Below are 57,671 nucleotides of genomic sequence, written 5' to 3' on the forward strand. Positions count from 1 at the left end.
CGCCCCCCCCCCCCCCCCCCCCCCCCCCCCCCCCCCCCCCCCCCCCCCCCCCCCCCCCCCCCCCCCCCCCCCCCCCCCCCCCCCCCCCCCCCCCCCCCCCCCCCCCCCCCCCCCACTGCCGTATTTGGCGGGATGAATCCATGCCCTGCTCTGCGAGCGGCGTGAAGACGTGTCTGTAGATGGACGTTCTACGAGGTTCCCTCACTTAAGAATTTTTTTAAGTACATGTCCTTGACCGAAACAAAACAGCTGTGACACCTTGATTTGACGGGCAAACGGGCTTATTTGCGAAGCGAAATCGTCGTTTTCGACAAACTTTACAGACAAGCTGTCGGCTCGTATGCTGAGACTCATAAAAGAAATCTGCGAATTCAAAGGGTTCGCGCGGGGAATTCGGAGTGGTTTCCTCGCGGCGGACGAAACAGAAGGGGGTTCACATGACGTGAAAAAACGAGTCAGGCAAGTAGGAGGCGTGACGGCCGCATCGGTGGTCCTGTCGGCTGGGCTCATTGCAGGATGTGGGACGAATACGGTTCAGTCATCCCAACCCGCACCCACCTCGACACCGTCTAAGGCATCCGTTCAGTCGGTGCAGAAGGGCGGTACCTTGGTTGTCGCTTTGGCGCCCTCGACGAACATCAACTGGTACCTGCCTCTTACGAACTCGTCCAACGCAAGCATTTACAACGCGGGACTTCAAATTCTACTCTATCCGGGCGTCATCTATATTGGCAGCGACTACGCGATTGATTGGAATGATAGCTTCGCGAGCAGTATTGACTACAACGCTTCGGGGACGGTCTACACCATTCACCTGAAGAAGAACTGGGTGTGGTCCGATGGCAAACCTGTAACCGCCCAGGATGTGGTGTGGGACTACAACCTCATCAAGGCAACCGACGAGTCCAATGTGCCGCCTTGGCCGAACTACAACAAGGGTTCGGGCGGCGTACCCAACAACGTCAAGAGCGTGGTCGCGCTCGACAAGTACACGGTGCAGATCACGCTCAAGAAGCCCGTGAACCAGCAGTGGTTCATCTATAATGGCATCGGTCAGCTCACGGCTTTGCCCGAGCACGCATGGAACAAGTATCCCAACAATATGGCGCAGGAGATCGCGTACCTTGGCAAGGAAGCCACCAACGCGAGCTTCTTCACCGTGGTGGATGGCCCCTTCAAGCTCGTGAGCGCTAAGCAAGGTCAGGCATGGGTTCTGGTGCCGAATCCGACCTTTGCGGGTCACAAGAGCACGCTGGATAAGCTCATCTTCCAATACGAGGGCTCGGCCGACTCAGAATTCGCCGCACTCCGGAGTGGCTCGGTCAATCTGGGCTATCTCGACCCGTCGCAGTGGAACGCCAGGAGCAGCCTGCTGCAAATGGGCTACAAAATCGTCCCGGCTTACAACTTCGCCTACGATTTTATCGAGTTGAATCTGCAGAAGGGCTCGCCGCTTTACAGCGCCTTCAACGATTTGAAAGTGCGCGAGGCGCTGGAGTACGCGATGAACCAGAACCAGATTGACCAGGATATCTATCACGGCTTTGCGCCGCCGCTCTACGGGCCGATTCCTGCGCAGCCCAAGACGGTGTTCTACGATCCGTCTCTTAACAACCTGTTCGCCTACAATCCGACGAAGGCGAAGCAGCTGCTCGAGTCGGACGGCTGGAAAATGGAAAATGGCGTCATGACGAAGAACGGCCAGAAGCTCCAGTTCACCATGCTCGTCGACTCCGGATCTGAGTCCACGCTGCAGGAGGCGGAGCTCGTCCAGCAAGACTGGAAGCAGATTGGCGTGGACGTGACGCTGCAGCAGATGCCGTTTAACCAGGAAATCGGCATCATGAGCGACACGAAGAATCCCGGCAAGTGGGCGGCGGCAGCCGGCACAGGTATCACGTACGGCGGCTCCTATCCGTCTGGTGAGTTACTCTTTGAGCCCGGCGGCCTCGATAACTTCGGTTACAACGACCCGACGGCCGACAAGCTGATTGCGAAGACCACCGAGCCGGTCTCCTCGCAGGCCGAGAACATGAAGAATTTCTTCGCGTACGAGGATTACATCGCGAAGCAGTTGCCCGTCCTGTGGCAGAACGTCCCGGCCGGTATCACGGTCATTGCGCCCAACGTGCACAACGCGACCACGCAGGTCCTCAACCCGACGACCGGCTATTCTCTCCTCAACTACATCTGGATGTCCTCCAACAAGTGACGGCTCTCATTCGGGCAAGCCGCTTCTGGCTTGCCCGTTCGCATGGACTGGGTCGTTTCGACTCAGATCCCGAGGGATTTCGGCGCGTCCCTCGAATGTCCGGCCACGAACCGAGTGGTACCGGATGCGGATTTCCTGGGGCATCACGTCAGCCGCCTTCTCTGTCTTCTGCAGCGGCGTCTCCAGAACGCAAACGCGCCTGGCTTCGTTCGGCGCGAGGTGGAGTGCCGTCATTCGCCGCCCATCGACCATCGGCTCAATGGGCACAGCATCTCGCCCCCACATTCCCCACATCTTCACATCAAGCGCCGGCCCCGTTCCGCAGTTTCGGACTCGCGCCACCAGTTCCCCGTCGCACCACGCGAAGTCATCGATCACGACCACCGGCACATAGCCGACCCGCGCATCGCGCCGGATCTGGCACCAGGACGTGACGGCAATCGCGAGCGTACCCAAGGAAGACAGTACGCTGCACGCCTCCATGATGTCGAGTTCGATCACGCCTCGCACACACTTCGCCTCCCCCTTGGAGTATGTCCCGCTCTTTTTGGAAGAAACTGTGGAAAGATGTAGGGAGGAGGTCCAACATGCACGGATCGTTCGTATCTGTCGTGCCGTTCATCGTCCTCATTGCCGTGGCGCTCCTGACGAAACAGGTGATTGTGGGACTTGCGCTGGGGCTGTTCGTGGGCTGTTACCTTGAACATCCTCGCCCCATGGCCGGGCTGGAGGCGGCCATCGCGTACATCGGGCGCGAGGCAGGGATCTCGGGCAACGTGAATCTCATGCTGTTCCTCTACCTGTTCGGCTCGTTCGTCGGGCTGCTGCGCATCTCGGGCGGCGTGAAGGGATTCAGCCGGTGGATGGAGGGGCACATTCGCTCGCCGCGCGGTGCGTTTCTCTTTACCTGGTTGTCCAGCCTGTTCACCTTCATGGCGCCCGACTTCCGCATTCTCACCGTGGCCCCAATCGTGAGCCGGGTGTTCGATCGCTTTCATATCCGCAAGGAGCAAGTCGCGTTCACCATCGATGTGACGGCGACCCCGCTTTGCGCCATCGTCCCCGTCGGTACGGCGTTTGTCGCGTACATGGTGGGCCTCATGCACACGGCGGCGCACCACGCGGGATCCGCCTCGCCCTACGCCTTGTTTCTGGCTACACTTCCATACAATTTCTTTGCTTGGGCCATGCTTCTGACGGGCGCGTTCCTCACGTTCTTCCGCTTCTCCGGACGCGCACGCGCCGCAATCCCATCCGGCCATGTCGTCCCGCACCCCGAGGAGCGACGACATCGGCACCTGGTGCCTCGCTTGGCCTATGAGCGTCACGGCGCGTTCGCAGTGGAGACCGGCGCCGTCAGTTTTCCGCAGGACGCGGCCGTCCAGCGCGGCATCAGGCGGGAAGAAGGGGCCGAGGAGGATGTGCCCGATCCCGTCGAAGCGCTCGCGAAGCGGGCCCATCCCAATGCCTTGAACCTCATGGTGCCACTCGGTCTGCTGTTGGGGACCACGCTCTCCTTCACGGTCATCTCCGGCTACGCGCCGGGGCGCACACTCACGCAAGCGTTTGTCCAGGCCAACGAGGCGCAGGCCATGCTTGAGTCGCTTGTCCTCACCATCGTGGGGATGGCGGTGCTCTATGCGGTGCGAGGGACGCCGCTCAACCGGATCATGGTGGGCTTTCTCCAGGGAGGAAACGAGATGATGCCGGTCATCGTCCTCCTGGTGCTCATCTGGGCTGTCTCCGCGGTGGCGTCCGACCTAGGCTTCGCCCAGTTCTGCCAGCGCGAGATCGTACAGTACGTGCCAAAATCCCTAATCATTCCGGCGCTCTTTCTGTTCGGATGCCTGATCTCCTATGCGCTCGGCAGCTCGTTCGGCACGTGGGCCATCCTCATGCCGCTCGCCTTTTCGCTGGCCCAAGGCGGTTCAGGCGGCCTGGCGATCGCGGCGGGCGCCGTGTTTGCCAGCGGCACGTTCGGCGGCTTTGTTTCCCCGTTGAGCGATAACACCGTCGCCATGGCGACCGTCATGAAGGTGCCGGTCATGGCGTACGCCAATTACAAACTGAAGACCGCGCTCATTCCTGTGGCGGCGTGTACCCTGGGCTATTTCCTCTTAGGCGAGATCGCGCGTTGAAATGGCGAAGCGCTGATATGGCGAAGCGCCATGGTCTTTTTCGCGCACGCAATCGGCCGTCCATCCCTCTTGCTGGGGGCAGGTGGCTGCGGTATCGTAATAGGGCTTGAGACCGGAGTGGAGGAAGGTGATGTCCTATGCGCCCGCAATCCCTGCTGAAGTCCTACATCTGGGAGCATCGCTTCGGGTATCTCGGATCGACGCTTTCCATTCTCATCTCCGAGTGGATTTTTGTCCAATTTCCCAATGTGCTCGGCCGCTTTACCGACGCTTTGAGCCAGCATCGGTTGAGCGGCCGAGGCATTTTCACGTATGCGCTCCTTCTCATGGCCGTTGGAACGCTCTACGTGTTCTTCTATGGAATCGGTCAGTCGCAGAACGGGCGCGCAGCGCGCGGGTTCGAATACTTGCTGCGTACGAAGCTGTTCGCTCATTGGGAGAAAATGGATGTTGACTATTTTCGCCGGCGCAGCATCGGCGACCTGTTGAGCCACGCCATGAACGACGTTCAGCAGGTCCGCGAGGCGCTGTCCGGCGGGCTGAACATCCTCACCAACGCCGTGTTCCTGCTCATCGCCACGCTGGTCATGACGTTCACCACCGTGAGCTGGAAGCTCACCCTTCTCAGCCTGATCCCGCTTTTGTCGATCCCGTTCTTCGTGGTGTGGATAGGACCCAAGGTCCGCGCGTCCTCGCGCCAGGTCCAGGAGGCCCTCTCGTCCATGTCGGAACTGGCGGAAGAGAGCTTCACCGCCATCCGGCTCGTGAAGGCGACCGCCAACGAGCGCATCGAGGTCGCGCGCTTTGCCGATCGCGTCGAGCGGATCGCGGCCGAACAGATGTCGCTCGTCCGCAAGCAGGCGGCGTTCCAATCCATCATTCCCACCGCGAGTTCGGTCGCGTTCGGGGTCGCGCTGCTCTACGGCGGCTGGCTCACGATTCGGCACGACATTCCCATTGGCTCGTTCGTCGCATTCACGCTGTATCTCGGCCAGCTGGTCGTGCCGCTCCAACAGATTGGCCAGGTCATCAACTCGTATCAGCGCGCATCGGCCTCGATGGCGCGCCTGGACGCGCTGCTTCAGGAGAAGCCGGCCGTGGCGGATCCCCCGCATCCCGTGCGCCTCGACAGGATGGAGGGCGCCATCGACATTCATCTCGATGCGTTCACGTACCCGGACGGCAGGCGTCCCGTGTTGCGTGACATTCACCTCTGCGTCCGCCCAGGCCAGACCATCGGCATCGTGGGCCGGACAGGATCCGGAAAAACGACGCTCGTCAGCCTGCTGCCCCGCATTTACGATCCGCCGCCGGGGACCATTCGGATCGACGGTTGCGACGTGCGCGACCTGTCGCTGGAGCAGCTGCGCAAGGCCATTGCGTTTGTGCCGCAGGACGGGTTTTTGTTTTCCACCACCCTGCGGGAGAATATCGCCTTCGGTCGGCCCGACGCGACCGAGGAGGACATTGTGGCAGCGGCCCGTGCGGCGTGTCTTGAAGACGACGTCGCGAGGTTTCCGGACGGCTACGACACGCTTGTCGGCGAGCGCGGCGTGACGCTCTCGGGCGGGCAGCGCCAACGCACGGCCATCGCCCGGGCGTGGCTGAAGGACGCGCCCATTCTCATTCTGGACGACTGCCTGTCCGCGGTCGACATGGAGACGGAAAAGCGAATTCTCGCCTCTTTTCGCGCGGTGCGCCGGCGCCGAACCGTGTTGGTCATCGCGCACAGGCTGTCCGCGGTGCGCGACGCGGACTGGATTCTCGTCATGGACGAAGGCCGGATCGCCGAGCAGGGGACGCACGACGATCTGGTCCGCAAAGGAGGCATCTATGCGGAGATGTACCGGTTGCAGGCGAGAGAGGAGGAGGTCTCGTGAGGCAGGAGAATCGGACTGCGTCGCCCGGCCTCAAATCGCTCGCGCGGCTTCTGCCTTTCGCCAGGCCGTACGCCTGGCAGTTTGCCGCCGTGATCGCGCTCGTCATCGTGTTCAACGCCTCAAGCGTGATGCAGCCTTACCTCGTGAAAATCGCCATCGATCAGGACCTTGCGACGCGCCATCCGGACCCAAGAGGGCTTTGGGACATCGCCTTGCTCTACATCGGCGTCGTAATCGCGGGCGTCGCGGCCAACTACCTGCAGATCACGCTGTTGCAGAAGGCCGGACAGAGCGTCATCCGCAGCATCCGGGTCGGGCTGTTTGAACACATCGAGCGCCAGTCCATGCGGTTCTTCGACAGTCGGGCCGTCGGCGCGCTCGTCGCGAACGTGTCCAACGACACTGAGACGGTCAGCCAGTTCTTTACCAATTTCTTCTTGAGCATGATTCGCGACGGGCTGTCCATCATCATGATCCTCATCGCGATGTTTCGCCTCGACGTGCGCATGGGTCTGTTTTCGCTCGTGCTCGTGCCCCTCATTTTCGCGGTGGCGGCCGCCTTCCGCGGGGCGCTTCGGCGCCGCTACCAGCGAACCCGGACGCTGCTCGCCAGCATGGTGGCCTTTCTCGCCGAAAATTTGGCCGGCATGCGGATCACCCAACTGTTTCACCAAGAGGCGCGGCAGGCAGGGAAGTTTCGCGATCTCGCCGGACAACACCGCGACGCCAACATCCGCGAGTACTTCACGTCCGTCTGGTTCAATCGGACGTTCGAGATGCTCGGCAATCTGTCTGTCGCGGCCGTGGTGTATCTCGGCGGGACCGCTGTCCTTGGCGGCGCCATTCCGTTCGGCACGCTGTACGCGTTCATCCGCTACATCCAGCAGTTCTTCCAGCCCATCAACGCGATGACGCAGCAGTGGAACACGCTCCAGTCCGCGATGGTGGCGGCCGAGCGGATTGGCCAGATCCTGGAGGTCGAACCCGAGGTGGTCGATCCGGAGCGGCCCGTGCCCCTGCCCTCCGCCGCGCGCGGCCGGGTGGAGTTCCGCCACGTCACGTTCGGATACGACGCGCGCCACCCCGTCCTGCGAGACATCTCGTTCACCGCGGAGCCCGGGTCGTTCGTCGGGATCGTCGGGCCGACCGGCGCGGGCAAGAGCTCGCTGATGAGCCTGTTGCTTCGCTTTTACGATCCCGACGAAGGCGACGTGTTGCTCGACGGCATTCCCGTGCGGTCGCTCGCGCAGGACGCCTTGCACCGGTTCGTCGGCATTGTGCAGCAGGATGTGCATCTGTTCACCGGCACCATTCGCGACAACATCCGACTGTTTCGACCGGACGTCTCGGACGAGCGCGTGGAGGAGGCGGCGCGTGCGGTGGGGGCGGATCGCGTGATTGCGAAGCTCCCGGACGGCTACGAGACGTTCATCTACGGCCGCGGAGCCAATCTGTCGATGGGGGAGCGGCAACTGATTGCGTTCGCCCGCATCGTGGCGCTCGATCCGCGCGTCCTCATCCTGGATGAGGCGACGGCAAACCTGGACAGCCAGACCGAGCAGTGGGTGCAGCAGGGGCTGCGGGCGGCGAGCGAGGGGAGGACCACGCTGGTCATCGCGCATCGCCTCGCCACCATTCGCCATGCGGATCAGATCCTCGTGCTCGATCGCGGCCGGATCGTCGAACGAGGCCGCCACGAGGATTTGGTCCGACTCGGTGGGCTGTACGCGCGCCTGCACGCGGAAAGCGGCGTCGAATCGCGCCTGTTGTCCTGATGCAGCTGTGTGGGGTGCCATTTCGAAAGACGCACGCCCACCTCTGTGCTATGATGGTAAGGACGTTCTTGGCAAGGAGCGTGCAACCTTCCGGCGGGAGGAATCGCGGTGACGCCCAGATCGCAGTTCACGCTAGGAGACATCTTTCGCATCTCGTTGGCCGCCTATCGCCAGCGATTTCGATCGCTGATGGGAATCTCGCTCGTCTTTCTGCTTCCGTTCGACATCATCAACGCGTACGTGCAGTCGAGATTCCTCGATGCGGGGCGGTTGCCCGCGAACTGGATGACGAAGGTTCAGGAGGCGCACTCCCTGAGTGAAGCTCTCTCGGCCATCCCGCAGGCGTACACCACGTGGATGCCGTTTGTGCTAACGTTGTATTCGCTCGTCGTCTTGCCGCTCATGGCCGTCGCGACGAGCCGTGTCACCGTCGGCATGGTCGTGCACGGGTTTGACGTGCCGGTTCAGGAGGCGGGCAACGACGCCTTTCGCAAGTGGCCCATGTCGTTTGCCACGCTGCTCATGGTGGATTTGCTTTACTTCATTGCCGCGCTTGTGGCTTCGTGGGTGATCGGGCTTTGCGCCGGTATTGCGGCGAGTGCCTCGCAGGCGTTGGCCGCGATCATCGCCGTGGTCGGTCTGTTGGCCGCCTTCGCGGGCTCCGTGTGGTACTGGGTCAGGGCGGCGTTTGTGCCGTACGTCATCGCGGAAGAGAAGCGCGGCTATGCGACAGCCCTGCGCCGCTCGTTTGAGTTGACCAAGGGCGAGGTGTGGAGGCTCATCGGCTTCTTTCTCGTGCTTTCATTCCTTTTGTCGGCGGCGGACGGGTTCCTGCTGCTTGTGGGCAGCGTGTTTGCGTGGATCCCCGGCCTCGGCATCGTGGTGGCCGTGGTTGCGTCGCTCATCGTGGTGCCGTTTGGCTTCGTGGCGGTCGCCGTCATGTATGTCGATCTCCGTATGCGGAAGGCGTGAGGACGTTTGGCTCGTGTTCTAACCTGGTTTCGGCTCGACGCGGTCCTATTGTTGGGCTGGCTGCTCTACTTTGCCTACTCGGCTTCGGCTCCTCTGAGCGATCCCGACACGCCTTGGCACTTGGCCACGGGCTCTTGGATTCTCGCGCATCATCACGTGCCGACGCACGATCCGTTTTCGTGGTCCATGCGCGGCCAGCCCTGGGTGACCCAGGAGTGGCTGTTTGAAGTCGTACTCGCGTGGTGCGCCCATCACTTCGGCTTTCCAGGTGTGTACGCCATCCTGGTGGGGCTCGAGACGTTGACCGTTTGGTTTGTCTATCGCCTGGGGCTTGTGTTGTCCCGAGGAAACGCGGTGTTTGCCGCCATCGGCGCGGCCCTCGCGGTGGCCGCCGGCATGCCTTTTTGGGTCGTGCGCCCTCAGCTCGTCTCCTACACCATGTTTGCCCTCTTTTTGCTTTTGCTCGAGCGCGTGCGGAGGGGAAGCGTCGCGTACGCCTTTTTGTTGATCCCGCTCACTTGGATCTGGGCCAACGCGCACGCCTCCGTGTCCATCGGCATCGCGATGATCCTGTTCGAAGTGTTCGTGTCCTTCCTACCGACGGTCGGACGCTTCCAAGGACAAGCTCTGCCCATGCGAACGCGAATCCTGTTGCTGGTCGTCGCGGCTCTGTGCCTGGGGACAGGGCTCCTCAATCCCAATGGCATCCATGAGTTCACCTACGCGCTGCTCTCGAACAACGCGCTCATGGTGAACTCCATCAACGAGTGGCATTCTCCGAACTTTCACAGCCAGTATTACAAGTACGGCGTGATCCCGTTCCTCTTCCTGATTGTGCTCGTCGCGATCGCGCGGACCCGCAATTTGCCCTGGAAATACGTGCTGTACTTCTTTGCCTGCTTTGCGCTCACGCTTGTCTATCAGCGGTTCATGCCCTATCTCGCCATCGCGGGCGCGCCGCTCATTGCGCTGTTGAGCTTTGACTGGCTCCGCGTCCTGCTGCGCCCCAGGCGCCTGCTGCGCATGGTCTGGCTGGTGGCGATGCTCGGCGAAATCGCGGACTTCGCGCTTCGGATGCCGAACATTGAAGGACCGGTTTCGGCACATATGAATCCCAACGCGTACCCCGTGGCGGCGGTGGACTACCTGAAGTCCCATCACATCCCGGGGCCGCTCCTGAATGCGTATGACTTCGGCGGCTACCTCATCTATCGCGGTGTTCCCACGTTCGTGGATGGACGCACGGACATCTATCTGCGATCCGGCGTGTTCGCCAATTATATGGATCTGCAAAATCTGGCGCCCGATGCGCCGGCACTGTTGCAGCAGTATCACTTTCAATCCGCGATCCTGCCGCCGGGCTATAGCCTGACGACCTATCTGGAGAACAATTCGAACTGGACCCTCGTCTATTCGGACAACGTGGCGGACATCTTCGTACGCAACGCGTCCACGACAGGCTGAGGAGGGATGCGAATGGCATCGTCGGCTTGTCCCGAATGCGGGCGGCCCGCAAGGCGAGTCGCTCTTCGCACCGTGAAGGCGATGCTCACCGGACTGGCGCTTCGGCGCCTTCGCCCGCACGACGATTTTCGCTTTTGCGGGTCCGCGGAATGCGACGTCGTCTACTTTTCCTCCGAGCAGACGTTTCGCGTGACCGACGTGAGGGAACGCGTGTTTCAAAAGGATCCTTCGGGCGATGCCCCTGTGTGCTATTGTTTCGACTGGACACAGGCGTCGCTCGTCGCCGCCGCAGGCCGCGGAATCCGGCCCGACGAGGAGATTGAGGGACATGTGCGCGAGGGACGATGTGCCTGCGATCTGCGCAATCCACAAGGCGCCTGCTGTCTCGGCAATGTGAAGGCGGTTCTCGCGCAGGTTCGTGAAGGCTCCTCAGATCCTCGCGGCCCGGCTCGACGCGAATTCGGGCGAATATGATGTGGTGCGTTGGCGGCGAATTTGTCGAATGGAGGCAACGATTTCTCGTTGCGTCGAGCGCAGATTCGCTATAGCATGTTCACATGGCGATGCTTTATCTCAGTGAAGTTCTAGTGTGAGAAAGGGGTCAATGTCTTGGGACTTGATCGCGCATTGCGAGAAGAAAAACCGCGTCCCGCCTTCATCGTGTCTTCGCGGGAGGTGGGCTTGCGCCGCGATCTGCGATCGCGCCATTTGTCCATGATCGCCATCGGGGGCGCGATCGGCACGGGCGTGTTTGTCGCGAGTGGATCGTCCATCTCCACGGCCGGGCCGGGCGGCGCGCTGCTCGCCTATATCATCGTGGGCATCATGGTGTACTTCGTGATGACCAGTCTCGGCGAGATGGCGACCTTCATGCCGATTGCCGGATCGTTCGAGCAGTATGCCACGCGCTTCGTCGATCCGGCCCTTGGCTTCGCGCTGGGATGGAACTATTGGTACACGTGGACCGTGACGCTGCCGGCCGAACTCGCGGCGGGCGCCATGGTGATGAGGTACTGGTTTCCGCATGTGCCTGCGATCGTATGGAGCGCCGCGTTTCTCGCCCTTCTATTTTTGCTGAACGTGGTGAGCGTGAAAGGCTATGGCGAAGGCGAATACTGGTTTGCCGGGATCAAGGTCATTACCATCATCGCGTTCATTCTCGTGGGCCTTGCCATGATCTTTGGGATTCTGGGCGGGCATCCTGTCGGATGGCATGTGTTCATGACGGGGGGCACGCCTTTTCACGGGGGATGGATTGGCTTCCTGAGCACCGTCATGGTCGCGGGCTTCGCGTTTCAGGGGACGGAACTCGTGGGCCTCGCGGCGGGCGAGAGCGATCACCCCGAGCGCAACGTGCCGCGCGCTATTCGAACGGTGTTTTGGCGCATCCTGCTGTTTTACGTGCTCGCCATCTTCGTCATTGGCATGCTCATCCCGTACACGGATCCGAACCTGCTGAACGCGAGCGTGAACAACGTCGCCATCAGTCCGTTCACACTCGTCTTTCGCCGGGCGGGCTTCGCGTTTGCGGCGGGCGTGATGAACGCAGTCATTCTGACCGCGGTGCTTTCCGCAGGCAACTCCTCTCTGTACGCGTCGAGTCGCATGCTTTGGGCCCTCGCGTGCGAAGGGAAGGCCCCAAAGGTCTTTGCCAAGGTCAACCGCCACGGCGTTCCGATGAACGCCCTCTATGTGAATACGGTGATTGGCTTCGTGGCCTTCCTGTCCTCCGTCGTAGGAAATGGCGCCATTTACACGTGGATGCTCAACGCGGCCAGTCTGACGGGCTTTCTCGCCTGGTTCGGCATCGCCGTGAGCCACTACCGCTTTCGCAAGGCCTATTTGGCGCAGGGGCGCTCGCTCAGCGATCTCGCGTACCGCGCGAAGTGGTATCCGTTCGGTCCGCTGTTCGCCGCGGTTCTGTGCGCGGTGGTCATCATTGGGCAGGACACCAGCGTCTTTACGGGCGGCAAGATCGACTGGATGGGCGTCGTGGCGACTTATATCGGGATTCCACTGTTCGTCGTCCTTTGGCTTGGTTACAAATGGGTGAAGAAGACCAAGGTCATTCCGCTGCAAGAGGTTCAGTTCGAAGAATGAGTCGCGATCACAAGAAAGGCGGCCCTCGTCGGCCGCCTTTCTTTAGGCGCGGTTTGACTGAATTTTTTCTTCGATTCGCTCCGTCTGCTTCTTCATGTACCGGTTGAAAGCTATGATACCGACGCCGAAAAGAAGGATGAACGCGACTTTGGTGAGCATCTTCTTCGCACCTCGAATGACAGAATCCAGGATGAAGGTGTTGCTGTTCTCAGTCTAACCCAATTGTCTTGAATTAAACTTGGGCGAGGGACGGATTGCGCCGGTGTCCCCGGTTCACACAGAAGAGACATGCCACCTTCGGTGAGGGTTCATCGGAGGATTGCCGCACAAGACTAGGCACCTCCCGCATAGGCTTGAGTGATAAGCCGCGAGGAGGTTTGCTTCATGCTCATTCACCGCGTGGAGCCCGGCGAAACGCTCGAGGACATCACGTCCAGGTACGGCGTCTCGCTCCGGGATGTGTTGCGATACAACGAACTGGCCTCCAAAGACGTGATCGTGCCTGGCATTGCGCTTCTCCTCCCAAAGGGCCCGCCGCTCAACGTCATTCGCCACGAGGTGAGACCCGGAGATACGCTCACCCGCTTGGCCCAGCGCTACGGCGTTTCAATCGACGCGATCGCCAACTGGAACCCGGGTCTGTCCGCACAAGGGGCCTTGCCGCCAGGCACCACGGTCAACATCCCCGGCACGCGAACCGACAGGTTTCCCATCGTCGTGAACGCGTACCTTGTGCCCTCGGGCAACGAGAATGACACAAACATTCTCCAGGACGTGTCGGACCTCACCTACGTCTGCGCGTTCAGCTATCGCGTGCAACCCACGGGCGATCTCGACCCTCCCAAGGACAGGACCATGCTGACAGCGGCTAAGAAATTCCAGATCGCTCCGCTTGCCACGCTCACCAACTTCAACGGCAATCAGTTTCGCCCGGATGTGGCACACGCGATCCTCCACTCTCCGAGTCTGATGCGCCGCGTGATCGACCAAGCTGTGCGCATTTGCGAAGAGAAGGGGTACCAGGGCATCAACGTCGATTTCGAGCACATGCATCCGGGCGATCGCGAGGCATACACCGCGTTTGTCCGCGCGCTCGCAGCGGCGCTTCGCCCGCGCGGTTACAGTGTGTCCCTTGCGCTCGGTCCGAAGTCGTCAGATGAGCCGGACGCGCCCTGGATGGGGGCGTTCGACTACGCCGCATTGGGCGACGCGGTGGATTTCGTCATGCTCATGACCTACGAATGGGGGTGGGTTGGTGGCCCGCCGATGCCCGTGGCGCCGGCCGATCGCGTGAAGGAGGTCCTCGAGTACGCGACGGGCGTGATCGACCCGAAAAAGATCCTCATGGGGATGTCGCTCTACGGCTACGATTGGCCCTTGCCCTATGTCAAGGGCAGGACGCGGGCGAGCAGCATTGCGAACAACGACGCACAGAATCTCGCCATCGCGGAGCGGGTGCCTGTCGACTGGGACCAGACCGCGGCGTCGCCCCACTTCCAGTACGAAACCGCCGGCACGAAACACGTGGTTTGGTTCGACGATGCGCTGAGCGCAGCCGTCAAGCTTGCGCTGGTCGACGCGTTCGGCCTGCGCGGCGTGTCGCTCTGGGTCTTGGGGAACGAGTTTCCGCAGCTCTGGTATTTGCTGAAGGATGGGTATAAGCTGGAGAAGGTATGAGTATTCGCAAATCGGGACGGGAGAGACCGACGTGTCGCCTTCACTGCTGTACCTAGGGTGCGAAGCCCTGTGGCGTGATACCAAGTATGCGGTCATGACGCGAAACTATGCGCGGGTGGGCGAGTTGTCGTCTTCGCTTCGCGAAGCGCGTGGCGACGAGCGCGCGCTTCGCGCATGGCTGTACCGGTTGAAGTGTGTGGAACAAGAACCGATGACCCTTCCTGCGCTTCGCAATACGGCCTATCACCTGCTCGGGTATTGGAAGCGCCGCCTGCCGCCCGAAGACCGGCAACGGCTTGCGCAAAAGGTGCTGGACGATCCGGCGGGCGTGATCGCCGAACTTGGCGATCGCGTCCGCCGCGACGGACCGCTGTATCTGGCGACGTCCTACGTGTTTCGGGCCCAACCGTGGAATGAGGCCGCGTTTCGCCACCAAGGGACGTTGTACCAAATCGCGGTCGATGCGGAGGAAGCGCTTGCGGCGAGCGATCCAGAGAAGCTGAGGATTCGTATTCATCCTGTGGGGCAAACGTCGGAAAAGGGATGATGGGACAAGCCCGAGCGTTTGTTGCATGGAGGTGAAGGCGTGAATCTGACGTTGTTCACGGATTACGCGCTGCGCGTGTTGATCTACACGGCGAATCAACCGCAAGGAAGGCTGGTGCAGGTGGACGAGATCGCGCGAGTCTATGGGATCTCGCGCAATCATCTGACCAAGGCGGTGCACCGCCTTGGTCAGATGGGCTATCTGGAAACCGTGCGCGGGCGGGGCGGAGGCATGCGCCTCGCGGTTCCGGCTGAAACGATCCGCGTCGGCGACGTCGTCCGTGTTCCAGGCTCCTTAGGGTCAGCAGGATCGAAAGCGCGTGCGCAGAAATGAAATGTGGAGAGACTTGCGGACAGCATGCTTGTATCCGCGTTCGAGCCGTGGTACAGTATACTTAGTAATCCGATATTCGAAGTTGGAGAATGGAGAGATGCGCATGTCCGAAGTGCACACGCTGCCGCGCCTCAACGAGCCGGCCCCGGACTTCGAGGCGAATACCACGCACGGGAAGCTCAAGCTGAGCGACTTGCGTGGGAAGTGGGTGGTGTTGTTCTCTCACCCGGCCGACTTCACGCCGGTCTGCTCGACGGAATTTGGCGCTTTCGCACGCCGGTACGAGGAGTTTGAGAAGCGCAATGTTCAACTCATCGGCCTCTCCATCGACAGCGTGCAATCTCACTTGGCTTGGGTTCACGACCTTGAGAAGGCATTTGGCGTCAAAATTCCGTTCCCGGTCATCGCCGATCTCGACATGAAGGTCGCGAACCTGTACGGCATGATCCACCCGGCGGCCAACAACACGTCGACGGTGCGCACCGTCTTCTTCATCGACGACAAGGGCATTCTCCGCGCGATGATCTACTATCCGATGAATGTGGGACGCAACATCTCGGAGATCCTGCGCGTGATCGACGCGCTCCAGACGGCGGATCGCAACGGTGTTTCCTGCCCGGCCGACTGGCAGCCTGGCGATCCGGTGGTGGTGCCTGCGCCGGCGACGCTGGACGCCATCGAGAGCGAGGAAGAGGCTGCGGCCAAAGGGCTGGAGTACAAGACCTGGTATCTGCGCCTGAAGAAAGTCTGAATGGTAAGGGGCGAACGCGGGGCCGTCCGCAGCGTCGGATCGGCCCCGCCTTCATTGTCGCCGAATCGGGCGTCACGTCCCGCGATACAATCCCCTCGCGCCGATGAGGCGAGCGATTGCGACGCCGACTGCGAGCGCGATCGCAATCCCCGACGCAATCGGCAGCATGCTCGGCACGCCGCCCGCCGTGAACTGGACCCAGATGTACACGGGCAAGCTGTACGGATGGTACGCCATGAGCATGGTCGCGCCAAATTCGCCCAGGGCGCGTGCGAACGTCAAGGCCACGCCCGCCAGAATGGCCCCGGACGAAAGCGGTACGTACAGCCGCCAGAAGGTCGTCCATCCGTCCGCTCCCTCGAGTCGAAACGCCTCGTGCAACTCCTTCGGAACCTCTGCAAATCCCGCGCGCGACGTGAAGACCAGAAATGGGCTCGTCACGTACCACTGCGCCAGCACGATCCCGGCCGTAGACTGCGTGAGCGGCATGTGGTGTGCCGCTGCGAAACTGCCGATGGGCGTGTAGGGCCCAAAGACGTCCATGAGCGCCACGCCGCCGACGATGGGCGGGAGAACGAGCGGCAAAAGGAGCAGCGTTTCAAGCAGCCACTTGCCAGGAAACCGAAAGCGGACAAGGAGAAACGCCGCCGGTACGCCAAGCGCCACAGAAAGCGCGGTCGAGATGGCCGCGCTGACGACAGACGTCGCCGCCGCCTGCAGCAGTTCGGGATTTCGCCACGCCTCCGCCACGGCTCCAGGCGGTGCGGATGCGGTGAGGCGAATCATTGGCCACAGCGCATACGCCACGGACACGGCGCCCGCGGCGTACAGCGCTGACGTTCTCAGGCCGCGCCACATCGGTTCACGAACGCTCCGACAGGGATCGCAGGCTGGCGGGGACGGCCTGGAGATCGCCGTAGAACCGGATGGGCGTCGGCGTGAACCCGTCCTGCATCAGGATTTGATGGCCTTCGCCCACGGTCATGTAGCGGACAAACGCCGCCGCCTGCTGAGGATGCGGCGCGTGACTGAGGACGGTGATGGTGAACAGGATGGGTGCGCCCTTCACCGTTTTTCCGCCGCCCACGGGCGTCCACGACACTTTGGCGTACGCCTTGGCCAAGGCCGGATCGCCCAAGTTGATGGCGCTGGGCAACGTGATGTAGGGCACGTGCCACTCGATGGCTTCGTGTTTGTACGCGATCACGGCATCCATCTGTCCGCTCGTGAGTTGCGCGATCAGGTCCTCCTCCGGAAAGACCTGAGCCGGGTTTTCGTCGCTGCCGAGAATCGCCTTTTCGAGGTTTGGCTGATGATAGTACGCTTCGGCCAACTTCATCATGAGAATCGTGTTGACGCCCTTCGGATCCAGCTTGGGATCGGTCCTGCCGAAGCGGACGCCGGGCATCTCGAGCACCTTGTACCAAGGCATTTTGCCTTCTGCGGCGAGCTTGAACTCGCTCGCCACTTTGCTCTTCGGCGAATAGGCGATCACCAGTTCGTCCGTCGCGAGTGTGGCGTACCAGCGCGCCGCGTAGCCGTTGGATGGGCCCATGAGATCGTTCACATCGACGGACGGCGAGGCGCTGATGAACACGTCGGGATTGGCGAGCTTCGACGTGATCATATGTGCGAGCTCCGCCGAGCCAGCTCCTTCGCCTTGAAAGTCGACATGCAGAGCCTGATCCACGCGCGGCCGGATGACCTGCTCCATCACGTGCGTCATGGACCCTGCATACAGCACGGACAGCGGTACGGCCTTGGAGGCGGTCGAAGCCGCGCCCGTGTTTGTGGCCTGTTGGGCCTGCGGCACCGTTCCGCATCCTGTGGCCGTTGCAATCAGGGCGGCGAGCAAGCCGCCCACTGTGGAACGCGTCGGAAATCGCATCTCCATCCCCCTAGGTCAATCGATTCGGTTCCGCGCTCACCGGTGCGCCTGTCAAGGCGACGTCGTAGGGGCCATAGGCGGCGAGATCGCGCCGGAACCGGTCGGACTGCAATAGAAGAAGCACTTGCTGCACGCCGGGGTGATTTTCGTTGGCGCGCGGAATGACGAGCCAGGTCGTCTCTTCGCGGATGGGCAGGAAGGCGACTTCTTCCGTCGCGGCAGCTTCGTGGGCGATGCCGACATCCGCGCCGCCGAACGCCACGGCCCGGACCACCTCGTGGTGCGTCTTCGCCTCGATGTCGTAGCCGTCGACCTCCTCCGGTGACACACCCTCGCGGCGAAGCGCTTCGTCCACGAGCGCGCGGGCCCCAGCGCCGCTCGGCCGGTTGACGAGGCGCGGGTGCGCATCGCGAAAGCCTGCCTCCACCTGCCACCGCTTCGGATTGTGACGCGAAACGACCCAGCCCATGCGCGATCGCGCCAAGGACACAATGTCCCATTCCTTTCCCTTCGCGAGCGCGCGGACCTCGTCGAGCGTCCCGTGGACGCTTGCGATGTGGGTCGTCCCGGACTCCAATTCCGCAATGGCGTCCCGGTTGGTCGCGAGAAAGTGGACCGCTTCGCACGCGCGGCTCAGGCGATTCACCCAGGCGGCCAGCAGCGAGAGCGCTGGATCGCACCCCGACAGGAAGACGCGCGCCATCTTGCCGTCAAAGGGGGTCATCCAGTCCGTGCGTCCGCTCTCGTCGCGCAAGCCGTCTGAAGGAACAGGTTGAGCCGAGTCCACGAGCGATCTCGCCACGCGGACGCCCGCGATCTCCGCGAGCGCCAAGCGTTCCCTGCGCAAACGATCCGCGCCAAGGTCGAGCGGCGCTCCTTGTTCCGGATCAAAGAGCGACTCCACCGTGGTGCAAAGCGCTTTGGCAAGGCGCAAGGCGATATGCGTCGACGGACTGACTTTCCCCTGTTCAATGAGGCCCAATGCTTGTGGCGTGATCCCCACCCGGCGGGCGAGTTCAGATCGGCTCATGCCCGCGAGTTCGCGAAGGGGCTTCACGGCATTTGGGAATTTCATGAGGATCGCCTGCCTTGAAAGGATACTTTCAAGATAGCTCATTTGGCGTGAGGATGAAAGAATTTTTTGTCCTGCAGTCCCGTCGGCTTCACCTCGGCGGCGAGGTCAGCGGCGCGGGGGAGGGGGAAGGCGCATAAGAGGGAATTCAAATGAAAATCATTCATGTCAACAATGAAAGCGTTGACATCGCGAGAGAGTTCTCGTATGATGTCGGTGTTCAAGTTTGTGTAACCGTTTTATGAAACTGTTGCACAAGGAGGTGAGCGAGCTTGCGAGCGACCATCCGCGACGTCGCGAAGGCGGCGGGGGTGTCGGCTGCGACCGTTTCCCGCGCGCTCAATCGACCGGACTTGGTCGATCCCGAAACGCTGGAGCGGGTTCGAAAGGCGATGGAGGAGATGTCCTACCAGCCGAGCGCCATCGCCCGGGGGCTGTCGGCGCGGAGAAGCGATACGCTGGGTCTCATCGTGCCTGGCATCACCGATTTCTTTTTCAATGAGCTCTACAAAGGGATCGATCGCGCCAGCCAACAGCACGGCATGAAGGTGCTCCTGTACGACTCCGAGCATTCGCGCGAACGGGCGTTTGAGGGATTCTCCATCCTCAGCGGGTATCAGGTGTCGGGCATCATCTTCACCAGCAAACTGGTGACCGAGGATTACGATCCCATCCTTCAGCGCCTGAACGTTCCGGTGGTATTGACCCTCACTCAGAGCGTGGCCAAGACGCCTTTAACCGCGTTCCGCATCGATGAAGTGCGCGCGATGTTCGACGTCGTGGCGTACCTGGTGTCGAGAGGACACCGGCAGATTGCGATGATCGCTGGCAAGCTGTGGGACGACAGGACTGGCGAACTCCGTCTGGAAGGCTACCGGGAAGGCTTGCGCCATTTCGGGATCGAGTATTGCGATGCGCGCGTGGAGTTTGGCCAATACCGTTTCGACGATGGCTATCAGGCCATGCAGCGCTTGCTTGAGCGGATTCACGACGTGCCGTTCACGGCGGTGTGCACCGCGTCGGATGAAATGGCACTCGGAGCCATTCGCTGTTTGAATGACCACGGCTATCGGGTGCCCGACGATATCTCCGTGATGGGCTTTGACGATCTGCCCATCGCGCGGATGGTCACGCCGAGGCTGACCACCGTCGCTCAACCGTTTCTCGAAATCGGTGAAGAAGCTGTCAAGTGGTTGATCCGCGCGGCTTCACAGCCTCCGTCTCCTTCCGAGATCGGGGATTACCTGTTGCCTCATCGCCTGGTGGAGCGCGAATCGGTGCGTTCCATCTGTTGAAGTGTTCGCCTGCACGAACTGAAGACATTGTGGGGGGATGTGCAGATGAAGAACAAGGTCAAGCGTTGGACGAGCCTGGCCGTGGCGAGTTCCGCGACTGCGGCGCTCGTGGTGGGTTGCGGGCAACCGACCAACTCGGGATCGACGGCCAACACGAACGGTAGCGCATCGACCGTGGAAACATCGAACACAATGGTGAGCGTCGCTGGGGTGCGGATTGCAAAACCGACGCATCTCGTGAACTACAAGAACGCCTCCGGAACCATTGTTTGGGCCGAGTCGTTCACGACGGGGCCGACGGCGAGTGAGTTGGTCTCCGCGTTTGAGAAGAAATACCCAAAGATCAAAATCAAGCTGCAGGTGCAACCTTCGAATACGGATACGAACCGCGCCGACCTGACGGCGTCCATCAGCGGCGGATCGTCCACGCCTGACGTGTACATGGGCGACGTGATCTGGCCGGCGCAGTTTGCGCACAGCCAGCTGGCGGCTCCGCTTTCGGACTACCTGCCCACGTCTTTCTGGGCGCGGTTTTCGAACGGACTCGTGCAAGGCGCGACCTACAACGGCAAGGTCTACGCCGCGCCGCTGTTCGCCGACACGGCATTCCTGTATTACCGCAAGGACCTGTTGGCGAAATATCACCTGCCTGTGCCGAAGACTTGGGAGCAGCTGGAGTCGGAAGCCTCTTACATCGTGAAACATGGCGGAGCGAAGTACGGGTTCGTCTGGCAGGGCGCCGATTACGAAGGTCTCACGTGCGACTTTGACGAGTATCTCGCAGACGCGGGTGGCAGCGTGCTGACGAACGGCAAGGCCAGTCTGAACACGGCCGCCGCCAAGCAGGCTTTGTCCTTCATGCGCGGGCTGATCACGTCTGGCGTGACACCGCAATCGGTCGACACCTTCCAGGAGCCGCAATCGGAGAACGTGTTCACGCAAGGGAATGCGGTGTTCCTGAGGAACTGGTCGTACGCCTGGTCGGATTCTCAGAATCCAGCGAGCTCCAGGGTTGTGGGCAAGGTGGGCGTTGCGCCACTGCCGACGTTTGCCGGGCACGGCACCAGCGGGTACAGCACCGTCGGTGGATGGGATCTCTATTTGAATCCGCACACCAAGAACCTGGCGGCCGCGCTTCAGTTCATCGACTGGATGACGAGCCCTCAGGCACAGGAAATTCTGGCGGCGAACTCGGAGATGCCGACCATCAAGGCCGTGGCGGACAGCCCGTCGCTCGCCAAGTACAGCCCCGTGTTTGCGCTGTTGCCGCAGGTGAAGTTCGTCTCGCGTCCGGCACAGACGCCGAACTATCCATCGGTGTCCAAGGCCATTTACGACAACGTGAATGCGGCTTTGGCAGGAAGCGTGTCTGTGACGAAGGCGCTTCAAAACGCGAACCAGCAGATCCAGCAGGCTCTGAGCGGCAGCGGCTCGGGCGGTCTCTGATCCGAGCTATGGGCGGGCGCATGGCCGCCCGCCCATAGCCTATTCCCATGCTCAAACGGGTCGGAACGAGGATGCGCAAATGGAAGGGAGGCGAGTGCGCATGTCAACGGCGATGGAAGAGCGTGACTGGACCAGGTCGGCAGGCGGTCGGTCGAGCGTGGTGCGACACGATGTCCGTGCGGGTCTCGGGATGCTGATTCCGGCTGGTATCGTCATTCTGGCGGTTACGATTTTTCCTATCTTGTATTCGATTTGGATGAGTTTTAACGACATCCAACTGACTCAAAACGGATTTCAGTTTACGTTCAATGGCATTCAGAACTACGTCGACGTGTACTCGGCCCCGCTGTTTTGGCACAGCGTCTGGTTCACGGTGTATTACTCGATTGTCACAGTCGCGATCGAGCTGTTTTTGGGTTTGCTCATCGCCCTTGCCATTCAGAATGTCGAGAAGCTGAAGAGCGTCTCGGTCGTGGTGATGTTGATTCCGTGGTCGCTCATCACGGTCATTTCTGCGGAGATGTGGAGTTACATCTATAACGGCGTATACGGCGTGCTGAACGCCATCCTGCAGGGGCTCGGGCTCATTCACAATCCAATCAACTGGACGGGCGAACCAGTGACGGCCGTGATCGCGCTCATGGCCGCAGATATTTGGAAAACGACGCCGTTCGTGGTCATCATTCTGCTGAGCGGTTTGCAGATGATTCCCAAGGATTATTATGAGGCGGCTCGTATCGACGGCGCGAATGGGTGGCAGGTGTTTTGGAACGTCACGTTTCCTCAGTTGCGGGGAAGCATCGCCATTGCAGGGCTGTTTCGCATCCTCCAAGCGTTCGGCGTCTTTGACCTGCCGTTCGTGCTGACGCAGGGCGGACCCGGATCGACGACGACGTCCCTCGCGATGCTTGGTGAAGAGACGCTGTTCACCAATCTCCACTTCGGGTTGGGTGCCGCCGTGGCTGTCAGCACGGTGATTCTGATTCTCGGGGCTTGTCTCATATTCCTGTCCGCCTTTCGCGGGATGGTCGGGGAGGAAGCGCAATGAGGAAACCGCTCTATCAACGCGTCATTGGCTATGTCGTGCTCATCTTCTTTCTCGTCGTGATCTTGCTTCCATTTTACTGGATGTTTGTCACGTCGTTCGAGCCCAATTCCGACATCAGCGCTTATCCGCCCGCCTACTTCCCGCATCATTGGACGCTTTCGCACTATGAAGAGGCCTTCGGCCAGTTTCACTTTGGACGGTATGTCCTGAACAGCGTGATTGTGTCCATCGCGTCGACCTTTTTCGTGCTCGTGTTCGGTTCCATGGCTGGGTTTGCCATCGCGCGCCTTCCGCTCAAGGGAAAGCAGCCGATGCTGATCTTCTTGCTCATCATCTCGGTGTTTCCACCGCTTGTCGTGATCACGCCGCTCTACATGCTGCTTCGCGACGTGGGTTGGCTCGACTCGTATCAAGCGCTCATCATTCCGTATACGGCGTTCAATCTGCCTTTCGCCATTTGGATCCTGCGCAATTACTTTTTGCAGGTGCCGGGAGCTCTCTTCGAAGCGGCGAAAATCGACGGGGCGTCCGTCTTCATGTCCTACTGGCGGATTTTCCTTCCGCTCACCACGCCGGGGCTCTTCACCGCTGCCGTGTTCACGTTCGTGGCGTGCTGGACGGAGTTCTTCATGGCCCTCGTCTTCAATCCCGATAACACCATGCGCACCATTCCCGTCGGGATCGCGCTGTTCAGCGGCCAGTACACGGTGCCGTACGGTACCATTTTCGCCGGATCGGTCGTCTCCATTGTTCCTATCATCGTTCTCGTCATCATCTTCCGCCGCTGGATCGTGTCCGGCTTGACGCAGGGCGCGGTTAAAGGCTAACTTGGCCGTATCCAGCGCCGGCGATGAGGGGGCTTGCGATGTTGGACGTGTTGGGCATTGGAGAAGTGTTGATCGATTTTAGCGTGGTCAGCGCGGGCGGCGTGCCCCAAATGTTCGGTTCTGCAGGCGGCGCGCCGGCGAATGTGCTCGCCGCCGTGGCCCGGCTGGGTGGTCGGTCCAGGATGGTCGCGGGCGTGGGAGACGACGCCTTCGGCGACTTTGTGTGCAGCGCGCTTCGGGCGGTGGGCGTGGACGACAGCGGTGTGGTTCGCGTCCCTGCGCGCACGACGCTGGCGTTTGTCCGAATCGGGGCGGACGGCGAGCGCTCGTTCTCGTTCGATCGCCATCCTGGCGCCGACACTCAGCTCGCGCCGGGCCATTTGCAGCCATCGTGGTTCGAAGAGGCGAAGGTCGTGCACATCGGCTCGCTCGCCCTGTCTCACGAACCCGCCCGGTCTGCGGTCTTCCGCGCGCTCGATCTCGCCCGCGAGCACGGGCGGGTGGTGACGTTCGACGTGAACTATCGCCCCGCGCTGTGGGAGCGGGCGAGCGACGCGGTGGAGCAGGCGCTGCGGATCATCGCTCGTGCGGACGTGGTGAAAAGCTCGGACGAAGAGCTTCGCCTTCTGACCGGGACGCACAACCCGGACGAGGCCCTGCTCCAGTTGGCCAAAGAATTCCCGCAAACGCGCTTCCTCGGGACGCTCGGCCGCGACGGCTCGCTCGTCGTGATCGACGGCGCATGCCGCCACATCCCCTCCATCCAGGTGGACGCTGTGGACACGACCGCTGCGGGCGACGCGTTTTTCGGCGCCCTCCTGTACCAGTTGACGCGGGACGCGGATCCCCCGGTGGTCCGGCACCGCGTTCACGAAGACGATTTTTGGACCTCCGCCCTCCGGTTTGCCAACGTCGCCGGCGCCATCACGGCCACGCGCCGCGGCGCGATCGACGCCCTGCCGACGCTTTCCGACATTTTGGAACATATGCCTGCTTGACACGCCGGTGAGAGAGAAGGTATAAAGGAGCAAAATGTCCAGAAACGTCAGGCGAGGCTCCTCTGGGGCACCGGCGACAGAGTCAGGGAGGATGCTTGGCAGATGCAGATACCCATTGGCCTCTTGGGGTGTGGCACCGTAGGCGCAGGCGTGGTATCGCTGGTGCGCAGAAGGGCGGATCGCGTGGCCGACATGACCGGCCTGCGCCCTGTGATTCGCAAGATCCTCGTGCGTGACCTGCACAAGGACCGCGGCGTCCAGTTCGTGCATGAAGAGCTGACCACTTCCGCCGAAGACATTCTGGGCGATCCGGACATTCAGATCGTCGTGGAGACCATCGGCGGGATCGAACCCGCGCGGACGTATATCTTGGAAGCCTTGGCGCGCAAGAAGCATGTCGTCACGGCCAACAAGGACCTCATTGCGCTTCATGGCCCCGAGATCCTGCAGACGGCCGCGGCCAACGGCGTGAGCATCCTGTTTGAGGCGTCTGTGGGCGGCGCCATCCCTTTGCTGGGGCCGCTGCAAGAGAACCTCACGGCAAATGAGGTCACGGATCTGAAGGGTATCATCAACGGAACCACGAATTTCATCCTCTCGAAGATGACCGAGGAAGGTTTGGACTTCGACGAGGCGCTTGCGCTTGCCCAGGAGTTGGGCTATGCGGAGGCCGATCCGTCGAGTGACGTGGACGGCCTGGACGCGGCGCGCAAGCTCGTCATTTTAGCTTCGATTGCGTTTCACACGGAAGTCCATCTGTCGGACGTGCGCGTCGAAGGCATTCGGCACGTGACCGCAAGCGACGTCCGCTACGCGGATGAGGCCGGATACGTCATCAAACTCTTGGCGGATGGTCGGGATCGCAACGGGCGGCTGTCCCTTTCGGTGCGCCCCACGCTGATTCCCAAGAGTCATCCGTTGGCGCACGTGTCCGACGCGTTCAACGCGCTGTTTGTCCGCGGCGACGCGGCGGGGGATCTCATGTTCTTCGGGCGCGGGGCCGGTCGAATGCCGACGGCGAGCGCCGTGGTCGGCGACATCATTGCGCTCGTCCGCAATTTGAAGCTTGGCGTGATCACGAGCTGGCCGTACGCGCTCGCGGGCAGCCGCAAGCCCGTGGTGGACTTCGAGGATGATCTCTACAAGTTCTACTTTCGCCTCATGGCCGCCGACCAGCCCGGCGTGTTTGCGCAAGTCGCGCATTTGTTCGGTGAACTGCGCGTGAGCATGGAGACGGTTTTGCAGAAACGCGTTGCGGGCGGGCAGGCCGAGATCGTCATCGTTTCGCATGAAATTCCAGGGAAACTGGCGCACGAAGTCGCCACGAGGCTTCGGTCGATGCCGAATATCGCAGTGGAAGCCGTGATGCCGGTCGAGCCGGTGAGCGAGTGAACGAGTGAGCGGGTGCCTGGGCACCCGCCTCATGTTTCCCGATGGTTCCGCATCGAAGGCCTCTTCAAAATGATATTGCAACCGTTTTCATGTTTTGGGTGGGGCGTTCGGCAATTGACAGTTTGGGCCGGGCGTACTACAATGACGAGCAAGTCATCCAATTCGCGTGACAATTCGAGTGCTTCAGGCACTTGAGTTGGCGGTCTCATTTTGACGGAATATTTCGTCAATCGATCTTTGCCAACCCATGAGGACACGCGAGAGAGAAACTCGCCGGCTGGGCGAGAGAGGGGCGTTGGACGTGGCATCACAGGTGTTTCTTGACGGCGAATTCGTCTCGAGCGACGCAGCGAGCGTGTCGGTGTTTGATCACGGCCTGCTGTACGGCGACGGCGTCTTTGAAGGCATTCGCGCATACGACGGGAATGTCTTTCGCCTCAAGCCGCACATCGAGCGGCTTTACCGTTCGGCAAAGTCGATTCTCCTCGACATCCCCTACACCCAGGAAGAGATGATCGGCCTGGTATGCGAGACCGTACGGCGAAATGGTCTATCCTCGGCGTACATCCGCCTCGTGGTCACGCGCGGCAGCGGCGACCTGGGGCTGAATCCATACAACTGCACAAAGGCGCGCGTATTCATCATCGCGCAGCAACTGTCGCTGTTCCCGAAGGAACTGTATGAAGAAGGAATTCAGGCCATCACGGCCGCGACCCGGCGGATGCGCGGCGACGTGCTGAATCCGAAGATCAAGTCTCTCAATTATCTCAACAATATTCTGATTAAGATGGAAGCCATTCACGCAGGCGCGAACGAAGCCATCGTGCTGAACCACGAGGGATATGTCGTCGAAGGATCCGGTGAGAACATCTTCCTCGTGCGCGACGGTGTGCTGATCACGCCGCCAGCTTATCTCGGCGCGCTTGAGGGCATCACGCGCCAGGCGGTCATCGACTTGGCGCCGTCGCTCGGCCTTGAGGTCAGGCAGGAACCCTTCACGCAACACGACGTGTACGTGGCGGATGAGGTCTTTTTGACGGGCACCGCCGCCGAAATCGTGCCCGTCGTGGGCGTCGACAGGCGCGTCATCGGCCAGGGCGTTCCCGGGCGCGTGACGCAGCGGGTTCATGCCGCATTTCAGGAAATCGTGCGGGCGGACGGCGTGCGGATCGAGAAGGCTCGCGTCTGACGCCGCACGCGCAGGATGGCGGCCACGCCTTGAGTGGCCCGGTCCTGGGCATCTTCGGATGGAGAAGCCCTCGGCCAACGCGGGTCAAAGGCCATGCGAGATGGGCGGAACAGAAAAGACAGAAAGAGATAGCGAAGGTTTTGCGAGGAGTGGCGAAGATGAGAAGCGACATGATCAAGAAGGGCGTGGACCGAGCGCCTCACAGGGCTCTGCTCTATGCCACGGGTGTCAAACCCCGGGATCTGAGCAAGCCGTTTATCGGCGTGTGTAACTCGTACGTCGATATCGTCCCGGGTCACGTGCATCTCCGCGAATTTGCGGAAGTTGTGAAAGATGCCATTCGCCAGGCCGGCGGCGTTCCGTTCGAGTTCAACACCATCGGGGTGGACGACGGCATCGCCATGGGCCACATCGGCATGCGGTATTCGCTGGCGAGCCGCGAACTCATCGCGGATTCCGCAGAGACGATGATCAACGCTCACTGGTTCGACGGCGTCTTTTTCATCCCGAACTGCGACAAGATCACCCCAGGCATGCTCATGGCGGCCGTTCGGTGCAATGTGCCTGCGGTGTTTGTGTCTGGTGGCCCCATGGAGGCAGGGCGGTCGCGCACCGGGCGTCCGCTCTCCCTGAGCTCGGTGTTTGAAGGCGTGGGCCAGTACATGAGCGGGCAGATCTCCGAAGAGGATTTGCTCGATCTCGAGCGCAACGCATGTCCCACATGCGGATCGTGTTCCGGCATGTTCACCGCGAATTCGATGAACTGCATCATGGAGATGCTTGGCATTGCGCTTCCCGGCAATGGCACGCTCGTGGCCACGTCGAAAGAGCGGCACGAGCTCATCTACGAGGCCGCGAAACATCTCATCCGCATGGTGGAACAGGATATTCGTCCGCGCGACATCATCACCCGCGAAGCGATTGACGACGCATTCGCCTTGGACATGGCCATGGGCGGATCGACCAATACGGTCCTGCATTTGATGGCCATCGCGCACGAGGCGGGCATCGACTATTCCCTCAGCGATATTAACGAAATCGCCAAACGAGTTCCGTATCTCGCAAAAATCAGCCCTGCCTCCGAGTACAGCATCCAGGACGTGCACCGCGCGGGCGGCGTGTCGGCCATCATTCGCGAGCTGTGTGAACATACCGACGCGGTCCATCCCGATCGGATCACCGTGACGGGCAAGACGCTCTACGAGCAGGTGAAAGACGCGAAGATTCTCGATGAGCGCGTCATTCGCCCGGCGTCCAATCCATACAGCCGGGAGGGCGGCCTGTCCATCTTGTTTGGCAACCTCGCACCGGACGGGGCGGTTCTGAAAGTCGGCGCGGTCGATCCCGACATTCAGCGCTTTGTCGGGCGCGCCATCTGCTTCAATTCGCAGGATGAGGCCATGGAAGGCATCAACAGCGGCAAGGTGCAGCCGGGGCACGTCGTCGTCATCCGCTACGAAGGGCCAAAAGGCGGCCCCGGCATGCCGGAGATGCTCGCCCCCACGTCATCCATCGTCGGAAGAGGCCTGGGCCGCGAAGTCGCCCTGATCACCGACGGGCGATTCTCGGGAGCCACGCGCGGGATCTGCGTGGGCCACATCTCACCCGAGGCTGGCGTGGGCGGACCGATTGCACTGATTGAAGATGGGGACGAGATCGAGATCGACATCCCGAACCGCTCCATCACCCTGAAGGTGTCTGACGAGGAACTGGCCGCGCGGCGCGCGAGATACCAACCGCCCGCCAAGGAGAAACTCACGGGCTACCTCGCGCGATATCAGAAACTGGTCACGTCGGCGAACACCGGCGCCGTGTTGACGGTGGACGCATGAGAACCCTTGTGGAGAGGAGGAAACGCGATGCCTGGCATTTCAAAACCCGCGGATGACGAGATGCTGTCGCGCACAGGAGAAACAGGCGCCCTCTGGATGAAAGGTGCCGACATGGTCGTAGAGGCCTTGCGCCGGGAGCAGGTCGAAGTCATCTTCGGTTACCCCGGCGGGGCGGTGCTGCCGCTCTATGATGCGCTGTACCAGTGTGGCATTCGCCACGTTTTGACGCGGCATGAACAGGGCGCGATTCACGCGGCGGAGGGCTACGCGCGCGTAACGGGAAAACCGGGCGTCGTCATTGCCACAAGCGGTCCGGGCGCCACCAACCTGGTCACGGGCTTGGCCGACGCGATGATGGACAGCATTCCGCTGGTGGCCATCACGGGACAGGTGGCCAAGACGGTCATCGGGACCGACGCGTTCCAGGAGACGTCTATCATCGGGATTTCGACGCCCATCACCAAGCACAACTACCAAATCCGGCACGCCTCGGAGATCCCCAAGGTGTTCAAAGAGGCGTTCCATATCGCCAATTCCGGACGCAAGGGGCCCGTGCTGATCGACATTCCGAAGGACGTGTCGGGCGAAGAAGCGTGGTTCACCTACGACGATCCGCCGCAGCTGCCGGGGTATCAGCCGACGGTGGTGCCGCACCACATGCAGATCCGCAAGCTGATGCACGGCCTCCAGCACGCCAAACGCCCGGTGATTCTGGCGGGAGCCGGCGTGTTGCACGCGCGTGCGACCGACAAGCTCCTTGCGTTCGTGGAGAAGTACCAGCTGCCGGTTGTGCAGACACTGCTCGGACTCGGGGGTTTTCCCGCTTCCCATCCGCTCTGCCTCGGCATGGGGGGGATGCATGGGAGCGCCGCCGCGAATAAGGCGTTGTACGAGACGGACTTCTTGATCAATCTCGGCGCGCGCTTTGACGATCGCCTGACGGGCAAATTGGAACACTTTGCGCCCAACGCGATGGTGGCGCACATCGACATCGATCCGGCCGAGATCGGCAAAAACGTGCCGACGGACATTCCGGTCGTGGGGGACGTCGGCGAGGCGCTGGAGATGATGCTCGGCATCGACGTGCCTCCTCCGGACGCGGCGGCTTGGCGTGAGGAACTATTGCGGGTGAAACGCGAGTTGCCGTTCTGGTGGGTGCAGGATGGGCCAGCCATCAAGCCGCAGCGCCTGATTGCCGAGATCGCGCGGATCACCAAGGGCGATGTCATCGTCACGACGGACGTCGGGCAGCACCAGATGTGGGCGGCTCAGTTCTTTCCGCTCAACCAGCCGGATCGCTGGGTGACATCAGGCGGGCTCGGCACCATGGGCTTCGGTCTGCCTGCGGCCATCGGGGCGCACTTTGGCCACCCGGATAAGCAGGTTGTGGCCATCCTCGGCGACGCAGGGTTCCAGATGACGCTGCAGGAACTCGCGGTCATCGGCGAGCACCAGTTGCCCATCAAGGTCGTGATTGTGAACAACAGCGCGCTGGGCATGGTTCGGCAGTGGCAGGAGTTGTTCCACGGCGAGCGATATTCGGAGTCGCTGCTCCCGTGGCAACCGGACTTCGTGAAGCTCGGCGAGGCGTACCGCATTCCGTCGATGCGGGTCGAGCGGGATGACGAGTTGACGTCGGCGCTCGAGGCGTTTTTGGGGCAGCCCGGTCCCGGGTTGTTGGAGTGCGTGGTCGATCCGAACGAAAACGTGTATCCCATGGTCGCGCCGGGCACGGGCATCCACCAGATGGTGGGGGTGAAACCATGACGCCGGTGTTGTCGGTCCTCGTGCACAACAAGCCTGGGGTGCTCAATCGCATTACTGCGCTGTTCATGCGCAAGGGATTCAACATCCAGAGCCTGACGGTCTGCATCACGGAAAATCCCGAAATCTCGCGCATGACCATCGTGATGAGTGACATGGATGAGGCGGCGCTGGAACAGGTCATCAAGCAGTTGCACAAGCAGATCGACGTGCTCAAGGTGACTGATCTCACGGATCAGGCCATGGTGGCGCGGGAACTCGCGCTCATCCGAGTGAATAGCCCGATCGCGGAGCGCGCCGTCATTCACTCCCTGATTGAGCCCTTCCGGGCGAACATCGTGGATGTCGGCCGGGAGACGGTGACGGTGCAGGTCACGGGCGACGCGGAAAAGATCGATGCTCTGATTGCCCTTCTGCGGCCGTACGGCATTCGCGAATTGGCGCGCACGGGCCTCACCGCCTTGCCGCGTGAGGCGGCGGCCGGCGCGGATGCCAAGCGCGCGGGAGAAGCGCAGGTGCTTCACATTTAGGGCGTTTGAGCTGGCGGGGCGAAAGGCCCCGCCGGGATGGCGAAGGCAACGAGCCTCGGAACACAAGTTCTACATATGCGAGGAGTGAATGAAATGGAAAAGATCTATTATGACGCTGATATCTCGATTCAGCCGCTGGCGGACAAGCGGATCGCGGTCGTGGGGTACGGTTCGCAGGGACATGCGCACGCGCAAAACCTCCGCGACAGCGGTTTTGACGTCGTGATCGGACTGCGACCCGGCGCGTCCTGGGCCAAGGCGGAGGCGGATGGGTTCCGCGTGATGGCGGTCGGCGAGGCGGTTGAGGAGTCGGACGTGATCATGATTCTCTTGCCCGACGAGCGCCAGCCGGCTGTGTATGAGCGCGAGATTCGCCCCTACCTCACGGCGGGCAAAGCGCTGGCATTCGCACACGGGTTCAACATTCACTTCTCGCAGATCCAGCCCCCGAAAGACGTGGATGTGTTCATGGTGGCTCCGAAGGGCCCGGGGCATTTGGTTCGGCGGGTCTACGAGGCGGGCGGCGGAGTGCCTGCGCTGATCGCCGTCCACCAGGACGCGAGCGGCCAAGCGAAGGATCTCGCCCTCGCCTACGCGAGAGGCATCGGCGCAGGCCGGGCCGGGATCCTGACCACGACCTTCCGCGAGGAGACCGAGACGGATTTGTTCGGCGAGCAGGCGGTCTTGTGCGGGGGTCTGTCGGCGCTGATCAAGGCCGGTTTCGAGACCTTGGTGGAGGCCGGCTATCAGCCGGAGATTGCGTACTTCGAGTGTCTGCACGAGATGAAGCTGATTGTCGATCTGATTTACGAGGGCGGGCTGGAGTACATGCGGTACTCCATCTCTGACACGGCGCAGTGGGGCGACTTCACGTCTGGGCCGCGGATCATCACGGAAGAGACGAAGAAGGAAATGCGGCGGATCCTCGCCGACATCCAGAGCGGCGCCTTCGCCAAGGGCTGGATCTTGGAGAACCAGGCGAACCGGCCCATGTTCAACGCCATCAACCGGCGCGAACTCGAACATCCCATCGAGGTGGTCGGGCGCAAGCTGCGCAGCATGATGCCGTTCATCAAGGCCAAGCGGCCAGGGGACGATCGCGTCCCGGCCGCCGCGGAGCGGGCGTGATCGCACGGGCGATGCGGGGCGGCGGGCGCATCGCGTTCGCCTGAGCCGTCGCACATACGGACGGAAAGGGTCGGATGCCATGACGAAGAACATTGCCATCTTGCCGGGGGACGGCATCGGCCGAGAGGTCACGGCGGAGGCGGTGAAGCTGATCCAAATCGTCGCCGCGAGCCGGGGAGAGACGTGGAATCTCGAAGAGGGACTCATCGGCGGGAGCGCCATCGATGCGACGGGATCGCCGTTGCCTGAAGAGACCGTGAAGCTGTGTCGAGCGGCAGACGCTGTGTTGCTCGGGGCTGTCGGGGGGCCCAAGTGGGACCACCTGCCTGGCGACGCGCGGCCAGAGGCCGGGCTGCTCGGGATCCGCAAGGCACTTGAGGTGTACGCGAACCTTCGCCCCATTCGCACTTGGCCAGGTCTCTTGCTGGCCTCGCCGCTCAAACCCGAATTGGTCGAAGGCGTGGACTTCATCATCGTTCGAGAGTTGACCGGCGGGCTTTACTTCGGCGAACCGAAAGCGCGACTTGATGGCGGCGAGGCCGTTGTGGACACGCTCCACTACACTCGGGCGGAGATCCGGCGCGTGGTCCGAGTGGCCTTCGATCTTGCGCGAGGGCGGCGCCGCCACCTCACCTCCGTCGACAAGGCGAATGTGCTCGAGTCGAGCCGCGTGTGGCGGGAAGTCGTACAGGAGGTCGCCACCGAATATCCGGACGTGTCGGTGGAGCATTTGCTGGTCGACAATGCGGCGATGCAGATTATCACGCGTCCGAAGACGTTCGATGTGATCGTCACGGAGAACATGTTCGGCGACATTTTGAGCGACGAGGCCGCGGTCATCACGGGCTCCATCGGCATGCTCCCGTCGGCGAGCCTGGGTGAGGCAGGTCCGGGGTTGTACGAGCCCGTCCATGGATCGGCGCCGGACATCGCGGGGCAGGGTCTTGCCAATCCGCTTGCGACCTTCCTGTCCGTCGCGCTGATGATGAGGCACTCCCTGCACCTCCCGGAGGCTGCGGAGGCCATTGAGCAGGCGGTGCATGGCGTGATCGAACGAGGGGTTCGTACGCGCGATCTCGCCCGCACGAACGAGGCGTTTGTGAAGACCGCGGAAGTGAGCGCCATGGTTTGCGAAGACGTGAAAAGGAGGCTCGGTTGATGGGGAGAACGCTGTTCGAAAAAGTCTGGGATGCGCACGTCGTCAAGGAGTTGCCTGACGGACAGACGCTTCTCTACATTGATCTGCACCTCGTCCATGAGGTCACGTCGCCTCAGGCGTTCGCGGGACTTCGTTTCGCGGGGCGCAAGGTTCGCCGGCCCGAACTCACGTTTGCGACGATGGATCACAACGTTCCGACGGTGAATCCGAAGGATGTGCGGGACGCCATCGCGCGCAAACAGATTGAAACGCTGGAACAGAATTGCCGCGAGTTCGGCGTGCAACTGGCTGGGCTCGACAGCCCATTCCAGGGAATTGTCCACGTCATCGGTCCTGAACTCGGGCTGACCATGCCCGGAAAGACCATCGTCTGCGGCGACAGCCACACCTCGACGCACGGCGCATTCGGAGCACTCGCGTTTGGCATTGGCACGAGCGAGGTGGAGCACGTGCTTGCGACGCAGTGCCTGTGGCAGAGCCGCCCGAAAACCATGCGGATTCAGTTGAACGGATCGCTGCAGCCGGGCGTCACGGCAAAAGATGTCATCCTCGGCCTCATCGCGAAGTACGGCGTGAACTTCGGCACGGGCCATGTGGTGGAGTACGCCGGGACCCTGATTCCGCAACTCAGCATGGAGCAACGCATGACCATCTGCAACATGTCCATCGAGTTCGGCGCGCGAGCCGGCATGATGGCACCGGATGAAACGACCCTCGCGTACGTGCAGGGCCGCCGCTATGCCCCAAAGGGGGCGGACTGGGACGCGTGCGTGGCGGAGTGGCGTGAACTGAGGTCCGATCCGGATGCCGTCTTCGACGTGGATGTCGTCTTCGACGTGAGTGACCTAGAACCGCAGGTCACGTGGGGCACCAATCCGGGGCAGGGCGTGGGCATCAGCGGCGTGGTGCCGGACCCCAAGGATGCGAAGTCCGAGGAGGAGGCTCTCGCCATCCGCCAGGCGCTCGAATACATGGACCTGAAGCCGGGAACCAAGATCTCGGAGATCCCGATTCAGCACGTGTTTATCGGTTCGTGCACCAACGCTCGCATCGAGGACCTGCGGCTGGCGGCGAGCATCGTCAAAGGGCGGCGCGTCGCGGACGGGGTTCGCGCCGTGGTGGTGCCGGGATCGAAACAGGTCAAACAGCAGGCGGAGGCCGAGGGACTGCACGAGATCTTCCTTGAGGCGGGCTTCGAGTGGCGCGAGCCCGGGTGCAGCGCGTGCCTTGGGATGAATCCCGATATCATTCCGGCTGGCGAGCGGTGTGCGTCGACCTCCAATCGCAACTTCGAAGGCCGGCAGGGGAAGGGAGCCCGCACACACCTCGTCAGCCCGGCCATGGCCGCCGCGGCAGCCATCGCGGGCCACTTTGTCGACGTGCGCGAGCTGACCTCGGAAGGAGTGACGGCGTGATGGAGCCCATCGTCAAGCACGAAGGCCTCGTGGTCTGCATGAACCGCGTGAACGTGGATACGGATCAGATCATCCCGAAGCAGTTTCTCAAGCGGATCGAGCGCGACGGGTTCGGCGAGTTCCTGTTCTTCGACTGGCGGTACCTTCCGGACGGATCGCCCAATCCCGAGTTCGAGCTGAACCGTCCGGAGGCCCGGGGCGCGACCATCCTATTGGTCGACGACAACTTCGGATGCGGATCGTCCCGCGAGCACGCAGTGTGGGCACTTCGCGACTACGGTTTCCGGGTGATCCTCGCTCCGTCGTTCGCCGATATTTTCTATAACAATTGTTTCAAGAACGGCCTGCTGCCCATTCGCATTCCGCGCGAGCTGTACAAGCAACTGTCCGAGTCGCACGCGCGCGGCGAGTGGCGGCGCATGACGGTGGATCTCGAGCGGCAGACGGTCGAGACCGATCACGGCATCAGCTTTTCTTTCGAGATCGATCCGCACAAGCGCCACATGCTCTTGCACGGCCTCGACGACATCGGCATCACGCTCCAGTACGAGGCGGACATCGCCGCGTACGAGGCGTCTCGCCGCCCGTACCAATTCGTCTACGCGTGAAACGAAGCATTCCGCGGCCGCTGGGTGTCATCGCCCGGCGGCCGTCTGTTTGCGCGCGCCTCGCCCTGTGATACACTAGCCGCGGAGAGCGAGGGACGTTCGTTGACGACGCCAATCTCGGAACAAGTGACGGAAATCATTCGCTGGATTTTCTCTTCGTATAGCCGCGTGCCGCGGGAGCGGAGACAGGGGTTTGATCGCGACGTGCGGCATCCGGAGTGGACGAGGCGCCTGCTCGATGCGCTGGGGCGGCCGGACGAGCGGGTGTACAACGTCGCCGTGACGGGGAGCAAGGGGAAGGGTTCGCACGCCATCCTGACGGCGGCCATCTTGCAGCAGATGGGTGTGCGCGTCGGCCTGTTCACGAGCCCCCACTTGATTGATTTCCTGGAGCGCATCCGCCTGCAGGGCCTGCCGATTCCCGAAGAGGATTTTGTGCGCCTCGGGGAGCAGGTTCGAAGCGCGGCGTCCGCTCTGCCCGTGCCGGAAGACCAGTACATGGGCCCCGTCGGGCTCGTGGCGGCCATCGCGGCCCTGTGGTACCAGGAGCAGGGCGTGGAAGCCGCGGTGTACGAACTCGGCCGCGGCGCGCGACATGACGACGTGAATCAGGTTGCACACCGCGGCGCCATCGTCGCCCCCATCTTCGGCGAACACCTGGACAAGCTGGGACCGACGTGGGAAGACGTCGTGATCGCGAAAATGGGCATCCTGACGGAGACCACCGCTTGGGCGGCCCTGAGCGCCCAGCCGCCGTTGTCGCGCAAGGTGATGGCGCCCTTCCTAACGGCGTTTCGCGCGTCGGGCGGCGAGGTGCTCGAAGTGGGAAGCGACATCGAATGGACCCTCGACGATCGCGGCGGGGCTGCTGCGGCGGTGACGGTGCGCGGACCGGGGTTCACGGCGGAAGTTCGCGTGGACGAGCGCCTCATCCCGTATGCGGACAACCTCGCGGCGTCCGCTGCCGCCGCCCGCCAAGTCCTGCGCGATCTCGGCCGCGACACACGCGAACTCGTGGCCGACCTGCGCGGGCTCACGCTGATCGGGCGGCTTCAGCGGGTACACCGGCACCCGGATGTCGTGATCGACGGAGCCATTCACGCGCTGAGCGCCGCCTATGTCCGCCGGTTCGCGGAGCGCTGGTGCGACGCGCAAGCGGGGGATGGGCGAGTGCACCTCGTTTTGTCCCTGCCGGACGACAAGGACGCCGAGGGCGTGGTGCGAGAACTCGCGCCCTTGGCTCACCGCATCGTGTTCACCGAGACGACGAATCCCACCCTTCACTTCACGCGGGACTTGGTGGCGCTCGCGGCGCGGATGGGTTACAGCGCCGCTCATGAGCCGAATCCGGACGATGCCATCCGCGGGGTCCTCTCCGCGGCTTCATCGCGCGATCTCGTCCTGCTCATCGGGACGCAGTCCTTTGTAGGCGATGCGCTGCGATTCTTCGGTGTATCCACGGGGCCCATCTGGGCCGGAACCGGAGAGGGTGGGGCGCCGTGTTGACGCAATTGCTGCTCATTGGGCTTGGCATCGGCCTCGACAACGGCCTGGCCGCCGTCGGGCTCGGCGCGTCCGGGCTCAGCCGGCGCGCGCAGTGGCGCGTCGCGTTTCTTTTCGCCTTGTTCGAGGCGTGGATGCCTGTCCTTGGCATCTGGGCCGGGCGCGAGGTGGCGAGCGTGCTCGGCAGGAGCGCGCACGTGGTCGGGATTGCCATCCTGGCTTTGCTCGGCCTGTACAGCCTGTTCAAGCGGCGCGAGGAAGAGGACGAGGTCGAGGCCGTCGAGCGGGCTCATGGCCTGCAGATCATCCTTCTCGCCATCGCCCTGTCCATCGACAATCTGACCGTCGGCTTCAGCCTTGGCATGATGCGCGCGCCGCTCGCTGTCGCCGGCGTCGTCTTTGGCAGCGTGAGTTTTCTGCTGACCATCGCGGGTCTGGAGGCCGGGCGGTTCCTGGCGTCCCGCGTGGAACATCTGCCGGCAGAGCGCTTGACGGGACTCGTGCTGCTCGCCGTCGCGGGCTGGATGGCCGCCATGGCATGACAGCCCGCGTATCCTTGTCTTGCCGAAAGTTGACGGTTTTTGAGCGCACCGACGGATGTAGTATAATGACCGAGTACAAAATACGGCATTGGGCGATCTCGCTTGACCCAGGGGATACGCGGCGAGATCGCGAGGGATGAGGAGGTTCTGCTGATGGCAGCGGAAACGACATTCAAAGCCGGGCTGGAAGACGTGGTGTCCAACACGTCGGAAATCTGCTTCCTGGATGGGAAACAGGGTCGCCTTCTGTACTACGGATATGATATCCACGATCTCGTCGATGGCGGCGCCTCATTTGAGGAGGTCGTGTACCTTCTGTGGCACGGCGAGCTGCCGAATCAGTCGCAGCTGAAAGCGTTCACCGATGAGCTCGCCAGCGAGCGCGCGCTTTCCGAGCCCGTGCTGGACCTGTTGAAACGCCTGCCGAAGGACGCAAACGCCATGGCCGTACTGCGCACGGCGGTTTCCTTCCTCGGCCTGTACGACCCAGATGACGGCGACGAGAGCCTCGAGGCCAATTATCGGAAAGCGGCGCGGCTTGTCGCCAAGATCCCGACCATCGTCACCTCCTATGAGCGCATCCGGCAAGGACTCGAGCCTGTTCAACCGGATCCTTCACTGAGCGCGGCCGCAAACTTCTTCTATCTCCTCCGTGGGACCAAGCCTTCCGAATTCGAGGAGAAGGCGTTCAACACCGCACTCATTCTGCACGCTGATCACGAACTCAACGCTTCGACGTTCTCGGCGCGTGTGACGGCGGGCACGTTGTCCGACATGTATTCCGCCATCACGTCGGCGATTGGCACGCTCAAAGGGCCGTTGCACGGCGGTGCCAACGAGCAGGTGATGCGCATGTTGCTCGAGATCGGCGAGCCCAGCAAGGCCATCGCCTGGATTGACGAGGCGCTTGCGCAAAAGAAGAAGATCATGGGCTTCGGCCACCGCGTGTACCGCACGGAGGACCCGCGTGCGACGCATCTTCGCCGGCTCAGCAAGCAGGCCGGCGAGCTGACCGGCGAAACGAAGTGGTTTGAGATGTCTCAGGCCATCGAAAAACACATGCTCGAGGTCAAGGGTCTGCACGCGAACGTGGACTTCTATTCGGCGTCCCTTTACTATTCTCTCGGCATTCCCACCCATCTCTACACGCCCATCTTCGCCTGCAGCCGGATTTCGGGATGGACCGCGCACGTGCTCGAGCAGTACAAGAACAACCGTCTCATCCGTCCGCGGGCCGAGTACGTCGGACCTACGGATCGCAAGTTTGTCCCGCTCAGCGAGCGGTGAGGATGTTTTTCATCTCTGTGAAGCGGCGCACCTCCGTCAGGCGCGCCGCGTTTGCGCATTTCCACCGCCTTCGGTGGCAGTGCCTTCGCCCTTTGGGGCGAATTCGCAGCACGTCCCTCGCCGTCCCGGGGCATGCTATCCCCAGGGAGGGATGACGGATGGCAAAGAGCAATCGCCTGTTGCTCGGGCAGGCTTCCCGCGCGCTTCAGGACATGAAGTACGAGATCGCAGGAGAGCTCGGCATTACACCGCCTGCGGACGGATACTGGGGATTCGTCTCGTCGTATGAGAACGGTTCCATCGGTGGAAGTATTACCAAAAGGCTCGTTCAATATGCGCAGGAGCGGCTGGCGCAAGGAGACGTCGAGTCCCGGTAAAGTTGGGTTCAAAGCGAAGGCTGGGGTTTTGCCCCAGCCTTTCGTATGACTTCAAGCCAACACGAAACGACACCCCGCTGGGCGGGGTGCCGGCGAACCGATGAAGCGGTCAGTGGACGACGTTGTTCTTCATTTTGAATGTGACGTTTTTGAGCGTGCGCGCCAGGCGAACCGATGAAGCGGTCAGTGGACGACGTTGTTCTGCGCCTCGGTGGGCGCGGAGATTTTGCTGAGCGCCGCGCCGGCCTCGTTGACGTGAATGTCGACCGTGGCGAGATCGCCAATCGACAGGATGCCGCACAAATCGCCGCGTTCGTCCACGATGGGCAGGCGGCGAATCTGGTGTTGCGCCATGAGATCGGCCGCTTCGTGCGCGTCCATATCGGGCCGCCCCGTAACGACCGACTTCGTCATGCAGGCTTCAACGCGGGCGTCACACTTGCCCTGCGCCACGGCCTTCAGCACGATGTCACGGTCCGTGATGATACCGACCACGCGGCGGTTTTCGCACACGGGAATGGACCCGCAGTTTTCGCGTTTCATCGCTTGGGCCGCCTTTTGAATGGAGTCCGTGGCGGAGCAGCACGCGACGTCGGTGGTCATGATCTGCTGGACCTTCATGCCCCAATCCCTCCTCGGTGTCATCGGTTCACACGCCGTAGTATGTCCCATCGGCGTGAGCGGTGAGGGCTCAGGCTGTGGTGGATCGATGGGAGGCGCGCCAGTCCATCACGGCCTTGACAGCCGTTCCGACGCCCCAGATGGCGACGAGCCCGCGGAGGACGAGATCGAGCGGTTGCTGTGCGCCAATGGTTTGAGCGGCGGCCGGAGGGAGTCCGAGCCACGGCGAGGCCGCCCACGCAAACGAGAGCAGTCCAATCGAAAGAAGCGCGAGCACACTGGTGCGCGTGCGCCGGCGAGCGGCCCAAATGGCCCAGACGCCCAAGGCGAGGTAGATGTAGGCTTCCACGGGCGTGAAGCGGAAATAGGCGCCTAACTCCCGGCTCAAAGTGCCTGCCACGCCCAATGCGGCATAGAGCCATCCGATCAATCGACAAACCCATCTCGGCTGCACGAATGGGCACCCCTCTTCACCCGTTTGTCCCATATGTATGCGGTTCACAAACAGGCCATGTCCTTCGATGCGGGTTCGAGCGCCCATGTGGTATCTTAGTACGTGACATGTCGGGAGGGGTTGTCCTTGGCCGTCTCGTCGGAACATCGGAGAGGCTGGCGCATGGGCGTCATCATGGGCCTCGTCTGTGCGGTGATGGCGCTCTTGGTCATCGCGCTGGTATCGTGGAAATCTCGAAGGGCTTTGCCCGTGGTGCAGACGGCTCCTGTCTCCGTCCAGCGGATTGAACGCGTGACCCTGGCGACTGGCACGGTGCGCCCTGCGGCGCGCCAAATCATCAACTTGGACAACCTGCAGGCCCCGATTCAGCGCGTGTTGGTGCACGTGGGAGAGCACGTGCAGGCCGGGCAGCCCCTGGTGCAACTCAGCACGGCTTCCGCGGAGGCGAGCGTGCAGGCCGCCGCATCCGCGCTCGCGGACGCGAAGTCGGCGTACCAGCGCGTGCTGGCCCAATACAACCAGGCGCCGACGGCGCTCAAGGCGCTGTTTCTCCCGCAGCTGAACGCTGCCTTGGCGTCGGTGGCATCGGCGAGAAGTCAGCTGGCCCAGGCTCAGGCGAGCTTGGCTCAGTTGACCATCACGGCGACGCTGTCGGGCGTTGTGCTCATCGCGAATCCCAACGGCGTGGACGCAAACGGCAATCCGACGCCTGTGGTTGAGGTGGCGAGCCCAAAGAAGGACGTGATCGTCGATTTGTCAGAGGTGGACGCCGCCCAGATCCAAGTGGGCATGACCGCCACCATGCAAACCGACGCATATCCGAATCAGACGTTCACCGGCGTCGTGGCGTCGATTGCACCGTATGCCGAAGTGTCTTCGAGCGGCGCTCCCGTGGTCGAAGTCACCGTGGAGCCGCGCGGATCGTTTCCCGTGCCGTACGGGTATCAGCTCACGTGTCGCATCCTGAGCCGGTCGCAGACTCCGGTCGCCGCGATTCCCTACAGCGCCGTTGTCCAAAATGGAACCGGCTATGCGGTCTACGAGTGGCGCAGCGGGCACGTGTACCTGGTACCGGTGAAGCTCGGCATGACAAGCGACACCGCGGTGCAGGTGTTGTCCGGCGTCCACCCGGGCGATCGCGTCGTCGTCAATCCGCCAGACAATCTCGCGAATGGAGAGGCCGTGCGCACGTCATGATCCGCCTCGTGGGTGTGACCAAGTCGTATCGCGTGGGGGACCAGGTGATCCCCGTGCTCAAGGGCATCGATCTCGAGGTGGGCAGGGGCGAGTTTGTGACGATCATGGGCCCCTCGGGCAGCGGCAAATCGACGCTGATGCACATCGTCGGGCTGCTGGATCGCCCGACGTCCGGCGACTACGAGTTGAACGGGCAACCCGTGTTGCACTTGCCTTCGAATCATCTCGCCCGCCTCCGAAATCAGAACATCGGATTCGTCTTTCAGAATTTTCACCTGATCCCGCGCATGTCTGCGCTTCGGAACGTGGAACTGCCTATGGTCTACGCCGGTGTGCCCAGGGCCAGGCGGCGCGATCGCGCCATGGAATTGTTGGAGAAGGTCGGCATGGCAAATCGGGCGCATCACCTGCCAAACGAACTCTCCGGCGGGCAGCGTCAGCGCGTCGCCATTGCGCGGGCGCTGGCCAACGATCCCGCCGTCCTCCTCGCCGACGAGCCCACCGGTGCGCTGGATCAGCAAACGGGGGCCGAGATTCTGCGGCTCTTGCAGGACCTGAACGCATCCGGGCGCACCGTGATGGTCATCACGCACGATCCGCACGTCGCGCGGGCCGGTCGGCGCATCCTGCACATGGTCGATGGCGAGATCGTCCGAGAGGAGGTGCGCGATGAGTCTCGATGAGATGATTCGCATGGCCTTCGCATCGCTCGCTGCCAACAAGACCCGGGCATTTCTCACGATGGTCGGAATCTGGATTGGTGTGGCGTCCATTCTTGCCATCGTCGCCATCGGCAACGGAGGCAAGGCGATGGTCATCGGGGCCATCTCGAGCGGAAGCGAGCGAAACGTCATTCAGATTGTGCCGCGGGAACTCGTCGCGCCGGGGCTTCCTCAGCCGGGCCAGGTGTTGTCCATCGACGATTCCGATCTCGCCATCGCCGCCTCGTTCTCCGGGGTGGAGGCCGTGAATGAGACGTTTTACGGAACCGCCGTGGTGGAAAGCGGGGACAAGTCGGACAATGTCACGCTGTTCGCGGGACCATCGGACTTGAACGATCTCGCCCGCTTTCTCGTCGTCCGCGGCCGCATGTTCACGGCGGAGGACGTCCTGTCTCACCGCAACGTCGCGGTCATCAGCCAGTCGCTCGCGAATAAGCTGTTTGGGAGCGGGAATCCTCTCGGGGCGGTCATCACCTTGTCGGGGGTTCCGCTCGAGGTGGTCGGTGTCGCGCAGCCGGAACAGGCGAGCCTGTACTCGTTCGTCATGGGGAGCGACAATTTGTACATACCCGACACCACGTGCGAGGATATCTTCCCCAATTGGACAGCGTCCGAGATGGATGTGGTCGTCAAACCGGGAGTCGACGTTTCAAGCCTTGCGAACCGAATCGTGCTCGCGCTCAATATTCATGCGGGCGATCCGTCGGCGTTCGTGGATTCTTCCGGGCTTCTCGCGAGCGTGTCCGCTCTGGTGGGAAAGGTGACGACCATTTTGACGGCGGTGATCGGCGCGGTTGCAGGAATTGCGCTCGTCGTGGGAGGCGTCGGCGTGATGAACATCATGCTGGTGTCGGTCACGGAGCGCACGCAGGAGATAGGCATCCGCGTGTCACTGGGTGCTAAGAAACGTGACATTATAACCCAATTTTTAGTAGAGTCCATGACCATCACCTCCCTCGGGGGACTCGCGGGCATCGCCACCGGGATCGCGGTGAGCGTCGGACTGCGGGCGTTGACCGGTATTCCGGCGTCGGTGCCTTGGCCTGTCGGAGCGCTGTCCTTTGTCTTCTCGGCCGTGATCGGCGTCATTTGCGGTCTGTATCCGGCGGTGAAAGCCGCGAACCTGAATCCCATCGACGCGCTGCGGTACGAATAAGTTGCGCGCCGTTTGTACCTATGTAGGCTGTCCAGTATACTGTGTGCAGAGAGTGTAAAGATAGGCGACATCGAGGTTGTGCCTGATAAGGATGGTTGCGGATGCGCTTGGGGTTGAACATCGAGTATGACGGAAAAAATTATGATGTTCTGGAATTGCCGAATGAAGCGTTTGTCTGCTTGCTGCCGTGCATGACGCCCGAGCAGTACAATCGGATCAATCGCCGCTTCGAAGATGTGTGGCCGGATGTGACGGTTCGCAGAAATCATATCCTGGCGTTCACGGCGGAGCGCGTGCACACTCCGGTAGACTACGTGTTCCTGTATCGCGGGCCCTTCTGGTTCGACGACGAGGATTTGGATCGCTATATTCAGGCGCACACCATGCAGGGTTATCGGCCCTGCTGATAGAGTTGGAGGAAATCGGTTGGCTGCGGAGCGCACCGTGGTTGTATTTTTCGCGGGAAACGAAGTGGGCGGCGCCGCGACGCATCTCGCGACCTGGGCGGAGGCGTTGAAGGGCGCGCGGGTCGATTTCCGTTACCGCTTCATCAGCCTGGGCGAGGGCCCGCTTGCGGACAAGTTGCGGCAGGCGGGAATGCTGCACGGCCAGGTCGCAGGGACGGTCGGCGCCGTACGCGGCCTGATCAACCTCATCCGCCGCGAGCGCGCGTGGATCCTGCATTCCCACGGCCCGCGCATGAATCTCCTCGCATCGTTTGCCGCTTCAAGGACCGATGTCATTTGGACCGCCACCATTCACAGTCACCCGCGTTACGACTTCGAGGGACACCGCCTGAAAGCCGCCCTGTTTCCCGGTCTTCACCTGTGGCGTCTCGCGCGCGCCCGTGGCCTGTTCGTGGTGCAGCCGGCGCTTGGCGACGTCCTTCCATGCAGGACCATCCTGGAAGTTCCCAATGCCTTTCTCCCTCGCCCGGCCAAGGCGCCCCGCGACGCGTGTGCGTCGGCATGGCGGAACCGGCTGGGCTTGTCCTCCAACGCCAAACTGGTCGGGATTGCGGCTCGGCTCGATCCCGTCAAGCAGATCGACGTCGCCATCGCCGCTGTCGCGCGCCTCGCCGATCTCGACGTGCACCTGTTGATCGCGGGCGACGGGCGTGATCGCCCGAGGTTGGAAGAGGCGGTCGACACCCACGGCGTGCGCGACCGCGTTCATTTCCTGGGACATCTGGAGGACGTCGCGGAGTTGTACGGTGCCATCGATCTCCACATCCTCCCATCGAAAAGCGAAGGGGCACCGAGCTCGATGTTGGAGGCGGGCTTTTATGGCGCCGCGAACATTGGGTCGGACGTGCCGGGCATTCGGCGCATGTTGCTCGACGGACAGGCCGGCATCCTGGTGCCGTCGGGCGATCCGCAAGCTCTTGCCGAAGCCATGCGGCGGCTATTGACGGAGCCGGCTGAGCGGGAGTTCTATGTGGAGCGGTTTCGCGAGCTGGTGCTGCCCCAGTATGCGCCGGAACGCATGGTTGTGGCGTACGAACGCGGCTACACCGTTCTCGAGGAAGACGCGGTTCGAAACGGATGGAAGCTTCCGGTGAATTCTAAGCAGGTGAGGTGAGGAGATCATGATGCGGCGCAGACGGCGCGTGTGGCGCGTTCGATTTTTGCCGCCTGGTCCATATGGAAGCGATCCGGCGCCAGCGGGCTGGACCTTCTTGTTGGTGACAGTGTTTTGGTATCTCGTGGTGGAGACCGTCTTCGGCAAAGAGACGTTTGGACTGCTTCGCGCGGGCGCGCTTTACCCGCCTCTTGTTGAGCACGGGCAATGGTTCCGGATTCTCAGCACGATGTTTGTCCACGTGAGCCTCTGGCACATCCTCGTGAATATGATCTCGCTGTGGACCCTGTTTGTGGTCGAGCAAGCTTTGTCCACGCCCGTGTTCATTGCTATCTACATCATCTCTGGCGCCGTCGGGAGCTTGCTCACCCTGCCGATCTCGCCCGATCAAGTCTCGGCAGGAGCGTCGGGCGCCATTTTCGGGCTGTTCGGTGCGATGTTGGCGCTTGCACTGTTGGGCCTCTTTCCACCAGCGGTCCGGAACCAGTTGTTGATGGTCCTTGGAATCAATGTCGTGATCGACCTCATGAACTTGGGGACGATTGGGTGGATGGCACATCTCGGCGGTCTCGCGACCGGCATGGCGCTCACCTATGCGTTTGTCAAGTGGCTTCGGAATGCCCGGTTCTGGACGGTGCTGGCCTGGATCTGCAGCTTGGCTTGCGGCCTGAGCCTGGTGTGGGATCTCGCGACGCCGCTGCCACTCTCCTGGTGAGGCATTCAATTCCTGATTGCAAATTGTCTAGGGAGGCCGTATACTACTCATCGTAGTGTTGACCTGTCGGACGGCGCATGATGTCCACGTGCGCCATGGCGAGTGCAGTCAACTGCAAATGGAAGAGGACTTACACTTAAAGGGTTAGGACCTCTGAGGACTAACTTTCCCCCGTGGTGTAAGTGCGATTCCACATGCCTTTTTCCCAAGAACGGCATGGCCGATTTGTTTGTAAAGGGGGACTTTTTTCATGGACACGATGGGGCGTCACGTCATTGCAGAGCTTTGGGAGTGTGATCCCGAGCGTCTGAACGACGTTCACGGGATCGAGCGCGCCATGGTGACCGCGGCCTTGGAGGCGGGCGCGGAGGTTCGCGAAGTCGCGTTCCACAAGTTCGCGCCGCAGGGCGTCAGCGGCGTCGTCATCATCTCGGAGTCGCATCTCACCATTCACAGTTTTCCTGAGCACGGCTACGCGAGCATCGATGTGTACACCTGCGGGGATCGCATCGATCCAAACGTGGCATGCGACTACATCACGAAGTACCTGGGCGCAAAGCGCCTTGAAGCAATAGAGCTTCCTCGCGGCGTAGGCCAGATACAGGTGCACGATGTGAAAGTACGCGCGTTCTAAACGGCCCAAGGTTGTTCCGGTCGGCGAGAGGGGTGCCGGATTGGCCGGCACCCCTGTGCGTTGGACGTTTTTTTATGCGCGCGGATTGGGTCTCATCCATCATTTCTCAATCATTTCGGCTGGGGACCGGCGATCCGGCAAAGACGCGCTCGTGATGTGTCGGAATGCGTCGATCCAGGAGGATGTTGCCGTTTCCGGCGTCCACGATGACGAGATACTTGTCTTCGTCATCCCGGGCGATGGCCATATACACCAGGTTGGTACGGATATTGCGAAGTTGGATATCCTCGATTTTGCAACCTGGGTGTTCGGACAGCACGGCTTTGCGCGCCTGTGCCTCGGTGCATTTCGCGTATTTTTGGAGTTTTTTTGTATAGGCATCGTGGCTCGCCTGATAGGCTTCGCGCAGGGTTTCACGCGATACCTGCACGCTTGAGTGGATTTCGAATTGATGAGAAGGTCCATTGACGGGCGCATTCGGTTCGGCCGACTCAGCCGCAGTTGCGGCGAGGGCGTGCACAGGGGCTTGCCACCAACCTGCCGAAACCAGACAAGCCGTTGCACTGACGGCGAGTAACCAACGTTTCATGGAAACCACTCCTCCACGTGGGGTTGTCAGCCATAGAATGCCCAATGAAGGAGCGGTCATACATAGTATGGATTTCTTTTCCTTGACTGCGGTGCTTCGGGCGCGATCGCTCGGAGTAGAGGTTGAAAATTGACACTTGCCAAATCGGCAGTTGCCCTGTATAATCAATATCGTTCGTTGCGGGGCCGTAGCTCAAAGGGAGAGCACTACGCTGGCAGCGTAGGGGTTGTGGGTTCGAGTCCCATCGGCTCCACCATATGGTTGTCCGTTGGCTCGGTAGCTCAGTCGGTAGAGCAGAGGACTGAAAATCCTCGTGTCGGCGGTTCGATTCCGTCCCGAGCCACCATCCGTGCGGAAGTAGCTCAGGGGTAGAGCATCGCCTTGCCAAGGCGAGGGCCGCGGGTTCGAATCCCGTCTTCCGCTCCAGGGCATGTGCTGTGATACCCGGGCGGGGCGAGCCTCTGTCCGGGTTGTGCAGCCTCATGGCGCCGTAGCCAAGTGGTAAGGCAGAGGTCTGCAAAACCTTCACCGCCGGTTCGAATCCGGCCGGCGCCTCCAGTTGAAAAGCCTGTTGTGACGCGGCTTGCGAGGTTTTCGCGGCCGCGTTTTTTGTTGCGCCTGCTGGGCTCTCGGTTGAAGTTGGAAAGGAAAGCTGGATCAGCGCGATGACTTATCATCAGCGGGTTGTCCAGCTTGAACGGCTTTCGCGTCCTTGTGGATCTTGCTGGCCCATGGTCGGCGGAAGTCTGTCTTGACATCGAGCTTGTCGGGTGGCTTCGAGAAGTGGATGCGGTGCGTGAACCTCCATCGTCGCCCCCATCGTCACGAGCCACGTTCTGAAGAATCGATAGGAGTGTGCTATACTCCAGTTAGGTATTTTCAAATCATTGCGACGCTGTGTTTCTGCGAAAGGGGCCGCACACTTGCAGAGGCATCTGTGGACGATTCTTTCGGAACGCGTGGCATATCAAAATCCGTGGATCCGGGTGGTCGAATATGATGTGCTCCGGCCAGACGGCCAGCCCGGCCTCTACGGCGTGATCGACGCAGGGCATAATGCTGGCGTCGTGGCTGTGGACGGCGAGGGACGCGTGGCGCTTCTCAGGGAATTCGTGTTTCCCGTCAACGGTTTTCTGTGGCAGATCCCGAGCGGGCAGTTTCGGGAGGAAGACCCGCAGACGGCGGCTGCGCGCGAGCTTCGCGAAGAAGCGGGGATAAGCGCTCATTCGTGGACGTATCTGGGTTCTGCCCATCTGAGCGCGGGCATCTCGACCCAGGAGACGCACCTGTTTCTTGCGCGCGAACTGTCGTTGGGAGAAGCGGATCGCGAACCCACGGAGACGATGACCGTATCCTGGGTGCCTTTGCGAGACGCCGTCGATATGTGCCTGCGCGGTGAGATCACCGATGCGGTGAGCGTGATCGGCTTGTTGAAAGCGTTCATTTGGATAGGAGATCACGCGTCTGAACCGTCCGGGAGGTGAGCGCATGAAACTGTCGGATGACGAGATCGCACAGAGATTGGCTGGGTTGCCCGGGTGGCAACGAGAGGATCACTTCATCCGGAAGCGGTTCGGTTTCGCGTCGTTCCCTGACGCGATCGCCTTTGTGAATGAAGTCGCGGAGATTGCCGAGCGAAGAAACCATCATCCGTTCATTTCCATCGACTACAAGTATGTCACGTTGCGCTTCACCACGTGGCATGCCGGCGGTCTGACGGATGAAGATTTTGATGAAGCCCAGGAGATCGAAAGCCTTTACGCTTCGAAGACGGCGACGTGAGAGCGCCAAGCGCCGTCACGTCGTCGATCTCATTTCAGCCGTAGAATCTTTGCACCTTGGTTCTGCGGCGCCGGTGGTTTGGGACCGAGCGCTTCGGCCATGTCGTCCGTGACCTGCTTGAGCGCCTCATAGCAATGTTCCATCGGGACGGAGGAGTCCCACATGACGTCGCAATGGCCGTCTTCGTACACGATCACGCTAATCACATACTGAATCTCGCTCATGGTGAGAGGCTCCTTTCGACTGTCGCGGGATCGCCTGAGTTCATTGTACCCCGTGGAGGAACCAAAGTGAAACCGGCGCAAGCCGAGAGGCATCAAGGTTGTCAGCAAGCGCTTTCCAAGGAGGGGATTTGGCTTGTTCCTAGGATGTTGCGTGGGACCTCGAGAGTTGCGGTTTGTCCGTGCGGCAGGATTTGATTACGCGGAGCTCAACGCAAAGGTGACCAATCCCGCCATGCCTGATGAGGAATGGCGCGCTGTACGCGACGAGCTGCTGCGGAATGAGGTCCCGCTGCTCGCCTTCAACCGCCTGTTCCCCCCGGACATGCCCATCGTGGGTCCCGACGTGGATATGGACGCCATTGAGCGCTACCTGTCCATTGCCTTCGCGAGAATGGCCGATCTCGGCGGTCAACATGTCGGCTTCGGCGCAGGCAAAAATCGCCGCGTGCCGGAGGGGTTTCCCTTCGCTGAGGCCCGCGCGCAATTGGCACGCGTGGTCAGGCTTGCGGGCGATCTCGCCGCCTATCACGGCATGTGGGTCCACTTCGAGTTTTTCAATCGAGCCGAAACGAACCTCATCAACACGGTAGAGGAAGCGGTTGCATTTGTGCAGGAGCTCCAGCACCATCGCGTCGACCTTCTGATCGACTTCTACCATCTTGTGCAAAACGGCGAACCTGTCAGTGAACTCGAAAAAGCCAGCGGCCGGATCGGCTATGTCCACGTCGCGGACGAACAGCGCAGGTGGCCAGGCAGTGGTTCTCTGCCGGTCCGGGAGTGGTTTGCGGCGCTGCGCGATGCAGGCTACCGCGGGCCTGTGTCGATTGAGTGTAACTTCCAAGATCCGATTCCCGAACTGAGGCAGGCAGGCGAGGCGCTGCGCAGGCTCAGCTATTCGGGGGGATTGGCCCGGTAACATGGGCCGGGCGTTGGCGGCGTCGTGGGGACGCCGCCCGGGATGGATGGACTCGAGCGCGCAAAGAGCCATGGAGGAGGATCCTGAATGCGTACGATGAAACTCGGCTGCACACACATGGAGGTCCCGGTGGTCGGCATTGGCTGCATGCGGATCAACCGTCTCACCCAGGCGGAAGCCGAGCGGTATGTCCAGACCGCGCTTGAACTCGGCGCCAACTTTTTCGATCACGCCGACATTTACGGCGGCGGCGAGTGCGAATCGAGATTTGCCGACGCTCTTCACATGAACGACGACGTGCGCGAACGCGTGATTTTGCAGTCGAAATGCGGGATTCGCAAAGGCATGTACGACTTCTCGAAGGAACACATTCTCGAAGCTGTCGACGGGAGTCTCCGTCGCCTGCGAACCGACTACCTGGACGTGCTCCTGTTGCATCGCCCGGACGCCTTGGTCGAGCCGGAGGAAGTGGCGGAAGCGTTCGAAATCCTTCAGACCCAGGGCAAGGTTCGCTACTTCGGCGTCTCCAACCACAAACCTTTGCAAATCGAGTTGCTCAAAAAGTTTGTTTGCCAACCCATCGTGGCCAATCAATTGCAACTGAGCATTACGAACGCGACGATGATCGCTCAGGGCATGAACCTGAACATGGGAAACGAATGGGCGGTCGATCGCGACGAGAGTGTCCTGGACTATTGCAGGCTTCACGACATCACCATTCAGCCGTGGTCGCCATTCCTGTATGGATTTTTTGAGGGTGTGTTCTTGGACAACCCGAAGTTCCCGGAGTTGAACCGCAAGCTGGACGAGATCGCCGCCAGATACGGGGTCACAAACGTCACCATCGCCATTGCATGGCTCTTGCGCCACCCGGCGAAGATGCAGCCTATCATCGGATCCATGAACCTCGATCGCCTGAAGGCGTCTTGTCGGGCGGCGGACATCCAGCTCACGCGACAAGAATGGTACGAGATCTACCTCGCCGCGGGTTACACCTTGCCCTGACGAATCCATGGCACACACTGAGGATCGGTTGACCAACCGATCCTCTTTTGTTTGGGCAGCCATCCATCTTCGTTGGCAACATCCGCCACAAATCCGGGGGTTCCGCCTGTCACGCCTTTTCATTTTCGGTCAACTCTTCGTCGAAGCTTGTCTTTCTTTGTCCAAATTGCTATATTCGGAGGCGGTCACACGACGGCGACGGCGTTGTTCACGCTCATGCCGCTGGCGATGGATGCCGCACATGGCTCCGTTCCTTGGGGGCATACTGAAAGCGGGGTATGCCGCAGGAATGTGGTCACGAGTCCATGGGGCGATGATGAAATCGCTATCGGCTCAATTTCCCATTTATAGGAGGTGCATCGGGTGCACGCGTTGTTTCATGCGAACGCCGTGGACTACATCATCATCTTGGTCTACTTCGCATTCGTCCTCGGCGTCGGATTTGTTCTTCGTAACCGCGTTCGCACTGGAGAGGATTTCTTTCTGTCCGGCCGGTCCATTCCGGCTTGGATCACGGGGTTAGCGTTCCTGTCCGCCAACCTCGGAGCGCTCGAGATTCTTGGCATGACCGCGAGCGGTGCCGAATACGGCATGCTCACGACGCACTTCTACTGGATTGGCGCGATCCCGGCCATGCTGTTTCTCGGCCTGTACATGATGCCGTTTTACTACGTCTCGAAGGTTCGCTCGGTGCCGGAGTTCCTCAAGCTCAGGTACAACGAGGCGACCCGCGCCCTGAACGCCATTTCGTTTGCCGTCATGACCGTGTTGACCTCGGGCATCAGCCTGTATTCCATGGCGCTCATTTTCCAAATCTTGATTGGGTGGTCCTTTGACACCAGCATCCTTGTGTCCGCCCTGGTCGTCTTGATTTACGTGGCGCTTGGAGGTCTGACCTCGTCGATCTTTAACGAGGTGGTGCAGTTCTTCCTGATTTGGGCCGGCTTGCTGCCCATCCCGCTCATCGGCTTGCACAACTTGGGCGGATGGCAGGGCATGATGTCCCGGCTGCCCGCGGGATTCGGCCACCTTTGGGCGAATCTGGGCTCCCCTTCGCACAACCCGATGGGGATTGGTTGGCTTGGCGTGGTGCTCGGACTTGGCTTCGTGCTTTCGTTCGGGTACTGGACGACAGACTTCTTGGTCGTTCAGCGGACGCTCGCCGCGAAGGATCTGCGCGCGGCTCAGTTGACGCCCATCTATGCGGCGTTCTTTAAGATGATCGTCCCTATCCTGGTGATCATTCCAGGCTTGATTGCGCTTGCGATCTTTCCGAAAATCGGCCACTCGCCGAATATGAGCTATAACCTGGCCTTGCCGCTGCTCATCGCCAAGTACTATCCGCCGGGCATGCTCGGTCTCGGCTTGACGGCGATGCTCGCGAGCTTCATGAGCGGCATGGCGGGCAATGTCACCGCGTTCACAACGGTGTGGACGTACGACATCTATCAGGCGTATATCAAGAAGGACGCGCCGGACAAGCACTACGTGAACATGGGGCGCTGGGCGGTCGTCGTCGGCGTCATCATCAGCATCGGCACGGCATATTTCGCGGCGGGGTTCCCCAGCGTCATGGACTATATGCAGACGCTGTTCTCCTTCTTTAACGCGCCGCTGTTCGCCACGTTCCTGTTGGGTATGTTCTGGAAGAAGGCCACGCCTTGGGGCGGCTTCTGGGGACTTCTGGCGGGTATCGCCAGCGCTTTTGCAATGTACTTCTTCCTGCCCGCCCATATGTTCTCCAGCCCGGATGCCGGGAACTTCTGGCGCGCATGGTGGGCATGGGTGGTCACGGTCGTCGTGACGGTACTGGTGAGCCTTGTCACCAAGGGCAAGAAGCCCGAAGAGCTCGAAGGCCTCGTGTACGGGCTCAGCAAGCGGCCTGACTACAGCGGTTATCCGTGGTATAAACGCCCCGGATATCTGGCAGCCATCGTGTTGGTCATCCTGGTCGGCCTGAACGTCGCGTTCTGGTGATGCATCCGGGGAGAGGGTGATGAGATGAATCGGTTCTTGGACCTTCGGTTCATGATCGGCGTCCTGTTTGTCGTGTACGGCGTGGTGCTTGGGGTGTACGGCGCTGCGGCAGATCCGCATACCCCGAGTTTGCACTCCAACATCGACCTCTGGTGGGGTATCGTCTGTCTGGTGTTTGGCATCGTGTTTTTGATCGCGGCGTTGACGCGGCGAAGCGAGTGATCCACGCTCGTTTCAGGGCAGTCGGACTTCGGTCCGGCTGCCCTCGCGTCATTTCGGGCGTCTGTCGGATCGCTGGAACTTCGTGTGTTTGTCCTGCCGCGGTGGTTTCGATATCATGGGGGAGGACTGTTCAAGGGAGGGCTATCGTTGACCGGGATTCGAGTGACCATCTGGAACGAATTTCGACACGAGCAACGCGACGAAGCGGTTCGCGCGGTCTACCCCGACGGGATTCACGCGGCCCTTGCGAAACCGCTATCCGAAGCCGGCATGCAGGTTCGGAGCGCGACGTTGGACGAACCCGATCACGGCTTGAACGAAGCCGTGTTGAATGACACGGATGTGCTCGTGTGGTGGGGGCATGTGGCACACGACGAGGTGCAGGATGCCGTGGTTGATCGCGTCATTCGCCGCGTGCATGAAGGCATGGGGCTCGTCGTTCTGCACTCCGGGCATTTTTCCAAGGTGTTTCAGCGTCTCATGGGCACGTCCTGCAATCTCCGCTGGCGGGAAGAGGACGAGAAGGAGAGGCTGTTTGTCGTCGATCCCAGCCATCCGATTGCCGAGGGGCTTCCGCCGTATTTCGAACTTCCGAACGAAGAGACTTACGGAGAACACTTTGACATTCCAGTGCCGGACGAGATCGTCTTGTTGTCATGGTTCTCCGGCGGCGACGTGTTCCGCTCGGGTGTGACCTTTCGGCGAGGGAGGGGTAAGATCTTCTATTTCCGCCCAGGCCACGAGACGTATCCGACGTATCACGATGCCAACGTGCAGCGGGTCCTGGTGAACGCATGCCGGTGGGCGGCGCCGACGAACGGGCCCGTACCTGTGTACGGTCATGCGCCGAGCCTTGAAGCTCGCGGGTGAGGAGATGAATGGCAAACATGGCGTTTGCGGCGCTGGCCATCTTTCTCGTCACGCTGGTGCTCGTCGTCTGGCGCCCACGCGGGCTGCCGGTGGGATGGAGCGCGCTGTTCGGCGCGCTCGTCGCCCTGGCCGCGGGCGTCGTGCGGTTGTACGACGTGTGGACGGTCTGGAACATCGTCTGGGACGCGACGTTGACCTTCGTCGGCATCCTCATCGTGTCGAGTGTGCTGGACGCTTCCGGGTTCTTCGAGTGGGCAGCGCTGACCATTGCGCACCGCGCTCGGGGTCGCGGACGGCTCGCGTTTGTCCTGATTCTGGCGCTAGGTTTCATGGTTTCCGCGTTTTTTTCAAACGACGGCGCTGCGTTAATTCTGACGCCCATCGTGCTCGAGCAGATGAAGCGATTGCGATTTTCCACGCGTCACATGATCCCGTTTCTGCTCGCGGGAGGCTTCATCGCAGATTCGACCTCGATCCCGCTTGTGATCAGCAACTTGGTCAATATCATCTCGGCCGATTCCTACCATCTCGGTTTCCTCCGGTACGCCCTCCGCATGGTGATTCCGGATCTGGTCTCCTTCGGCATGAGCCTCGCAGTCACGTACCTCTATTTCCGCCGAGATATTCCGGTTGCCTACGATGTGGAGTCGTTGCCTGCACCCGCGACGGCCATCCGCGATCGCGCCATGTTCATCTTTTCTTGGTGCATGCTCGCCGTGATGACCGCGGGCTATGTGGTGAGCGAAATCGCACACGTCCCGGTGTCCGCTGTCGAGGGGGCCATCGCCGTGGCTTTTCTGATCGCCGGATGGCGCACGCGAACGGCCGAACCACGGCGCGTTTTGCGCCAAGCGCCGTGGTCCATCGTCGTGTTTTCCGTCGGCATGTATCTCGTCGTCTATGGGCTTGAGCGCGCGCACCTCACCGACTGGCTGACACGCTTGCTCCAGGCGACGGCGCATGTCAGCCTGTTTGGGTCGGTCATGGCGATGGGCGTGCTTGCGGCTTGTCTGTCCTGTGTGATGAACAACCTGCCCAGTGTCATGATCGGCCTTTTGGCGATTCAACACACCGGGCTCCCGACATCGGATCAGGTGGCGCTCGCGCTCGCAAACGTCATAGGTTGCGATCTCGGCCCCAAGATGACGCCCATCGGCTCGCTTGCGACGCTTCTCTGGTTGCACGTGTTGGAGTCGCGCGGCGTGCGCATCACTGCTTCCGCCTTCATGCGCGCGGGCCTCGCCTTCACGTGGCCGACGCTTCTCTCGGTCCTCGCGGCCATGTACGGTTGGCTTTGGGCTGTTCGGCACTTAGCGTAGGCTCGGCGATGGTCCATCGATCTGCGCGAGCACGCGGCGACTCACGTTGTCCAGTTCGCGGAGATCTTCTTGGCTTAGCGCGAGGTCCACGGCGCGCACGTTTTCCTCCAGGTGTGCGATATTCTGCGTCCCGACAATCGCGCTCGTGATTCCCGGCTGATGCAGGATCCACGCCAGCGCGATTTCGGCGGGATGAACACCATGCCGATCCGCAATCCCCTTCAGGCAGTGGATGAGCGGCGTCTCGGCCTCCAGATGTTCGGGTTTGAACAGCCGGCGTCCCTGACGGAAGTCGTTTGGTGCAAGTTTCATTCCGCCGAGATGATACGCGCCGGTCAGGATGCCCTTGGCCACGGACGAGTAAGTGAGCACGCCGATGCCATGCTCGCGGCAGTAGGGGAGGACATCGGCTTCAATGCGGCGCTCCAACAGACTGTATTCTGGTTGAATGCAGTCCACGCGCGTATAGCGCATGGCTTCTTCCAGAAGGTCCCGGGGGAAATTGGACACTGCCACGCTGCGGATGACGCCCTGGTCTCGCAGCTCAGCCATGGTGTTCATGGTTTCTGACAGGGGGATGTCTCGGTTCGGCCAGTGGACATAATAGATGTCGATGAAATCGGTCCGCAGGCGCTTCAGGCTCTGTTCGATAGAGCGAAGAATGTCATCCCGACGCAGGTGGTTGGGCGAAACTTTGGTCGCGATCACGCACTGTTTTCGTACGCCTTCGAGCGCCAAACCCACGATCTCCTCCGAATGGCCTTGTCCGTATCCTTCCGCCGTATCGAACGACTGGATGCCGAGCTCAAATGCGCGCTGAAGGACCTGAATGTTCACGTGATCATCCTTCTTCTCCCACTGACCGCCGCCCAGTTCCCAACATCCAAATGTGATTTCAGAGACACGTATGCCGTTCGCCAGCTGGCGATACTTCATGAGGTTCACTCCCCACCCGAAGGATTCTTGCATCAAACGTTTTCAACAAAAACCCTACAGATCCTTCTATTCGAGGTGATAACGTTCGCTTGTTGCTCATCCGTCTCATCGCACGTGCACTTCTAGCAATTTTCAAGGAAGATGATTTAGATTGAAGGTGAGAAATGTGACGAGATCGACGGAGAGGGAGATGTGAACGTCATGGGGGCAAAACAGCGAGCAGTTCGGCGGCCGCGCCCCGGGCGCTGGATCGCGGCCCTCGTGTTGTTGGGGGGCGCTGGCGCGGCCTGGGCACATGCGCGTAATGCCGCGTTTACGCAGGCAGGCGTTCGCCTCGCCACTGAGGTCAGCATGCCGACGGGCACGCAGACATCGGAAAACTGGGGCGGATACATTGATACACCGGCCGGATCGCAGGGATATACGAGCATCACGGGAAGTTGGACCGTACCGAGCATCACGGGTCAGAATGGTGCCATGGCGGCACAGTGGATCGGTCTTGGTGGTGTGGAAACCGAAGATCTGTTGCAAATTGGGACTCTTGAACAAGTGGTGAACGGTCAAACGCAGGTACAGGTCTTCTGGGAGAAGCTTCCTGCCGCGGCCAACACCATTTTGACGGTTCCTGTGGGCTCGAAGGTCTCGGCGGCCATTCATCAGGCGAGTGGTTCCACCTGGGTGTTGAGCCTGCAGGCCGTGACGCCATCCGGTCAAACCTTGTCCAAGAGTGTCTCGGTGAACCTGTCAAGCGCCTACGCGGCCCATATTGGAACGTCTGCCGAGTGGATCAGCGAGGATCCGTCGACCATCCGCGGTGGCTTGTACCCGCTCGCCAATTCCGGCACGGTCCAATTCACCGATGCGACGGTCAACGGGCAGCCGCTTGACGCATCCGGAAATCAGGTGCAGCCGGTTGCGATGGTGGACTCGTTCGGCAACGTGCGGATCGCACCGTCGTCCATCGGCTCGGATGGGGAGTCGTTCTCCACCACCACATACTCGGCCGATTCAGCTCCATCCTGGACGGGATCGAACGGAGGGTGGACGAATTCCACGGGGCCGTCAGACGGGTGGCCGGGCATCTCCTCCATGCCTTTTCCCACTGGGCAAGGCTGGAGTGTAGGCACGAACGGCGGTTGGACGGATCAGTCGGGATGGTCCATTTCGATTCCTGGCTCAGGCTCTTCGGGGTCGACGCCATTTGTTTGGACCAGAGGTCATCATCACTGGGCCATCGAGATTCCCATGGGGAATGGAGAGAGCATCGCATTCCAGATATCCTGGGCATGGTGAAACAAAACGGGCGGCCGTACAGCCGCCCGTTTTGCGCGAGGTTTGACCTGTTTGGGTTTCACGAGGCCTGTTCGCGCATGTCGAAAAAGACCGCGATGGTCGCCGCGATGAAGAACACGATACCCGGAGGGATATACGACCACTTGGCGAACACAAAGCCAATCACGCCGCACACGTACAGGAGCAAGCCGACAATCCTTGGATGCCTGCGCGCGAACAGAGACATCACGAGGCCAAGCGCGGATATCGCGATGGCTCCGTAAGCGTGCCAATCGGCTTGCGGCGTGTAGCCTTGCTGGGATACCATGT

At 61.3% G+C, this 57,671-nt stretch carries 56 protein-coding genes and 4 tRNA genes (1 of these 60 running past the window's edge); 50 read left to right on the plus strand and 10 right to left on the minus strand.

Translation table 11 applies throughout. The features are described 5' to 3' along the window. Positions 1-442 precede the first annotated feature (442 nt). Complete coding sequence (locus J3481_RS09895; RefSeq protein WP_328702096.1) at positions 443-2,212, plus strand: peptide ABC transporter substrate-binding protein; 1,770 nt, start codon at positions 443-445, stop codon at positions 2,210-2,212. 6 nt (positions 2,213-2,218) lie between these two features. Here the strand turns inward: J3481_RS09895 and J3481_RS09900 are convergent, their stop codons facing one another. After that, entirely contained in the window at positions 2,219-2,722 is a 504-nt protein-coding gene (locus J3481_RS09900; RefSeq protein ID WP_206831878.1) for a hypothetical protein, read from the minus strand. 77 nt (positions 2,723-2,799) lie between these two features. On the opposite strand from J3481_RS09900, the gene J3481_RS09905 reads away from it, so the two are divergent. From J3481_RS09905 to J3481_RS09955, 11 genes are all read left to right on the plus strand, one after another. Then, a complete protein-coding gene (locus tag J3481_RS09905; RefSeq protein ID WP_206831879.1) occupies positions 2,800-4,350 on the plus strand; it encodes a Na+/H+ antiporter NhaC family protein in 1,551 nt (516 codons plus the stop codon). A 137-nt stretch (positions 4,351-4,487) separates the two neighbouring features. Next, a complete protein-coding gene (locus J3481_RS09910) occupies positions 4,488-6,230 on the plus strand; it encodes an ABC transporter ATP-binding protein (RefSeq protein ID WP_206831880.1) in 1,743 nt (580 codons plus the stop codon). After that, positions 6,227-8,005 carry an ABC transporter ATP-binding protein gene (locus tag J3481_RS09915; protein ID WP_206831881.1) on the plus strand — a complete coding sequence of 593 codons (1,779 nt, stop codon included), beginning with the start codon at positions 6,227-6,229 and terminating at the stop codon, positions 8,003-8,005. The genes J3481_RS09910 and J3481_RS09915 overlap by 4 nt, the downstream gene beginning before the upstream one ends. Positions 8,006-8,113: 108 nt before the next feature. After that, positions 8,114-8,977, plus strand: coding sequence for a hypothetical protein (locus J3481_RS09920; protein ID WP_206831882.1), 864 nt, complete (start codon positions 8,114-8,116; stop codon positions 8,975-8,977). Between the two features lie 6 nt (positions 8,978-8,983). Further along, complete coding sequence (locus tag J3481_RS09925) at positions 8,984-10,441, plus strand: hypothetical protein (protein WP_206831883.1); 1,458 nt, start codon at positions 8,984-8,986, stop codon at positions 10,439-10,441. 12 nt (positions 10,442-10,453) lie between these two features. After that, entirely contained in the window at positions 10,454-10,915 is a 462-nt protein-coding gene (locus J3481_RS09930; RefSeq protein WP_206831884.1) for a putative iron-sulfur cluster-binding metallochaperone, read from the plus strand. Positions 10,916-11,050: 135 nt separating this feature from the next. Continuing rightward, entirely contained in the window at positions 11,051-12,541 is a 1,491-nt protein-coding gene (locus J3481_RS09935) for an amino acid permease (RefSeq protein WP_328702097.1), read from the plus strand. Positions 12,542-12,925: 384 nt separating this feature from the next. Beyond that, positions 12,926-14,218: a glycosyl hydrolase family 18 protein gene (locus tag J3481_RS09940; protein WP_206831885.1), complete on the plus strand. Its 1,293-nt coding sequence runs from the start codon at positions 12,926-12,928 to the stop codon at positions 14,216-14,218. Positions 14,219-14,249: 31 nt separating this feature from the next. Next, positions 14,250-14,765, plus strand: a complete 516-nt coding sequence (locus J3481_RS09945; RefSeq protein ID WP_206831886.1) for a DUF1722 domain-containing protein — start codon at positions 14,250-14,252, stop codon at positions 14,763-14,765. Positions 14,766-14,804: 39 nt separating this feature from the next. After that, the gene (locus J3481_RS09950) at positions 14,805-15,098 is read left to right on the plus strand and encodes an Rrf2 family transcriptional regulator (protein ID WP_328702098.1); all 294 of its coding nucleotides are present in this window, start codon (positions 14,805-14,807) and stop codon (positions 15,096-15,098) included. Between the two features lie 97 nt (positions 15,099-15,195). Then, positions 15,196-15,849, plus strand: a complete 654-nt coding sequence (locus J3481_RS09955; RefSeq protein WP_206831887.1) for a peroxiredoxin — start codon at positions 15,196-15,198, stop codon at positions 15,847-15,849. Between the two features lie 72 nt (positions 15,850-15,921). On the opposite strand, the gene J3481_RS09960 is transcribed toward J3481_RS09955, so the two are convergent. Genes J3481_RS09960 through J3481_RS09970 form a run of 3 tightly spaced genes read right to left on the minus strand, consistent with a single transcriptional unit; the run spans position 15,922 to position 18,812 of the window. After that, positions 15,922-16,707: an ABC transporter permease subunit gene (locus J3481_RS09960; RefSeq protein WP_206831888.1), complete on the minus strand. Its 786-nt coding sequence runs from the start codon at positions 16,705-16,707 to the stop codon at positions 15,922-15,924. 4 nt (positions 16,708-16,711) lie between these two features. After that, on the minus strand, positions 16,712-17,737 hold the full coding sequence (locus J3481_RS09965; protein ID WP_206831889.1) for an extracellular solute-binding protein: 1,026 nt from the start codon (positions 17,735-17,737) through the stop codon (positions 16,712-16,714). Positions 17,738-17,747: 10 nt separating this feature from the next. Beyond that, positions 17,748-18,812 (minus strand): substrate-binding domain-containing protein, encoded by a 1,065-nt coding sequence (locus tag J3481_RS09970; protein WP_236011522.1) that lies wholly within the window; start codon positions 18,810-18,812, stop codon positions 17,748-17,750. Positions 18,813-19,081: 269 nt separating this feature from the next. On the opposite strand from J3481_RS09970, the gene J3481_RS09975 reads away from it, so the two are divergent. The 18 genes from J3481_RS09975 to J3481_RS10060 all read left to right on the plus strand — a co-directional run bounded on the left by J3481_RS09975 (position 19,082) and on the right by J3481_RS10060 (position 39,149). Further along, the gene (locus tag J3481_RS09975) at positions 19,082-20,104 is read left to right on the plus strand and encodes a LacI family DNA-binding transcriptional regulator (RefSeq protein WP_206831891.1); all 1,023 of its coding nucleotides are present in this window, start codon (positions 19,082-19,084) and stop codon (positions 20,102-20,104) included. 45 nt (positions 20,105-20,149) lie between these two features. Then, positions 20,150-21,550 carry an ABC transporter substrate-binding protein gene (locus J3481_RS09980; protein ID WP_206831892.1) on the plus strand — a complete coding sequence of 467 codons (1,401 nt, stop codon included), beginning with the start codon at positions 20,150-20,152 and terminating at the stop codon, positions 21,548-21,550. Positions 21,551-21,650: 100 nt separating this feature from the next. Next, complete coding sequence (locus J3481_RS09985; protein WP_206831893.1) at positions 21,651-22,598, plus strand: carbohydrate ABC transporter permease; 948 nt, start codon at positions 21,651-21,653, stop codon at positions 22,596-22,598. Further along, positions 22,595-23,425, plus strand: coding sequence for a carbohydrate ABC transporter permease (locus tag J3481_RS09990; RefSeq protein WP_206831894.1), 831 nt, complete (start codon positions 22,595-22,597; stop codon positions 23,423-23,425). The genes J3481_RS09985 and J3481_RS09990 overlap by 4 nt, the downstream gene beginning before the upstream one ends. Before the next feature lie 38 nt (positions 23,426-23,463). Continuing rightward, the gene (locus J3481_RS09995) at positions 23,464-24,423 is read left to right on the plus strand and encodes a carbohydrate kinase family protein (RefSeq protein ID WP_206831895.1); all 960 of its coding nucleotides are present in this window, start codon (positions 23,464-23,466) and stop codon (positions 24,421-24,423) included. 102 nt (positions 24,424-24,525) lie between these two features. Then, on the plus strand, positions 24,526-25,815 hold the full coding sequence (locus tag J3481_RS10000) for a homoserine dehydrogenase (RefSeq protein WP_206831896.1): 1,290 nt from the start codon (positions 24,526-24,528) through the stop codon (positions 25,813-25,815). Between the two features lie 301 nt (positions 25,816-26,116). After that, positions 26,117-27,004 (plus strand): branched-chain-amino-acid transaminase, encoded by an 888-nt coding sequence (ilvE, locus tag J3481_RS10005; RefSeq protein WP_206831897.1) that lies wholly within the window; start codon positions 26,117-26,119, stop codon positions 27,002-27,004. Positions 27,005-27,162: 158 nt separating this feature from the next. Further along, entirely contained in the window at positions 27,163-28,836 is a 1,674-nt protein-coding gene (ilvD, locus tag J3481_RS10010) for a dihydroxy-acid dehydratase (RefSeq protein WP_206831898.1), read from the plus strand. 27 nt (positions 28,837-28,863) lie between these two features. Next, positions 28,864-30,603 carry a biosynthetic-type acetolactate synthase large subunit gene (gene ilvB, locus J3481_RS10015; RefSeq protein ID WP_236011524.1) on the plus strand — a complete coding sequence of 580 codons (1,740 nt, stop codon included), beginning with the start codon at positions 28,864-28,866 and terminating at the stop codon, positions 30,601-30,603. Beyond that, positions 30,600-31,130, plus strand: a complete 531-nt coding sequence (gene ilvN, locus J3481_RS10020; protein ID WP_206831899.1) for an acetolactate synthase small subunit — start codon at positions 30,600-30,602, stop codon at positions 31,128-31,130. The genes ilvB and ilvN overlap by 4 nt, the downstream gene beginning before the upstream one ends. Positions 31,131-31,223: 93 nt before the next feature. Further along, positions 31,224-32,258, plus strand: coding sequence for a ketol-acid reductoisomerase (gene ilvC / locus J3481_RS10025; protein WP_206831900.1), 1,035 nt, complete (start codon positions 31,224-31,226; stop codon positions 32,256-32,258). A 79-nt stretch (positions 32,259-32,337) separates the two neighbouring features. Continuing rightward, the gene (leuB, locus tag J3481_RS10030) at positions 32,338-33,417 is read left to right on the plus strand and encodes a 3-isopropylmalate dehydrogenase (RefSeq protein WP_206831901.1); all 1,080 of its coding nucleotides are present in this window, start codon (positions 32,338-32,340) and stop codon (positions 33,415-33,417) included. Continuing rightward, positions 33,417-34,832, plus strand: coding sequence for a 3-isopropylmalate dehydratase large subunit (gene leuC / locus J3481_RS10035; protein ID WP_206831902.1), 1,416 nt, complete (start codon positions 33,417-33,419; stop codon positions 34,830-34,832). Before leuB ends, leuC begins: the two co-directional genes overlap by 1 nt. Continuing rightward, positions 34,832-35,440, plus strand: a complete 609-nt coding sequence (gene leuD / locus J3481_RS10040; protein ID WP_206831941.1) for a 3-isopropylmalate dehydratase small subunit — start codon at positions 34,832-34,834, stop codon at positions 35,438-35,440. Before leuC ends, leuD begins: the two co-directional genes overlap by 1 nt. A 102-nt stretch (positions 35,441-35,542) precedes the next feature. Next, positions 35,543-36,946, plus strand: coding sequence for a glutamate ligase domain-containing protein (locus J3481_RS10045; RefSeq protein WP_206831903.1), 1,404 nt, complete (start codon positions 35,543-35,545; stop codon positions 36,944-36,946). Continuing rightward, positions 36,940-37,485, plus strand: a complete 546-nt coding sequence (locus J3481_RS10050) for a manganese efflux pump MntP (RefSeq protein ID WP_206831904.1) — start codon at positions 36,940-36,942, stop codon at positions 37,483-37,485. The genes J3481_RS10045 and J3481_RS10050 overlap by 7 nt, the downstream gene beginning before the upstream one ends. 153 nt (positions 37,486-37,638) lie before the next feature. Beyond that, the gene (locus tag J3481_RS10055; protein ID WP_206831905.1) at positions 37,639-38,772 is read left to right on the plus strand and encodes a citrate synthase; all 1,134 of its coding nucleotides are present in this window, start codon (positions 37,639-37,641) and stop codon (positions 38,770-38,772) included. Positions 38,773-38,930: 158 nt separating this feature from the next. Then, on the plus strand, positions 38,931-39,149 hold the full coding sequence (locus J3481_RS10060; protein ID WP_206831906.1) for an alpha/beta-type small acid-soluble spore protein: 219 nt from the start codon (positions 38,931-38,933) through the stop codon (positions 39,147-39,149). A 183-nt stretch (positions 39,150-39,332) separates the two neighbouring features. Here J3481_RS10060 and J3481_RS10065 read toward each other — a convergent pair whose 3' ends face one another. Then, positions 39,333-39,770 (minus strand): CBS domain-containing protein, encoded by a 438-nt coding sequence (locus J3481_RS10065; protein ID WP_206831907.1) that lies wholly within the window; start codon positions 39,768-39,770, stop codon positions 39,333-39,335. Positions 39,771-39,840: 70 nt separating this feature from the next. Continuing rightward, the gene (locus tag J3481_RS10070) at positions 39,841-40,224 is read right to left on the minus strand and encodes a hypothetical protein (protein WP_206831908.1); all 384 of its coding nucleotides are present in this window, start codon (positions 40,222-40,224) and stop codon (positions 39,841-39,843) included. 126 nt (positions 40,225-40,350) lie between these two features. Between J3481_RS10070 and J3481_RS10075 the strand changes: the two genes are divergently transcribed. From J3481_RS10075 to speD, 7 genes are all read left to right on the plus strand, one after another. After that, positions 40,351-41,421, plus strand: a complete 1,071-nt coding sequence (locus J3481_RS10075) for an efflux RND transporter periplasmic adaptor subunit (protein WP_206831909.1) — start codon at positions 40,351-40,353, stop codon at positions 41,419-41,421. Next, positions 41,418-42,104, plus strand: coding sequence for an ABC transporter ATP-binding protein (locus J3481_RS10080; RefSeq protein ID WP_206831910.1), 687 nt, complete (start codon positions 41,418-41,420; stop codon positions 42,102-42,104). The genes J3481_RS10075 and J3481_RS10080 overlap by 4 nt, the downstream gene beginning before the upstream one ends. Further along, positions 42,091-43,299, plus strand: a complete 1,209-nt coding sequence (locus J3481_RS10085; RefSeq protein WP_206831911.1) for an ABC transporter permease — start codon at positions 42,091-42,093, stop codon at positions 43,297-43,299. Before J3481_RS10080 ends, J3481_RS10085 begins: the two co-directional genes overlap by 14 nt. Before the next feature lie 101 nt (positions 43,300-43,400). Next, on the plus strand, positions 43,401-43,706 hold the full coding sequence (locus J3481_RS10090) for a hypothetical protein (protein WP_008340235.1): 306 nt from the start codon (positions 43,401-43,403) through the stop codon (positions 43,704-43,706). Positions 43,707-43,725: 19 nt separating this feature from the next. Continuing rightward, entirely contained in the window at positions 43,726-44,880 is a 1,155-nt protein-coding gene (locus J3481_RS10095) for a glycosyltransferase (RefSeq protein WP_206831912.1), read from the plus strand. Between the two features lie 7 nt (positions 44,881-44,887). After that, positions 44,888-45,595 carry a rhomboid family intramembrane serine protease gene (locus J3481_RS10100; protein WP_206831913.1) on the plus strand — a complete coding sequence of 236 codons (708 nt, stop codon included), beginning with the start codon at positions 44,888-44,890 and terminating at the stop codon, positions 45,593-45,595. A 250-nt stretch (positions 45,596-45,845) separates the two neighbouring features. Then, positions 45,846-46,229 (plus strand): adenosylmethionine decarboxylase, encoded by a 384-nt coding sequence (speD, locus tag J3481_RS10105; protein WP_008340238.1) that lies wholly within the window; start codon positions 45,846-45,848, stop codon positions 46,227-46,229. 106 nt (positions 46,230-46,335) lie between these two features. Here the strand turns inward: speD and J3481_RS10110 are convergent, their stop codons facing one another. After that, a complete protein-coding gene (locus J3481_RS10110) occupies positions 46,336-46,818 on the minus strand; it encodes a PepSY domain-containing protein (RefSeq protein WP_206831942.1) in 483 nt (160 codons plus the stop codon). Between the two features lie 181 nt (positions 46,819-46,999). Here J3481_RS10110 and J3481_RS10115 point away from each other — a divergent pair. The 6 genes from J3481_RS10115 (at position 47,000) to J3481_RS10140 (ending at position 48,600) form a co-directional block, all read left to right on the plus strand. Beyond that, positions 47,000-47,074: transfer RNA gene (locus J3481_RS10115), tRNA-Ala, on the plus strand. A 14-nt stretch (positions 47,075-47,088) separates the two neighbouring features. Beyond that, positions 47,089-47,164 (plus strand) — tRNA-Phe (locus tag J3481_RS10120). 5 nt (positions 47,165-47,169) lie between these two features. Beyond that, positions 47,170-47,244, plus strand: a tRNA-Gly gene (locus J3481_RS10125). A 58-nt stretch (positions 47,245-47,302) separates the two neighbouring features. Continuing rightward, positions 47,303-47,376: transfer RNA gene (locus J3481_RS10130), tRNA-Cys, on the plus strand. Between the two features lie 365 nt (positions 47,377-47,741). Then, on the plus strand, positions 47,742-48,302 hold the full coding sequence (locus J3481_RS10135; RefSeq protein ID WP_206831914.1) for an NUDIX domain-containing protein: 561 nt from the start codon (positions 47,742-47,744) through the stop codon (positions 48,300-48,302). Between the two features lie 4 nt (positions 48,303-48,306). Next, entirely contained in the window at positions 48,307-48,600 is a 294-nt protein-coding gene (locus J3481_RS10140; RefSeq protein WP_206831915.1) for a 4a-hydroxytetrahydrobiopterin dehydratase, read from the plus strand. 29 nt (positions 48,601-48,629) lie between these two features. On the opposite strand, the gene J3481_RS10145 is transcribed toward J3481_RS10140, so the two are convergent. Next, complete coding sequence (locus J3481_RS10145; RefSeq protein ID WP_206831916.1) at positions 48,630-48,824, minus strand: hypothetical protein; 195 nt, start codon at positions 48,822-48,824, stop codon at positions 48,630-48,632. 133 nt (positions 48,825-48,957) lie between these two features. Here J3481_RS10145 and J3481_RS10150 point away from each other — a divergent pair, with 133 nt between their 5' ends. From J3481_RS10150 to J3481_RS10175, 6 genes are all read left to right on the plus strand, one after another. After that, a complete protein-coding gene (locus tag J3481_RS10150; RefSeq protein WP_206831917.1) occupies positions 48,958-49,740 on the plus strand; it encodes a sugar phosphate isomerase/epimerase family protein in 783 nt (260 codons plus the stop codon). 87 nt (positions 49,741-49,827) lie between these two features. Then, positions 49,828-50,745 (plus strand): aldo/keto reductase, encoded by a 918-nt coding sequence (locus J3481_RS10155; protein WP_206831918.1) that lies wholly within the window; start codon positions 49,828-49,830, stop codon positions 50,743-50,745. A 363-nt stretch (positions 50,746-51,108) separates the two neighbouring features. Beyond that, on the plus strand, positions 51,109-52,722 hold the full coding sequence (locus J3481_RS10160; protein WP_206831919.1) for a sodium:solute symporter family protein: 1,614 nt from the start codon (positions 51,109-51,111) through the stop codon (positions 52,720-52,722). A 24-nt stretch (positions 52,723-52,746) separates the two neighbouring features. Further along, positions 52,747-52,944 (plus strand): hypothetical protein, encoded by a 198-nt coding sequence (locus tag J3481_RS10165; RefSeq protein WP_206831920.1) that lies wholly within the window; start codon positions 52,747-52,749, stop codon positions 52,942-52,944. 147 nt (positions 52,945-53,091) lie between these two features. Next, the gene (locus J3481_RS10170) at positions 53,092-53,814 is read left to right on the plus strand and encodes a ThuA domain-containing protein (RefSeq protein ID WP_206831921.1); all 723 of its coding nucleotides are present in this window, start codon (positions 53,092-53,094) and stop codon (positions 53,812-53,814) included. Positions 53,815-53,831: 17 nt separating this feature from the next. After that, entirely contained in the window at positions 53,832-55,133 is a 1,302-nt protein-coding gene (locus tag J3481_RS10175; RefSeq protein ID WP_206831943.1) for an arsenic transporter, read from the plus strand. Here J3481_RS10175 and J3481_RS10180 read toward each other — a convergent pair. Continuing rightward, complete coding sequence (locus J3481_RS10180; protein WP_206831922.1) at positions 55,125-56,069, minus strand: aldo/keto reductase; 945 nt, start codon at positions 56,067-56,069, stop codon at positions 55,125-55,127. The genes J3481_RS10175 and J3481_RS10180 overlap by 9 nt on opposite strands. A gap of 201 nt (positions 56,070-56,270) precedes the next feature. On the opposite strand from J3481_RS10180, the gene J3481_RS10185 reads away from it, so the two are divergent. After that, positions 56,271-57,362, plus strand: a complete 1,092-nt coding sequence (locus tag J3481_RS10185; protein ID WP_206831923.1) for a G1 family glutamic endopeptidase — start codon at positions 56,271-56,273, stop codon at positions 57,360-57,362. A gap of 58 nt (positions 57,363-57,420) precedes the next feature. On the opposite strand, the gene J3481_RS10190 is transcribed toward J3481_RS10185, so the two are convergent. Beyond that, on the minus strand, positions 57,421-57,671 hold the 3' portion of the coding sequence (locus J3481_RS10190; RefSeq protein WP_206831924.1) for a hypothetical protein. Its footprint extends 61 nt past the window's final position; only the last 251 of its 312 coding nucleotides appear in the window; its start codon lies beyond the right edge, outside the window; its stop codon occupies positions 57,421-57,423.

Source organism: Alicyclobacillus fructus (assembly GCF_017329605.1).
Classification (GTDB): domain Bacteria; phylum Bacillota; class Bacilli; order Alicyclobacillales; family Alicyclobacillaceae; genus Alicyclobacillus; species Alicyclobacillus fructus.

What these genes read in the sequence shown, in the direction of transcription:
- J3481_RS10090 (WP_008340235.1), top strand. Translation starts at nt 43,401, where the DNA reads ATGCGCTTGGGGTTGAACATCGAGTATGACGGAAAAAATTATGATGTT.
- J3481_RS09940 (WP_206831885.1), top strand. Translation starts at nt 12,926, where the DNA reads ATGCTCATTCACCGCGTGGAGCCCGGCGAAACGCTCGAGGACATCACG.
- J3481_RS09965 (WP_206831889.1), bottom strand. Translation starts at nt 17,737, where the DNA reads ATGCGATTTCCGACGCGTTCCACAGTGGGCGGCTTGCTCGCCGCCCTG.
- J3481_RS09990 (WP_206831894.1), top strand. Translation starts at nt 22,595, where the DNA reads ATGAGGAAACCGCTCTATCAACGCGTCATTGGCTATGTCGTGCTCATC.
- J3481_RS10065 (WP_206831907.1), bottom strand. Translation starts at nt 39,770, where the DNA reads ATGAAGGTCCAGCAGATCATGACCACCGACGTCGCGTGCTGCTCCGCC.
- J3481_RS09905 (WP_206831879.1), top strand. Translation starts at nt 2,800, where the DNA reads ATGCACGGATCGTTCGTATCTGTCGTGCCGTTCATCGTCCTCATTGCC.
- leuD (WP_206831941.1), top strand. Translation starts at nt 34,832, where the DNA reads ATGGAGCCCATCGTCAAGCACGAAGGCCTCGTGGTCTGCATGAACCGC.
- J3481_RS10055 (WP_206831905.1), top strand. Translation starts at nt 37,639, where the DNA reads ATGGCAGCGGAAACGACATTCAAAGCCGGGCTGGAAGACGTGGTGTCC.
- J3481_RS09985 (WP_206831893.1), top strand. Translation starts at nt 21,651, where the DNA reads ATGTCAACGGCGATGGAAGAGCGTGACTGGACCAGGTCGGCAGGCGGT.
- J3481_RS10145 (WP_206831916.1), bottom strand. Translation starts at nt 48,824, where the DNA reads ATGAGCGAGATTCAGTATGTGATTAGCGTGATCGTGTACGAAGACGGC.
- J3481_RS10110 (WP_206831942.1), bottom strand. Translation starts at nt 46,818, where the DNA reads ATGAAACGTTGGTTACTCGCCGTCAGTGCAACGGCTTGTCTGGTTTCG.
- J3481_RS09980 (WP_206831892.1), top strand. Translation starts at nt 20,150, where the DNA reads ATGAAGAACAAGGTCAAGCGTTGGACGAGCCTGGCCGTGGCGAGTTCC.
- J3481_RS09910 (WP_206831880.1), top strand. Translation starts at nt 4,488, where the DNA reads ATGCGCCCGCAATCCCTGCTGAAGTCCTACATCTGGGAGCATCGCTTC.
- ilvD (WP_206831898.1), top strand. Translation starts at nt 27,163, where the DNA reads ATGAGAAGCGACATGATCAAGAAGGGCGTGGACCGAGCGCCTCACAGG.
- ilvB (WP_236011524.1), top strand. Translation starts at nt 28,864, where the DNA reads ATGCCTGGCATTTCAAAACCCGCGGATGACGAGATGCTGTCGCGCACA.
- J3481_RS09930 (WP_206831884.1), top strand. Translation starts at nt 10,454, where the DNA reads ATGGCATCGTCGGCTTGTCCCGAATGCGGGCGGCCCGCAAGGCGAGTC.
- leuC (WP_206831902.1), top strand. Translation starts at nt 33,417, where the DNA reads ATGGGGAGAACGCTGTTCGAAAAAGTCTGGGATGCGCACGTCGTCAAG.
- ilvC (WP_206831900.1), top strand. Translation starts at nt 31,224, where the DNA reads ATGGAAAAGATCTATTATGACGCTGATATCTCGATTCAGCCGCTGGCG.
- J3481_RS10185 (WP_206831923.1), top strand. Translation starts at nt 56,271, where the DNA reads ATGGGGGCAAAACAGCGAGCAGTTCGGCGGCCGCGCCCCGGGCGCTGG.
- J3481_RS10180 (WP_206831922.1), bottom strand. Translation starts at nt 56,069, where the DNA reads ATGAAGTATCGCCAGCTGGCGAACGGCATACGTGTCTCTGAAATCACA.
- J3481_RS10175 (WP_206831943.1), top strand. Translation starts at nt 53,832, where the DNA reads ATGGCGTTTGCGGCGCTGGCCATCTTTCTCGTCACGCTGGTGCTCGTC.
- J3481_RS09955 (WP_206831887.1), top strand. Translation starts at nt 15,196, where the DNA reads ATGCGCATGTCCGAAGTGCACACGCTGCCGCGCCTCAACGAGCCGGCC.
- J3481_RS10000 (WP_206831896.1), top strand. Translation starts at nt 24,526, where the DNA reads ATGCAGATACCCATTGGCCTCTTGGGGTGTGGCACCGTAGGCGCAGGC.
- J3481_RS10085 (WP_206831911.1), top strand. Translation starts at nt 42,091, where the DNA reads ATGAGTCTCGATGAGATGATTCGCATGGCCTTCGCATCGCTCGCTGCC.
- J3481_RS10165 (WP_206831920.1), top strand. Translation starts at nt 52,747, where the DNA reads ATGAATCGGTTCTTGGACCTTCGGTTCATGATCGGCGTCCTGTTTGTC.
- J3481_RS09970 (WP_236011522.1), bottom strand. Translation starts at nt 18,812, where the DNA reads ATGAAATTCCCAAATGCCGTGAAGCCCCTTCGCGAACTCGCGGGCATG.
- leuB (WP_206831901.1), top strand. Translation starts at nt 32,338, where the DNA reads ATGACGAAGAACATTGCCATCTTGCCGGGGGACGGCATCGGCCGAGAG.
- J3481_RS10100 (WP_206831913.1), top strand. Translation starts at nt 44,888, where the DNA reads ATGATGCGGCGCAGACGGCGCGTGTGGCGCGTTCGATTTTTGCCGCCT.
- J3481_RS10060 (WP_206831906.1), top strand. Translation starts at nt 38,931, where the DNA reads ATGGCAAAGAGCAATCGCCTGTTGCTCGGGCAGGCTTCCCGCGCGCTT.
- speD (WP_008340238.1), top strand. Translation starts at nt 45,846, where the DNA reads ATGGACACGATGGGGCGTCACGTCATTGCAGAGCTTTGGGAGTGTGAT.
- J3481_RS10080 (WP_206831910.1), top strand. Translation starts at nt 41,418, where the DNA reads ATGATCCGCCTCGTGGGTGTGACCAAGTCGTATCGCGTGGGGGACCAG.
- J3481_RS09960 (WP_206831888.1), bottom strand. Translation starts at nt 16,707, where the DNA reads ATGTGGCGCGGCCTGAGAACGTCAGCGCTGTACGCCGCGGGCGCCGTG.
- J3481_RS10140 (WP_206831915.1), top strand. Translation starts at nt 48,307, where the DNA reads ATGAAACTGTCGGATGACGAGATCGCACAGAGATTGGCTGGGTTGCCC.
- J3481_RS10155 (WP_206831918.1), top strand. Translation starts at nt 49,828, where the DNA reads ATGCGTACGATGAAACTCGGCTGCACACACATGGAGGTCCCGGTGGTC.
- J3481_RS09995 (WP_206831895.1), top strand. Translation starts at nt 23,464, where the DNA reads ATGTTGGACGTGTTGGGCATTGGAGAAGTGTTGATCGATTTTAGCGTG.
- ilvN (WP_206831899.1), top strand. Translation starts at nt 30,600, where the DNA reads ATGACGCCGGTGTTGTCGGTCCTCGTGCACAACAAGCCTGGGGTGCTC.